The sequence below is a fragment of the uncultured Brevundimonas sp. genome, from assembly GCF_963977465.1.
Lineage (GTDB): Bacteria > Pseudomonadota > Alphaproteobacteria > Caulobacterales > Caulobacteraceae > Brevundimonas.
Window position 1 is genome coordinate 666981 of record NZ_CAXBOQ010000001.1, and the last position, 57010, is coordinate 723990.

The following is a 57010-nucleotide window of genomic DNA, read 5'->3' on the forward strand; positions in this document are numbered from 1 at the left end:
CTCCGCCGCTCCGAGATCCCGGGCTGCGTCAGCGGCAAAGATCAGGCTCAGAAACCCTGGATCCGGACGCGCCAGACTACAGACCAGGTCAACAGGGCGTCCCGCTACGTCTGACACCAACCGGACATAGCTTTCGCCATCCGGAAAGTGGCGGGTTTCAAGCTGCCCCAGCTCAAACCCGCCCGCCTTGGCGATTCGCTCGGCGAACGCCTCATTTCCCGGGAGGGGCAGGATCAATCGCATGTGAACTCCCGGAATGAGGATTGGAGACCAAGGCTGAGAGTGGAACAGGAGAGCCCGACGCACTGGCTCCCGATGGCAGGATGCCCGTTCAGACGCTACGGTCTGCCCGTTCTTACAACGTGCCTTCGCCTCCACGTACCGATCGGCCCTCTGGGTAACTCTACGCAAGGCGGGGGAAGACCCAGCCGTCGGGGACGGAGACGCTGTAATACCCGGTCGAAGACATGCGTCATTGTCGACACGGGTCGAGTTCAGCCCCTCGCGGAGAGACCGGAACATGTCTGTCGCCCACCCAATGCGCCACTGGGCGCGCCCGCTTCTGTTGGCCGCCGTCGTCGCCCTGGCGCTCGCTTCCTGCCAGGCGAAGCCCGTCGAAGGTCAGTCGCAGACCGTCGATGGTCTTCGACTTGTGTACGGCGTCATCGCCAGTGAAAAAGTGGCCGATCACCCGCGGTCCCACCCTGAGTCCCAGATGCACGACGGGCCGCCGCCAGGGACCGATCACGTCACGCTCGCCGTGTTCGACGCCACAACAAACCAGCGCATTAATGACGCCCAGGTGTCGCTGAGTATCGAAGGGCCGCGTAACGCCGGCCCCGGAGCCGGGCGACTGGACCCCATGCATCTGGACGGTTCCACCTCCTACGGCGGCTATGTCTCGCTCCAGCATCCCGGACGTTACCTGCTGATCTTCCATGTGGCTCGCCCCGGTCGGCGCGACGATCCAGTCAGGGCTGTCTTCGCCTACAAGCGGTCATGACAGGCCGTGCCGGGGGACGACGTCGCTGCGCCGGCCTGGGCGCAGGGATCAGTGTTCACCGCGACGGTCGGTAAAACGAGGACCGGTGCGAAACCACCGCCCGGCGTGCGCATATTGGTGGTCTGTCCCTGGTAGAGGCGGGCCGCCGCGAGCAGCATCCGCCCTCCATAGGTGTAAAGGCGCACATCGACCTTCAGACTGACCGGCTCGTCGTCGGGTTGGATGCGTCGTTCTCCCGGAGCGGTGTAGGCTTGCGCGACGTAGGCGGAGACTTTGATCTCTTCCCAGACCCGCCGGGTGAGTTTGGCACCGCGGTAGGCCGCCTTGCTGGCGTGGCCCCGTACCGGCTTGAAGAACCATTTGCGCCGGTCTGCCCAAAGCTCTGCGGCGTTTTCCGATCGCACGAGGACGGTCCGGGGAACGGTCGCCGCAAGAACGGCGGCATGATCCGCTCCCAGCCCCCAGCGGCGTAGTCTTTCGGGATCGGACAGCAGGGTAAGGTTCTGTTTGTCGGCGAGGCGGCTATAGATATGCGGGTTGGGCGTGATCACGGCCAGGTCTCGCTCATATGCCTGTCTGAGGACTGCGTGGGCCGGCTCCTCCAGCAGAAAATCGACCAGACGATTGTAGACGATGTCCACACGAACGCCGCCCAGCGTCAGAGCATCACCTTCGAGCTTAAGATCGCGAGGATCGCCGATCAGGGCCTCGAGTCCGACCGCCCGCAGCTGGGCCTGGGCGAGCCTGAACTCCGGATATAGCGCCTGCGCCAAGGGATCATCATCCAGGATGGCAACCGTTGTCGGCGTCCCACTCCCGTTCTGCAGCCGCCACTCATTGCGGAACATTTCTCCGATGTGCTGCTGAAACGTTGCCGGCCCGGGTGCGTCAACGCCGGCGACGACGCCCGCGCAGCACGCCTGCTGCGACCGGGCGAGAACGGCGTTCAGGAAGGCGCCTCCGGCGTTGGTGTTGATCTCGATGAGCTTGGGGCCGACGGGTGTCACGTGGAAGTCGTAACCCATGAAGGCACCCAGCGGGCCCGGATCCCGACGCGCGAGCGGCGGGGTCCAGGCCAGGGCGGCTTCGCGATACCCGGGCAACACGACAGCCGTCTCAGCCGCCGCCACCACGTCCATCATCCGGCCGAGCGTCTCTGCGGGCAGGAAAACGGGGGACCGCGCGAACAGCCAGGGATGGGTTTCAGCGAGGTCCCCGGCGAACCCGGGGATCTCCGTCTCGCGATCGAGTGCGGCCGCGAGGGCTGCCTGATCCACCCCCACGCAAAAGCAGCCGCCGTTCAGCTGGTCTGCGCGTACGGAGCCGGCCAAGGGCGACAGATCAGACATCAATGAAAGAGCCTCCTTCTGGGTGGCGAACCGGCTTGCTCCGCGTCGAGTCACCGGTCAAGGCCAAGCAGCCGGGAAGCATGGCGTGCGATCATCCGTTCTTCGTCGGTACGGATCACCCAGACGGCGACAGGACTGCCGGCTGCGCTCAACCGTCCAGTCCCGCGGCTATTGGCGGCCGGGTCAAGCTCGACACCCGGCCAGGCGAGCCGTGCACAGATTTCCGCCCGTATCTGCGGTGAATTCTCGCCGATGCCGGCGGTGAAGACCAGGCCGTCAAGCCCCTCCAGGCTCCCCGCCAGGGTCGCGACCTCGCGCGCCGCCCGGTAGACGAACAGATCAACCGCCTCACGCGCGGCCAGGCTGTCGCTCTCCAACAGGACACGGATGTCATCGCTGAGCCCCGAGATGCCCAGCAGGCCGGAGCGCCGGTAGAGCAGATCGACGAGTTCAGCGGCGTCGAGCCCCGCGATTTGCTGGAGGTAGAGCACCACCCCAGGGTCCAGACTCCCGCAGCGCGTTCCCATGACCAAGCCGTCGAGCGGGGTGGCACCCATGGTGGTATCGACGCTGCGACCGTTACTCAGTGCGCAGAGGCTCGCGCCTGAGCCAAGATGGGCCGCGACAACGCGACCGGTCGCCGTCGACGGATCGAGCGCCGCGAGCTGCTCGGCCACAGACTCGTAGGACAGACCATGAAAGCCGTATCGGCGAAGCCCCCTGGCTTCCCAGACCCTGGGCAGGCCCAACCGATCCGCCACCGGCTCATGACCGCCATGGAAGGCGGTATCGAACGTCAGGACCTGGAGTAGATCAGGATTGGACTTGCGAAGCGCCCGGGCTCCCGCAAGTCCCTGCTGCCGGTGCAGTGGCGCGAGCGGAGCAAGCGCTTCAAGGGCCTTCAGGACCGGCTCAGTGGCCGCGACCGCCTGGCTGAAGTCCGGCCCGCCGTGCACAATGCGATGTCCGACAATGGCCACGGGCCCGGCCAGTCGGGCCTCCACCCACCGCAACAGGTCCGGCACCGTGTCGCTGCCCCTGTCCACCCAAGGGGCTTCGGTCAGGACGCCTCCGGCCGTGTCCAGGCTCAAGACCCTTCGGCCCGGGCCGTGGGACTCGATCCGGCCCCGCAACACCGGTGCAAGAGTTCCTCGGGCGGTTTCGAAGGCACCGAATTTGACCGTGGACGATCCGGTGTTGAGAGCGAGGACGGACGGCATCCTGGCGATGGTCCCTGAATGGCGCACGCCCGGCGTGCCGATCATTTCCTGACGCGGCCAACCCGCTCTCCTTACGGATCAGGCAGCGCCGACCGCGGTCGTCGCCTCCCCTGCGATCCCGGCCCGGCGTAATGGATTGCCCCGGCGGCGTCAGACAGGCAGCGACGTTTCGTCTCTCCATGAGAGATCCAGCCCGATGCCTTCGACCCAACAGTCAGGACGTATCCCGAATATCCTCGCCGCCTTCGACGCAGGGTTGGCATACCGGCTCATCGGCGAGCATCGTGTCCACCGCTTCGGTCGCCCGCCGCTCCTCTCGTTCCAGCGCTGTCCGCTGCCGCATTTGATCCTGCACCGCGGCCATGACCGTGGGCATCGCCTGGGCCGCGGGGGGCCGTCCGCCACCAATCCTTCCCATCCAAATCAATTCTGAGCGACCCCGTCATGCCCGAACCGCAAGCCTATGGACTCTGGTCCCTGGTCATCCTGAACTCGGTCCTGTTCATCGTCTTCGCCTTCACCTTCTTCAAACCGAGGACGGGCCGGGACTGGCGTTCATTCGGCGCCTTCAGCGCCTTCCTGGTGGCGCTCTTCACCGAGATGTACGGTTTTCCGCTCACACTCTATTTCCTGTCCGGGTGGCTGCAGACGCGCTTCCCCGGCATCAACTGGTGGTCGCACGACGCCGGCCACCTCCTCGAGACGATGTTCGGCTGGAGGGCGAACCCCCACTTCGGACCTTTCCATATCCTCAGCTTCGCCTTTATCGGTGGCGGCTTCTGGCTGATCTCCGCGGCCTGGCCGGTGCTCTATCGCGCCCAGCAGAATGGAATGCTGGCCGTCAGCGGTCCATATCGATCCATCCGCCATCCGCAGTACGTCGGCTTCGTGCTGGTGATGTCCGGCTTTCTGTTGCAATGGCCGACCGTGCTCACCCTGGCGATGTTCCCGGTGTTGGTCTTCATGTACTGGCGGCTCACCAGGAGCGAGGAGCGCGAAATCGATACCCGCTTCGGCCCGGGGTATGCGATCTACAGGCAGGCCACGCCCGCCTTCATTCCACGGATGCGCCCAGGGGGTGGCGCGGCGCCTTCGCGCCCCTGAACCGCCGCCCCGACGCAGGGCTTGCCGGGACCTCCCGCGTTCGCCAGTTATCTTGGCCAAGCGCTGGCGGGCAACAAGGTATTCGCAAGACCGAGCTCAACCTGGGATCAATCTCGACACGCCACCTCGTTCAATCAGGTAACGCACTACGCACCGCAGATGAAAATCCCTCGGAAATGCGGGTACACATAGTCGTGATCTGATATTTTGATCTATCGCAATGGCGCGCGCGCTCTTCGGCCCGATCCTGATTTCCAATAGATGGACAGGATTTGCCAGATGAACCTGCAACGAGCCTCCGCATCAGATACACCGGCTTCAGTGCCCCCGTCGATTGGCCTCGCACCGGCATTGGCCCGTCCGGAAGAAATTGTACGCCTCGTGGAATCGAGCCTTCGATACGGTCGGGCTGGCCATTTGCGTTTTCTGAGGGGACGCCTTCGGTCCAGAGAAGACGCCGAAGACGTTCTGCAGGAGTTCGCCCTGAAGGCCACGCAAGGCGCACGATACCTGACCAATCCCGGCAAGATCGATGCATGGCTCGGCACCGCCCTGCGCAATGCCCTGTTCGATCGTTACCGTCGAAATGCGAGCCGTTCCCGGCTGAACGAGGCCATGCTATCGGAGGTTCCCGTACCCGCCGGAGACGATGCGCCGGAGGGTCTGGACTGGGCGTTGCAGTGCCTGTCCGAAGCCTTGGGCGACCTCAGACCGGAGACCGCCCAACTCCTGCGGCGCGCGGAGCTCCAGCAGACCCCTCTCAAGGTGATCGCCCGTGAGATGCAGCTGACCGCCAACAATGTCGGCGTTCGCGTCCACCGCGCCCGCGCGGCACTCCGGCGACAGATGCAGGAGCGCTGCGGTGCCTGCCCTGAGCCCTGCGCGCTCGCGGCACGATGGAGACGAGCCATCGATGCGACGGGTCAGGCTTCGATATCGATCAAATCCCCATGTGAAGCGGCGTAGTCGAGTGCGTAGGCCAGTTCGCCCGCCGTCTCGGCATGCACTGTGAGCAGAGGCTGGCCCACTGCGACTTCCGTTCCCAGGCGCACCTGCATCTCGATGCCGGCCGCCTTCCGTTCGGGTGCCCCCGCCAGCTTGGCCAGGGTGGCGATCTGGCGGTTGTTGATCAGGATGACGCGGCCGGATCGGGTCGCATGAATTGGTGCCCGCTGGGCCGCGACGGGCGGCGTACGCATGCCACCCTGCGCTTCGCAGATCCGCTGAAACCTGACCCAGGCGCGGCCGTCGGCAATGACCGCTTCGGCAGTGGCGGCCCCCAGACCAGCCTCCGCCGCACCGGCGAGTTCGAGAGCAGCCCCTGCTAGCAGGCAGGCGCGTTGGCGAAGATCCTGCGGCGCTTCGGGCCTATTCTGCAGCACCGCCAGAACATCAAGCGCCTCCAGAGCCGGCCCGATGCCGACGCCGACCGGCTGACTCCCGTCGGTCTGAAGGCATCGCGCCTTCAGGTCGAACCGGGCCGCGATCTCGATGAGTCGCCGCGAAAGCTTCCCGGCCGCCTCAGTCGTACGCACCTTGGCGGTGGCGCCGACGGGAATATCCAGCACGACATGGGTGGAACCCGCCGCGATCTTCTTGGAAAGGACCGAGGCGATCAGCTGACCTTCGGTGTCCACATCCAGAACGCGCTCGACCCGGATGAAAATGTCATCGACAGGGCTCAGCCTCACGGCCCCGCCCCAGACGACGCACCCTCCCTCGGCTTCCACCACACGACGCATGGCGGGCAGATCTAGATCGACCGGTGCCAGAGTTTCCATGGTGTCGGCTGTGCCCGCCGGCGAAGTGATGGCCCTCGAGGATGTCTTGGGGGTAAGCAGGCCGCAGGCGGCAAGGATGGCCACCACGATCGGCGTCGTGCGGTTGCCCGGAAGTCCGCCGACGCAGTGCTTGTCCATGACCACGTCGGACGCCCAGCCGAGCTGCTCTCCCGCCCCGACCATGGCGCGTGTGAGGGCTACGGTCTCGGCATCATCCAGCGGCAGGACCGAGGTCGCGGTGAGAAAGGCGGCGAGATGGATGGGGGTATACTGGCCCGCGGCCACGTCCCGGATGATGCCGTCTATCGCTGTGTCGTCCAGCCTGGCACCGTAGATGCGTCGTCGCACGCTGGACATGGATTCGATCGCGGGCGCGTGCCGCACGGTGACGGGGTCACCAGCCTTTACGCCCAGCGCTTGCCAGGCTTCCTCGGAGAGCGCGGCCTCGTCCATGGCGAGAACGCCGCCATCCATCTGGTAGAGGGTAGCATAGACCTCACGGTCTCCTGACTTCAGCACGACCTGCGACCGGGCCGACAAACCCTCCGAGCGGCAGGCAGGGCAGTCCCGATGCATCAGTACGATCGATTCGTGCTGGGCGTGGAGGCCGAAGCGGCGCGCTTTCAGGGGCGCTGCCGCCTCGGGGGCGGTTTTGATCATGTCGCTCACAGGTCGTGACGCTCCATCATCCCGGGGATAATGCAGTCCCATCCGAGCCGGTCCTGGATCCGGACCCGCAAGGCGTCCGACGCATGGGGCTCGCCATGGACGATGAAGGTCTTGCGTGGCGGCCGCTTGATCCCCGACAGCCAGCGCAGGATTTCCTCGTAATCAGCGTGGGCCGAAAGCATCGGCAGGGTGGCCACCTCCGCGTTGATCGGAACCCACTGGCCATGGATTTTCACTTCCTTGGCACCTTCGACCATCGACCGACCGCGGGTGCCGGCCGCCTGGTAGCCTGAGAAGAGTATGGTGTTGCGACGATCCGGACCGAAGGCCTTGATGTGGTGCAACACCCGGCCGCCCGTCGCCATCCCGCTCGCCGCCAGGATCACTTTCGGCATGGGACTGACGGTGATCTTCTTCGACGCCTCGACATCCCGCACATAGGTGGCGATCCCGCACACGGCATCGCAGACGTCGCGCGGCATGCGATGATCCTGCAGGTGCGCGCAGAGGAGGTCGGTCGCGTTGATCGCCATGGGGCTGTCCATGTAGATCGGCACCAGGCCGATGCGGCCCGCCTCCTTCAGTTGCCAGAGATGGTACAGCAGCGACTGGGCGCGACCGACGGCGAAGGTAGGGATGACAACTGTGCCGCCCCGCGCGGTGGTTCGCTCGATGACGTCCCCCAGGGTCTGAGTGGGGTCGTGCGGATCGTGGAGGCGATCCCCGTAGGTCGACTCGACCACGACGTAGTCAGCCTCCGTGACCGGCTCCGGATCGACCATGGTGGCGTCGCCGTAGCGGCCGAGATCCCCGGAGAACAGAATCCTCGTTCCGTTCCAGGTCACCTCGGCCGTCGCTGCCCCGAGAATGTGGCCGGCCCGGCGCAACATGAGGGTGGCACCGCCCGGCAAACGGACCTCTTGCTGGAAGGCCGTGGAAGAGAAACGCTCCACGGCGCGCTCTGCGTCGTGCACGCCGTAAAGGGGTAGCGCAGGCTTGTGCTTTGAATAGCCGTACCGGTTGGCGTTCTCGGCGTCCTTTTCCTGGATATGACCGCTGTCCCGCAGGATGATCTCGGCGACGTCCCGCGTCGCCGCGCTCGCCAGGATCGGTCCCCGAAAACCGTCCTTGACCAGTTTCGGCAAATAGCCCGAATGGTCAAGGTGGGCGTGGGTGAGGACTACGGCGTCGATGCTGGAGGGCTTGATCGGGAACGGATCCCAGTTCTGCTCCCGGAGCTTCTTCAGACCCTGAAAGAGACCGCAATCGACGAGGATACGGCGGCCATCCGATTCCAGCAGATGCTTGGAACCGGTGACTGTGCCTGCGCCGCCGAGACTTGTGAAGGTAATCACGATGTTGCTCCTTCGTATGTCATGCGGGTTGCAGGATGCGGGGATGAGCCTTGCCGGCCACGGCTGCGGCCTCCTCGAGCGTCAAGACCTCGTGCTGGTCAATACCCAGCAGTTCAGCCGCAGCGGCGACCGCGTGCGCCCAGGTGCAGCGGTTGGCGAATAGCAGGCCGGCCGTGTCGAGCGTTCCGCCGCGGCTCAGATAGCCGAGCGCCTGGGTGCGTTCCGGCCCTCCGTCGAGGCGGCGCAACAGGCCAAGCATCGGTTCCGGGCGGGTATGGGTGAGGATCAGACGGGGAAGACGCCGGGGAAAGAGTGCTTCGAGTTCCTCGGCCGAGGCCGCGTGGGCAGCTTCGATCTCGTCCCTTGGGACCCGGAACCGCCCGGGTTCGAGCAGGACCGTGACACAGGCGCGGCGACCGCTCTGATTGAGTCGCGCAGCTGCCGCCAGCGCCTCTCGCGCCTGGTAGGCACCGACCGCAACGATCTGAATTTCGGCACTGTCGAGATCCCCCTCGATCAGGGCTGCGCCGCGTTCCCAAAGATCCAGAGCCCCCTCCCCGCTGAATACCTCGGGCAAAATCCGTTTGGGCGTGATCAGACAGGCGACCTCGCCGCGCCGGCCGTAGACCCCGCGAAGCGCGGCAACGGCGCTGTTGGCATCTACAGGGAACAGCACCCGGGCGGTGTCCGACATCTCTCCGAACAGGGCTTCGGCAAGCGTGGGGTCCTGGTGCGACTGTTCGTTCTTGCCATTCTCCCAGGTGTGGGATGTGGCCAGGAGCGGGACGGCGAGCCATCCCGGAGCCTGACCGTTCTCGCGCTGATGGCGCGCGAAAATGATCTCCTGGCGCAGAAGACCCAGCATTTTCACGGCAAACGCTTCGTAGCTCACGATGAGATTGAGCCCGCCCTTGTTGCCGAGCGCGGCGCCCGCGACCGCCTCTTCATTGAGAGCGGTGATCACTGCCCCGTCGATCGCCTCGGCGACGCCGGCTTCCGGTCGGTTCACCCGGTGGCGAAGCCGGTCGAGCGTGCGCCCCATGCCGTTGCTTCGAAGCTCATCCGGATTGCCCAGGCGCACGCGCAGGTCCGGGTTGGCGTCGACGAATTCCACGAACCAGTTGTCGATCGCCTCCATCGGCGGCCTCGGCCCGTCCGACCAGTCCGGGACGGGCCTCATGGGCGTCGACGGTGCTCGCCGCGCGGCCGGATGGCTGCTCTCCAACGGCCGTCGCTGCAGACTATGGGTGGTTAGAGTCCCCAGTGCGGCTTCAAGTTCGCTTTTTTGCACGAACAGCGCCGCCGCCGCCGCGTTGAACGCGGCCCGCGCTTGCTCGCTTGTGCGCGGGTCGCCCTCCAGCGGCAGGTTATGCGCCCGGTTCGTACCGGCCCCGGGAAAGCCGAACCCCTTGACCGCCCGGGCGATCACATAGGGCAATGGCGCTGGATAGACCCGGTCCGGGTCCGCCTTGAAGCGCGCCATCCGCTCTTCGGAGTCGAGGATGGCCCACGCCACGGCAGCTGGATCGTGTCCGTCAATCTGGACCGGGTCGAAACCGTTCAGTCTCAAGTGTTGTTCGAGCCAGCACGCGCCGCCGTCCTGGGCGATCTCCGTGCGTTCCTCAATGCGGCGCCCGTTGAGGATCATGATCGGCGTTGCCAGACCGCTGTCCTCCGCCCGCCACCAGCGCGGAGACCAGTCGGAGCCGCGCTGCTCCTCGAAAGCACCGTCGCTGAGAAAGGCGACCAGACTCTCGCCGGGCAGCGGGATGTGGACGTATTCGAGCTCGGCAAACCCGAGGTAGCCGCCCTCCGAGATGGCCCCGGCGGTGTCCGGCCCGGCGTGGCTGCCGAGCGGCGTGGCGGGTCGACCGTCGGCTCCTATGGCATAGCTGTAGAAGTCCGAAACGAGCTGGGACAGGCCGGCGTCCGAACGGCTGTAGCGACCCTTCTGCCGGGGTGACACATCGCCGGTGAGGGCATTGACCGCCTCAATGGCGGCCACGCAGTGCCCCTGGCCCATGATCCACGACCGCGTGGTCCCGGACAGGGCGTTCGCCAGCAGATAGCCGACGAAGGCGGTGACCATGTTCAGTGATCCGCCGGTATGCCCCTCCGGAGGATCCTTGAAAGCCTCCGACGGCAAGGGGGCTCCCGACAGGTCGACCCGGCGTGCATAAGTCATGTGTGCCACAAGCCACATGCCGGCGCTCGCTAACCGATCGGCGGCGGCCACCAAGCGGTAAACCGACTCCTCGTCATGCCAGAGGCCGCGGCGGACGAGTCGCTGCGCCATGTCTTCGACCCGAGCGACGGTTTCAGCGCGTCGCGTCAGCGGCCCGTACCCGGATTTCCACATATCGTCCCTGGTGTCCGACATCATCACGCCTTGCGACAAACAGGCGGACATCCCGCCCGCTCCCGATATGACGCCCTCCCAGGGGATCGCTTACATCCTCACAGAGTGACGACCCGCAAAATGAAACGTGACGGTCGCGAACACCCATGCGTCACGGGCGAGCGTGACATGCGGCCAACGGTCTCCGCGCACTTCTGCCAAAGTGGGATACGTGGCTGGCTGAGAGTTGGACATAATCAGTCCCCTCCGCCCGCGTTTCCAGATTGTCAGGAACGTCGGACGGCGACGTGCGGCGCGCATCGCGGCTCCGCCGTCCCGCCCGCGAACAATCAACCCGGATGGCGCTCAAGCCAGGATTCCAGTTCCACGACTTCTCGTGTCTGTGCGTCAATAACGGCCTGCGCCATACGGCGGGCCTCCACATCCGTCGCATCACTCGCCAGAAGAGCCCGCGACATCGCGATGCCTCCCTGATGGTGGGCGATCATCTTGCGCGCCCAGATCCGCTGAGTGTTCACATCGGTCGCCATCATCATGGCGCGGTGCATGCCCATCTCAGCCTCAGAGAAGGCCGTCCGGGGCATGCTCATCCCCGGGGGCATGGCATGATCCTGGCCCATCATGCCGTGACCGTCGCCGGCGTGTGGCATGCTCATCCCGGCCATCGGCCGATCCGGCATCGCCGTTCCGGAGTCCGCGGCGGTGGCGGCGCACCCGGTGGCACCGAGGAGGGAAAGAATCGACAAGGCGACCGCAGGCCGCCTGACCGAGCGTTGAGTGACTTTAAACATGGAGGTGGATCCTTTGGATCGCGCCACCTGCCAGCAGGACGTGACGTCCGTATCGCGGCGGCTTCTGATTCAACGAACACCGGCGTGCTTGGTTCAATTCAGCTGTCAAAGCGCGCTTGCGGTCGAACGGGGACAGGATGGGCCTAGCATCCGGGGCAGGCCGAGGCTGAGCACGACGCCAATCCCGGTCAATGTCGACATGATGAGGAACGACGCGCCCGGCAACCAGGCGACATCGTACAACAGGCCCCCCGCGGCCGAACCGACGGCCGCCCCCAGGCTTGCCGCGGCGGTTTGCCTGCCGAGTTGGGCCCCCTGCGCCCTGCCGGCACGGCTGGAGATCCAGTAGACTAGGATCGGCGTCAGTATGCCGGCGCTTGCCGCCACCGCTCCGATCACCACGAGCATCCAGCTGAAGTTGGCGGCATGAGGCAGCAAAAACAGTCCGAGCGTCAGGACGACCAGGGCCGGCGCGATCATCCAGCGGGTGGTTGAGGGTTTGACCCAGGGCGAGAACACCATGGCTTGCACCGCGATCATCACCACGCTGCACTCTGTGAACATAAGGGCGATCTGGGTCGTGCTCATGCCCAGTTCCTGTTTCCCTCGAAGCGACAAACCGACCTCGAACACCCCGACCCCGGCGGCGACGATGAACGCCAGAATCAGCAGTTTGGGAATCAGCCAGCGACTTGTCGGCGCCACAGTCGAGTCGGGCCTGCTCACCTGTTCCCTGTGCCTGGTTCGCGGCAAGACGAAAACGGCGGCACCGGCCACGGCAAAGGCGAGAACGGCGGTCGCGCCCAACGGAAACGCCAGCGACCCCATCGGATCGCTACTCGAGACCAGGTCCGCGGCAGCGCTAGCGATGAACACGCCCAGCATTGGCCCCAGCAGGAATCCCGAGATGCCCGACAGGCTGACGAATGTCAGGCGGCGCGCCCGCGCCTCCTCGGTCGCCGCCAGATCGCCGATGGTGGCCAACGCAACTGGTGTAACCGCCGCGGCGAACAGGCCGCTCAGAACCCGTTCCGCATAGACGGCGACGAGGCTCTCAACGAAGGCGAAAACCAGCATGGTGGTGCCGAAACCCACAAGCCCGATCAGCAGGATCGCCCGGCGTCCATATCTGTCGGACAGGCGGCCCCACATCGACGCGAAGAGAAACAGCGACAGCATGTAGAGGCCTGTCAGCAAGCCGGTTGACCGGGAAATCTCCCCGGCCTCCGCCCCCGCGCCCAGCAGCCGCTCGATGATGAACGGCAGCAGCGGAAGGAGAACGCCGAAGCCCATAGACACCGTAAAGACCGCGGCCATGAGAACGACCATCGTCGCGGTCGGTATACCCGACGGAGCGAGGTCTTTCATGCGGCCGCCGTCGCTCCTGCCGTCGGTAACGTGGAGGCCGCGGGCGCCTCGCCTGGGCGGTGGATGCCGGTCAGTTTGGTCCGCTTCAACATCAAGGCGTTGATCGCCACAAGCGCCGAACTTCCGGACATGGCGATGGCGGCAATGCTGGGGCCGAGCAGGAAGGGATAGAGGACGCCGGCGGCCAGCGGGAAGGCGATGACATTATAGCCGACCGCCCACCACAGGTTCTGATGCATCTTCCTGAGCGTGGCCCGTGACAGTTCGATGGCACCCACGACGTCGAACGGGTCGCTCCTCATCAGCACGATGTCAGCACTCTCCATCGCGACATCGGTGCCTGCGCCGATGGCGAAGCCGACGTCGGCCTGGGTCAGGGCCGGGGCGTCGTTGACGCCGTCGCCGACCATCCCGACCTTCTTGCCTTGCGCCTGGAGCTCCTTGACCTTGCTCGCCTTGTCGCCGGGCAGGACGTCAGCGAACACGCGGTCGATACCGAGCCCCTTGGCGATCCGTTCGGCCGTCCCCTGGTTGTCCCCGGTTAACATGATGACCTCCACGCCACGCGCGCGCAGCGCCTTGACGGCTTCTATCGCCGTCGGTCTCACCGCATCGGCGATAGCAATCAGGCCCACCGGCTTACCGTCCACGGCGAGATGAACGACGGTCCGCCCCGCGCCCTGCAAGGCTTCTGACTCCGCGCCGAGGTCACCCAGGTCGATCCTGTTCTCGGTCATCAGCCGCTTGTTGCCGAGTAGCGCCGTCTTGCCGCCGACCTTTGCCCGGGCACCCTTGCCCTCAATATTGGTGAAGTCGGTCGCCTTGGGCACCTTTACATCAGCGGCCCGGCGCAGGATCGCCTGGGCCAACGGGTGATCCGATCCGGCCTCCACGGCCGCAGCCGCGGCCAACAGCTGGTCCTCGGTCGCGCCCGGGGCCATCACCAGACCGACCACCTCCGGCTGTCCCATCGTCAGCGTGCCGGTCTTGTCGAAGATGATGACGTCCAGCTTGGTGGCCTCCTCCAGCGCCGATGCATTCTTGAACAGGATACCGTTTCGGGCACCGAGGCCGGTGCCGACCATGATCGCCATGGGTGTCGCCAGGCCCAGCGCGTCGGGACAGGCGATGACGAAGACGGTAATGGTCAGGCTGACGGCGAACAGCAGGGGCTGGCCGATGACCCAGAACCACACCACGAAGGTCAGCAGCCCGACGAGAATTGCAACCCAGACCAGCCATTGCGCCGCGCGATCAGCCAGCAGTTGCGCCGGTGCCTTGGAGTTCTGAGCCTCCTGAACCAGCTTGACGATCTGAGCCAGCGCGGTTTCCGCACCGACCTTGGTGGCGCTGTACCGGAACGTGCCGCTCTTGTTGATCGTTGCACCGATAACAGTGTCGCCTACCTTCTTCTCCACCGGCATGGATTCGCCGGTCAGCATTGATTCATCGACGAGCGATGCGCCTTCAAGCACTGTTCCATCGACCGGGATTTTGTTCCCGGGGCGGATCACCACCGTATCGCCCGCGATAACCTCGGCGGTCGGCACCTCCTGTTCCTTGCCGTCGCGCAAAACGATCGCCGTTGGGGGAGTCAGGTCCATCAGGGCGCGGATGGCCTCGGACGCTCCCGCCCTGGCGCGCATTTCAAGCCAGTGACCCAGCAGGATGAAGACCAGCAGGATGGATGACGCTTCATAAAAATGCTGGCCGCCGTAGATGAAGGTGGAACCCGCGCTGAAGAAATAGCCCGTGCCCACGCTCAGAACGACGAGCACTGCCATATTGGCGACACCGTTCCGCAACGAGCGCCAGGCCGCGACGATAAACGGCCAGACCGGATAGAGGATGGCACCGCTGGCCAGGACGAACAGCAGGAGGTCGAGTCTCAGGCCGAACGGAGGTGGAATCCGGATGAAGTCCATGCCCATCGGCGAGAACCCGAAGATGAGCACGCTGAACCCCAGCGCTATCCAGAACCGGTTGCGCATGTCGCGCACCATCGACTGCATGTCCTTGCCGGACCCGTGGCCCATTTCGTGGGCCATGGCGTCCTTCTGCGCCTTGCCCCGGGCGGCGTCTTTCCCCTTCGTCGTCACCGGCTCCACCGGGACAGTTGTGCTCCCCCCATGACCCCCATGCGCCCCATGCGCGTCGGCAGTCGCGGGCCCGGCACGCTCCGGGCCGCCCTTGGCCGGCGCGGGGTGGTCCTGGCAGACATGTTTGGGCAGGGATTCGCCAGCGCAGTGAAAGCCGCATGCCTCGATCGCGGTCCTGATCGCCGACAGGCTGGTCCTGGACGCGTCGTAGGCGACCGTCGTGGAACCGGAAACCGGGTTCACCGACACACGGCCGACCCCGTCGATACGGCCCAGTTGTCGCTCGATCCCTCCGGCCCCGAGGACCGAGAACAGATTGCCGACGTCGAGTGTGCGGGTGGTCATGGCTGCGTTCCGTCTGGTGACGAAGGATCCGAAGGATGCCCCGTTTGATTGTTTGCACCCCGCCCTGGAGCGACGGGCTGTAGCCGTCGCGTCCACATTGGGAGCGGGTTTCTAGGTAGTCCGGGGCCCGGCCTCGGCGAACAGACAGCCTTCAATACCCATGGCCAGATCTGTTGCGGCGATCGAACGTCGGCCCGATGTCTCGCGCCCGTCGAGTGCCCTGATAGCGTCGATGGTTTCCGGCACGACGATCGCCTGATTGTCGACCATGTAGGCGTAGAAGAGTTCATCGCCCTGCACCTTGAGCATGTCGGCCCAAAGCGCCACTTCATAGAGATCGCTGCGAGATCGACCCCGATCCGCCATCAACTCCTTGACGGCGTTGAGAGCGTCCAGACTGTACTCGTCCTTCATCAGCAGAATGCGGGACGAGGATCGCAAGGCGTCGAGCACCTCGTCCTTGTCCGCCGGCCGGGTCATCTGGATCGACCAGTAGTGGAGATGGGCGATCGTCTCCGGAACCCTGACGGCCATAGTCACTACGTCGAGGTCCGGATCGACGGTTTGGGCGTCGGGACCTTGGTGACTGGGAATTTCGGGCTCCGGAACGAGAGTATTCATGATGCCGCCAAGGTGGCTTTCCCACGGATCGGTCGCGCGGCGAAGCAGGACGCCGCGGGCCCGGAGGAGCAACCCTGCGCGTTTCAGCGCACTCAGCGTGCGCACTGTCGCGGTGGTGTTGCAGGAGACGACCCGGGTCGCCTCGCGCCCGACCGCAGTCTCGAAATTGGCCTCCGCGACGAACGAATGGCCGGTGACCGCGTGCTTCTCTCCGCCCTGCAGGACGAACTTCAGTCCCCGGTCCCGGTAGAGCGGGACATTATCGGCCGCCACCCGCTTGGGCGTGCAATCGACGATGACATCGGCCTCATCCAACAGATCGTCGAGTCGACCGGCCGTCGGCACGCCCTCGGCACGAAGTTCATCGTGTGCCTGGGGCGTGGCGGCGAATAGCGGCACACCCCGGTCCTGAAGGACACGCGTGCGCCAGTCCGTCGCGACGTCAGCGACCCCTACCAGGGTCATGTCCTTCTGGGCCCGGACCGCATCGGCGACCCGTTTGCCGATTACGCCGTATCCGTTCACGGCGACCCGGGTTGGTTTGGTCATGACGACATCTCTCCTGTGAGTTCACAGAACAGGAGATGAGCAGGTCGCGCCTTGATCCTGATCAATGTTTACCGCGCCGGCGCATGTCAGTCTGGGCTGATGATGAAGGATATCAGAACCAAATTACGGATAACCGTGAATCCGTCATCATGGGTGGATGGCTGTGAATGTTGACCGCGGCCATCTTCGACGTCGATGGCGTCCTGCTCGCATCGCCTCATGAACGCGCGTGGCGTGAGGCGCTTGCCGGCTTAGCCGAAACAGAGCGCTTCACGACGGCGATGTATCAGTCCCAGATCGCGGGCAAGCCACGACTCGACGGTGCTCGAGCGGCGCTTGAGGCCTTGGGTGTGAACAATGCCGTGCGCCACGCCGGTGCCTATGCCGAACGCAAACAGGCGCGGCTTGAAGAGCTGATGCGGACCGACGCGATCGCAGCCTTCCCGGACGCCTTGCGTTTCATCGAGGGGGTCGCCGCGCTCGGTTGGTCCATGGCTGCCGCCTCATCCTCCAGGAACGCCACCGAAATGATGCGGTCGATCCGCCTGAGCACCGACCAAACCCTGCTCGATGTCTTCCAAGTCAATGTCTCCGGTCGAGAGGTGAAGCACGGCAAGCCGGACCCGGAGCTGTTCCTGATCGCGGCGGCCGAACTCGGCGTGTCGCCGACCCGGTGTCTGGTTGTCGAAGACGCTCCGGCCGGCATTCAGGCCGCTCGCGCGGGCGGCATGACGGCGCTCGGCGTGGCTCGGCTGGGCGACGCAGATCAGCTCCGGGCCGCAGGTTCGCATCTGGTGGTTGAAACCCTAAACGAGATCGCGCTGGTCGAACTTGCGCAAGGCCGGCTCAAGGCTCGAACACCGTGAAGGACCCAGCCACCATGAAACAGGCGCTTGAGCCAACGGCGGACGCTGCATGGGTTCTTGTTGACGACGGCTGCGACGCGCTCCGGGAGAGCGATCGCGAAACCCGCTTCACCGTCAGCAACGGTTTCCTCGCTACCAGGGCCTCCCGAGCGATCAATCAATCACCGCGGCACACCGCGCCGCCGAGCACCTATGTCGCCGGGCTGTTCGATACGCGCAATACCGAGCGCCCGGTGCCGGAACTTATCCCCGGGCCGGACTGGGTGCAGGTCCGGGTTTCCCTGCCGGGAGGACAGCTTGTCCAGCATTTCGGCCCCGGGCCGTCACACCCGTTGACGCTCGATATGCGGCGAGGCCTGTTGCTCACCGAATGTCGCCTGGTGGAAGGGGCCGCCGTGAGCCTCCGGCTGCGCCTGCTGCGACTGGCCTCACAGGACCAGCGGTCGCTTGGTCTGCAGCTCCTTCGCCTGGAGACCGAAAAAGGCGAGATAGAAATCACACTCGAAGCCTCCACGGACGGGTTCGATAGCGATCTCACGTCCGAGCGTCTTGAGAACGAGTTCGGCGTGTGGCGCACCCATCTTTCCGGAAAAGGCCTCGCCATGGCCGCCGCTGTTGCCCTGCGGATCGACGGCCAGAATATTCCTCCGACCTCACTCGCCCCGTTCAGATGGTCCTGGACCTGGAAAACGCGACCGGGACAGGTCGTCTGCTTTGACCGGATCGTCGCCCTGTCTCGAAGTGACGCTCGCGACCAGGACCCAGGCGAGCGTGCGCGGGATGATCTCGACGGCGCTCGGGAAAAGGGCTGGCGTAGCGTTGTCCAGAAACATGAGACGGCCTGGGCGGCCCGCTGGTCGTGTAGCGACGTCAAGGTGCAAGGCGACGTTGCAGCGCAAAAGGCGCTTCGCTTCGCGGTCTACCATCTGAACAGCGCAGCCAACCCGGAAGATCCGCGGGTCTCGATCGGTGCCCGGGCCCTGACCGGAGCCGATTACCGCGGGCATGTATTCTGGGACACCGAAATCTTCCTGCTGCCCTTCTATATCCTGACCTGGCCGGAGGCGGCCCGGTCGCTGCTGATGTTCCGCTTCCATACCCTGGACGGTGCGAGGGCCAAGGCCGCTGACCGGGGCTGGCGGGGTGCCTTTTACGCATGGGAATCCACGGATACCGGCCTCGAGACGACACCCGAACAGGTCGTCGGTCCGGACCGGCAGATCGTCGACATTCTCACCGGTGTCCAGGAGCAGCACATCAGCGCTGACGTCGCCTATGCCGTCTGGCAATATTGGCAGGCAACAGGCGACGATGAGTTCCTGATCACCGCCGGTGCCGAAATCCTTCTTGAGACCGCTCGCTTCTGGTCGAGCCGGGCCCAGCTCGAAGCGGACGGCCTTCACCATATTCGCGGCGTCATCGGCCCGGACGAGTATCACGAGACCATCGATGACAATGCCTTCACCAATGTCATGGCCCGCTGGAACATTCGCAGGGCGCTTGAAGTCACAGCCTTGCTGCGGGAGCGGTGGCCGGATCGGTGGGCCGCCCTCTCCGGCCGCCTCGGGCTGGTCGAGGTCGAGCTGGAACATTGGCGCAGCGTAGCGGACGCCATGGCGACCGGTCTGGATTCAGACACCGGTCTGTTCGAGCAGTTCACGGGCTATTTCGATCTCGAGGACGTGGACCTGTCGGCCTATGCGGGTCGCTCCGTCCCGATGGACGTCGTTCTTGGCCGGGAAAGGACCCAGCGGTCGCAGGTCATCAAACAGGCCGATGTCGTGGCCCTTTTGGCCCTTCTGCCTGAGGAATTCCCGGGCAAGACGGGAGCGGCGAACTTCCGGTACTACGAGCCCCGTTGCGGTCACGGCAGTTCGCTGAGCACAGCGATGCACGGCCTGGTCGCTGCCCGTCTTGGCGATACCGAGATGGCCCTGGACTATTTCCACAGGACGGCAGCGATCGATTTAGCCGACACCAAGGTGGCGATCGGCGGCGGCATTCATATCGCGGCCCAGGGCGGCTTGTGGATGATGACGGTTTTTGGGTTCGCGGGGCTGTCGCTGCGGAGCGACGGCGTCGCCCTGGCACCGCACCTGCCAGGGAATTGGTCCAGCCTGGATTTCAGCATGGAGTGGCGAGGCCGGCACCTGACTATCAACATCAACCAGGCCGACCATCGTCTCTACGCGACGCTGCAAGCGGGCGAGCCGATGATTCTCACGGTCCACGGGCGAGCGCATAAGCTCAGTCTCGACCAGGCGCTTGTCGCCGACCTCGGAGGAGCGGCTCCAAAATGACACGTCACCCTCTGGAACGCTCGTGAAGTTCGCGCAAGTCACGCCGCTCTATGAGACCTTGCCCCCGAATCTGTATGGCGGCACGGAACGGGTGGTCGCCCACCTGACCGACGCCCTGGTTGAGCTGGCCCATGACGTCACCCTGTTCGCCAGCGCCGATGCAACGCCGCGCGCGCGACTGATCCCGGTGCGCGATCAGGCCAAGCGACTGGATCGGGCCCCGCAATGGCCCGCCGGGATCTGGACGTCTATGCGGATCTGTCGCCGCAACGGCCCTTTGCCCAAGATCTGCCGGGTATCGCGGACATCGCCTGTTACTCGACAACACTCATCGACCGCAAAGAGGCCGGGGAGAACTGCGCCAATGCCGTCGCTGGCCCACTCACAGCCACGATTAGGTCGTTGTCCGATAGGCAAGTTGTGCTTCTTGTCTGACACTGCGGTCCATCATCCGTAACTGGACAGGGTATGGTTTTCGCTCCATGGGGATTGGCGCAGGTGAAAGCGCTATGGAACAGAATGACCATCTTGGGCAGGCGCGAGACGTGACGGAATTTCCCTTCGGTGCGGATTTTCAGTCGATCCTGTCACTGATCGGCGACGGCGTCGTGAGCACCGATCACACCGGTCGCATTATCCTGTTCAACCGAGCAGCCGAAGATATCTTCGGGTACACCAGCGACGAAGTTCTGGGTGGCTCGATCGATGCACTGGTCCCGACGCGCTTTCATGATCGGCACCGCGAAGACGTGGACCGCTTCTGTTCGTCCAACGCGCCATTGCGCAGATTCATGGGGGAAGGGCGAGAGGTCCTTGGACGACGCAAGAACGGTGAAGAACTCTCGATAGAAGCAACGCTTTCGCGGCAGATGATCGGCGGACAGCACATCGTCACAGTGGTTATCCGGGATGTCAGCGCTCGAAAGACAGCGGAGAGGCACCGCCAGCTAGTAGCGAGCGAGGTTGCGCATCGCCTGAGGAATACAATGACGGTCGTCAATTCGATCGTGACCCTGAGCGCCCGACGGGCGGCCTCTGTCATTGAATTCAAGGAGGCGGTCCTGGGTCGTTTCGAAGCCATCTCAAGGACGAACGATGCGCTGGTCAGCGGCTCGTCGACGGACGTCAGTTTTCGACTTTTGCTGGAGTCGGAACTGGCACCCTACCGGGACGATGACAGCAAGATTACGCTCACCGGACCAGACATCGCTCTTGACGGACAGGGCGCTGTCGCCCTGGCGCTGGTCCTGCACGAACTCGCGACAAACGCGGCGAAGTATGGCGCGCTTTCGACGTCTGCCGGGCGGCTAAACGTGGACTGGAAAGTTCCGGTAGACGCGCCGCCTCTTCTTGATGTGACCTGGCAGGAACGCAACGGACCACTCGTCGCCCCGCCGACGAGACGCGGGTTTGGCAGCGAGTTGATCGCTCGCAGCCTGGGGGTCCATGGCGGAACGGCGATTTCGTCCTATGCCGCCTCCGGTGTCGGCTGCAGCATTCGTTTGCCGCTGACCGGTGCCCCCCCCTTGCCGCAGTAGGTTGACACCGGATAGCTCCTGACGCGTGACGTCGTTCCGGCTTTCCGGAGACCGCGACGATGGCGATTCAAAACATCTGGCACAGAACCGCCGTGTCCGAAGCCAGAACCATGGCTGAAGCAGTTTCCGGCGAATCCAGGGGCCGAACCAGGCTGATGCTGTCGCAGCCATGGCTGGAACCGAGCCTCAGTACTTCTGCGACCAGGGCGGCGGCGACGGACCGTGGGTTGGAGGCATCAAAACTGATCAGACGCTCGATCTGCACCGAGGGCCCGGCCGCAATGCAGATCGATAGCGAATAGATCAGCAACCCCTTCAGCCTCTGCGCCGCGTCCCGGGCCAAAAGAATCCCGCCGGTCGATGCCGGATGGTCCAAATGGTGCAGAGTGATCGATCGCCAGCCCGCCATGGTCAGGTCGGGATATCCCAGTCGCGCCAGGGTGAAGCTTTCGTCGACTGCAGTGCGGCTTAGGCGGGTTACGACCACGGCTGTCATGGCGTGAACCTGGAACCCTCATACCGACGGCGCATTGATTCAGCTCAACTTCAAACTGGAATCGGATCCCCGCCTGCATCATGGGTGCCAGGAAGATACCCTTGCTGGCCTTGCTCTCGCTCCCATTGGAGTGCGCAGGTCGACGGCTGGGGCAGGCCTGTCCGAGCTGCGGTGCCGTTGCGATGCGGGTCTGTGGCAGCACGGCGGATGCGTCCCTGGCGCGACTCGAGGCCTTGGCCGAACCGATATTGCTTGACGCCGGAGCCGTTCTCATCCGTGAGGGCGACGAAGCCCCCCACATCTTTAATATCACCTCGGGATCGGTCCGGGTCTTCAAGCGTCTGCCCAATGGTCGTCGCCAGATCATCGGCTTCCTTTTTCGGGGAGACTTTCTCGGTCTGGCGATCGGCGACGAATATGTGTTCACCGCAGAAGCGATGGAACCCTCGTCGGTCTGCCGGTTCAGAAAGACAGCGTTCCGGGCTCTGGTCCAGGACGACCCGCCGCTGGAGCACGCCCTGCTCAACCGCACATCCCACGAACTCGCGGCGGCCCAGAACCAGATGTTGCTGCTCGGGCGCAAGACGGCGATCGAGCGGCTGGCCTCCTTCCTGCTCGATCTTCCGAACCATGACCTGTCCAGGCCGGCCGGAGCGGGTCATGTACGATTGCCCATGACCCGCGGCGAAATCGCCGATTATCTCGGTCTGACCATCGAAACCGTCAGCCGATCCATAACCCGGCTCAAGACCCAGGGGGTGATCCGCCTGGTGTCGCAAACTGATGTGCTCGTCGAACGGCCTGATCTGCTGCGAGCGCTCGCGGAGGGCGAACCGTGACCCGACGCCCTTGAGGCAGATCAAGGTGATCAACTTCACGAGGTGACATCCAAGGCCTTCAAGGAGCGCCCGAGATGTCGACTGTTGCGATCACTCCCATCTACCCGTCTATCAACGATCCAGCCGTGAACACGATCATCGTGGTGCTCGCCCGGGAACAGTTGACGTCGATCGCCGATAACCGGCGGGACGGCCAGCCGCAAATGTCCACCGCTGACCAAATCCGCGCCCAGGCCTGAACCATGCGGAGCGTCGAACAGCAGCGGGTCGCTATCGTCGGTGCCGGCCACGTCGGGGCCACCGCCGCCTACGCCCTAATGCTCAGAGCCATCTGTCGCGAGATCGTGCTGATCGACAGCGACCCTACCCTGGCAGCGGCGGAAGCGGCCGACCTGTCGGACGCCAATGCGCTTGCCCGGCCGGCCCGAATTTGGGCCGGAACCTATGAGGACGCCGCTGCTGCTCAGATCGCCGTTCTCACTGCCGGCGCGGCGACCCATGGGGCGGAAAGCCGGTTGTCGGTGGTGTCCCGCAGCGCAGCCATCGTCACCTCCTGCGTGGACGAGCTAATGGCCGCCGGGTTCGCCGGTATCCTCCTCGTCGCGGCCAATCCGGTAGATCTGATGACGATCGTGGCGCTGCAGCGCTCCCGGCTCACGGCCAACCGCGTCATCGGCACCGGCTCCCTGCTAGACACGGCGCGGCTCCAGCAGGCCCTCGCGGTCCGCCTTGGTGTCGCCCCCGGTTCGATCGACGGCCTGGTTCTGGGTGAACACGGAGACAGCGAAGTTGCGGCCTTTTCAACCGTTCGCGCCGGAGGGCTAACGCTCGACCGGTTCTACGCGACGGATCAGGACCTGGAACGGCTCCAGATCGCCACCGAGGTTCGGGAGGCCGGCTACCGGATTGTCCAGGGCAAGGGGTACACTTCTTTTGGAATCTCGACGGCGATCGTGCGTATCTGCGAAGCCATCCTGCGCGACGAGCATGCCGTCTTGCCCGTCTCGACGCTGCTGACCGGCCAGTATGGCATCACCGATGTTTGCCTGAGCTTGCCGTGCGTGCTCGGAGCCATCGGCGTCGAGCGTGTCCTGTCTCCCGACCTCAGTGCGGAGGAAACCAGGGGATTGTTGGCGTCAGCGACGACACTGCGAGCCGCCCTCGCCGCCACGCAGAACCCGCCCGACCGTTAAAGCCGGCCGGCGCGGGACGATTCAGCGTCGAAACGCGGATATTTCCAGAGTCGTCCAGCGTCCGGTGCAAGCCTGCACCGTCTACGCCGGATCGTCAGGCGTCGGCGAGAAGGATCTGGTCTGTTCCTCGGCGTCAGCGCGTTGCTCGCGCCAAGGGCGCGCCCTACGGGCAATGATCCAGGTCAACGTTGCTTCAGGGTTAGACGCGATCGCCTGGGTCCCCGGCCGCCCCGGGGTCGGCCCAATGGAGCAAGGCTGACGAGGTTCCACCGTCAGTCCAGGCGATCACGTTGGACGCCGCCGCAGTTGGTCTCGACCGAGATGTTGTCGAAGGACAGTAGGGCCTCCGAGGAAACACGGCTGGGGGGCGCTTCGAGGCGTTGCGCTCGTGTCTGGGATTCGGATCGTCCGGCCATGACCGCACGGCCTCACATCGAGGTTTCAGCCGCGCTTCTCAGCTGGAAACCCAGGTCGCATCCCTTTGGACTGCCGTCCTGGCGTCGATCCGGATGACTGATTTCATCCCGGTCGGACGATCAGAAGCGTCGCCGCTCTTCAGGAAACCCTCATCGGGACCGGCGTGCGACTCTGTCGGAAGGGGGTAGCCACGGCAGTCTGACTGCCGTCGAACGCAATGTTGCGGAACCGGATCAGCAGACGGCACGCGAAGGCCGACGGACTGGCAGGTCTGCTAGGGCCGCGAATGGTTCTGAACATCGCGCAGGTAGGCGATCAGATCCGCGATCTCTTCCCCCTCCAGGGTGATTTGCGGCATCTCCCGATGTCCGTTGGTTATGCCTTCGGCAAAGGCTTCCTGAAGGTCCGTAACAGGATAGCGGACACCGAGGTGACGCAGCGGGGGAGCGGTTGGGCGCGGACTGTCGCCAGCCGGGCCGACGGCGTGACATGCCGCGCAACGGTTGTCCACGAGCGCCCTGCCTCGCGCCACGGCAGCCGCGTCCACTACTTCTTCCGGATAGTATCGGGCGGCATCGGCAGTGCCCGGAGCTTCGCGATATGCTGGACCGGCCGTGCATCCCATCAGCATCATTGCGCCGGTAATCGCGATTAAACGCAAAATGTCCTCCAAGCCGAGCATGGGCAATGCCTGACCTTGGATGGGGCACCCTGCATTGATCGAGATCAATGTCGGCGGGGAGAAACAGGCGGACTCCTAAACACCTGCACCAGAACGGAAACTCCATGACCGAGGTCATCACTCCTGCGATGCCTGAGCAACATGTCACTCGCGACGCGCTGTGCCCGGACGACCTTCAGAAAGCTCTGGTCGATCGGGGCTTCTACATCTTCGATCGACCCAGCGCGTTGCAGGCGGCCCCGCTGGGTCGACGTTGCCAGCTCGGCCACCGCGGATCGACCGAACCGCTACCCGGCCAGGTTCAAGCCATAGCCATCGCGGGCGGGTCGTATGAGGCTGCCTAGGTATCTGCAGGCCCCGCTTTTATTTCACCGGCCCTCAGGGTGGCTTGGTGCCCTACGGACCTATCTCGTGATCACCCTGATCAGCCATCTGACCTGGGAAATAATCCAACTTCCGCTCTACACCATCTGGTCGACCGCCAGCCCCCGCGAACTGGCGTTCGCGGTCCTGCATTGCACCGCCGGCGATCTCCTGATCGCCCTCGCCACCCTCATGGGCAGCCTGGCCTTGATCGGCGATCAGGACTGGCCGTTCCGGGGTCGTCTGAGAGTAGCCGGACTGACTGTGTTCGGCGGCTTGATCTACACGATCTTCAGTGAATGGTTTAACACTGGAATAAAGGGCACCTGGGCCTACTCCGACCTCATGCCGACCTTACCCCTGATCGGCACGGGACTGTCGCCACTGCTGCAATGGGTGTTGATCCCCATGTTGGCTCTGGCCGCGATGGGTCGCATTTCACAGGACGGCCCCGACGCGGACCCCTCGCCCCGAGACTGACCTGTTGGTGCTGACAGGCTGGTTGCCGCGCGTCTATTCCGGGGTGCCGATCACGTCGGCGACCGGAGGGGGATTCCATGCGGAGGGTCGGGCGCATCCTCCACGGGCTCAGCGTTTCAGGTCTGATTCAAGATGGCCACCGAAGCCGAAGCGCATCGCCGACAGTAGCTTCTCGCCGAAGGTGTGCTGTTCTCGCGATCGGAAGCGGGCAAACAGTGCGGTGGCCAATACGTCCGCCGGGACAGCTTCCTCGATTGCGGCCTCAACGACCCAGCGGCCTTCACCGCTATCCGCCACCTCCCCTGTGAAGCCGTCCAGGGTCGGATGGTCGGCCAGTGCTTGCGCGGCGAGATCCAGTAACCAGGAGGAGACCACACTGCCCCGCCGCCAGACTTCCGCGATGTCGGCCAGATTCAAGTCGAACCGTTCCACTTCGGGCAGGTTGGCGGAGGCCTTTCCCTGGAGAATGTTGAAGCCTTCGGCATAGGACTGCATCAGCCCGTATTCGATGCCGTTGTGGACCATCTTGACAAAATGGCCCGCGCCGACTGGTCCGGCGTGAACATAGCCCTGCTCGGGGCGGGGGTCCGCACCATCAAGCCGCCGAGTTGGCGATATCTCACCGACTCCAGGAGCCAGCGATTGCAGGATCGGATCGATCGCCGCTACCGCGATCCGATCACCGCCCACCATCAGGCAATAGCCGCGAGCCAGACCCCAGACGCCACCCGACGTACCGACGTCGATGTAGTTCAGACCTTGAACACGCAGTGCCGTGGCGCGGCGAATATCATCTCGGTAGTAGGTGTTTCCGCCATCAATCATGGTGTCGCCAGGGGCCATAGCCGATGCGAGGGCCTCAACCACTGACTCCGTCGGCGCTCCGGCAGGAACCATGATCCAGACGTGTCGCGGCGGAGGGAGCTGGCGCACCAGATCCACCAGGCTTTCGGCCCCGATGGCACCCTGATCGGTCAAGGCAGCGATGGCTCCGGGGTCAAGATCATGCACGACGCATTGGTGGCCATCGGCCATCAGGCGGCGCGCGATATTGGCACCCATGCGGCCCAATCCGACGATTCCTAGCTGCATTGCGGGACCTCAAAAGTCGGCGCGATCAAAATGGCGGGGGTCATGCGGCTTGTCATTGAGGTGAAAGTTCCACGAGGGAGACGCACAGACCCTCGATCGCCGGAGCGGCTACCGGAGCCGGCCGGCGGGCTGGTGAACAGGCCCGGGAAAGCCGCGGGGCCTGAGAGGTGGAACGCCGTCCATATCGCGCCGGGCCCGAAGAGCCCGACCGTGCCGAATGCGCCGGTGCTTGCCACGCGGCAGGCGCGGAGGCGGGTCACGCGGTCGCCAGCTTGTATTCGGTCATAGTCGCTCCTCGACGCATGCGGCCTGAAGGCTCGCAGCGCGCTTTGGTTATGACGCCGAGCGATCCGAAAACTTACAGAGTCGCGAGCCGGTACCGCGGTCCGTGCAGACTGCGCGGAAACCTCGATTGTCTCACAGCAGGTCCGGCGGGATTTGCAGCCAGGCCAAGGCTCGCTCTGACGACTGGCGTCGCAGTAGCGCTAGATCGACCGTCGACGGGTCGCTCGCATGTAAGCCATGCCCGCCGCCCGCGTCTTAGGTTGGGCTGGCTCGCCCCGACACAATCTGAGAATGGAACGCGTCAATGGCCAAGATGAAAGCGGCAGTGTTTGTCGAACCCGGCAGGATTGTTCTGGATGACAAGCCTATTCCCGACGTCGGCCCCCTGGATGCTCTCGTGCGCATCACCACCACGACGATTTGCGGCACAGACGTCCACATCCTGAAAGGCGAGTATCCGGTCGAAAGAGGTTTGATCATCGGTCACGAGCCGGTCGGCATCATCGACAAGCTGGGATCCGCCGTCCAGGGCTTCAGAGAAGGACAGCGCGTGATCGCAGGCGCGATCACGCCCGGCGGCTATAGCAATGCCTGCCTCTGCGGCCATCATTCCCAGGATGGTGGGGCGTTCGGCCACGGGTGGAAGCCAGCGGGCGGCTGGAGGTTGGGCAACACCATTGACGGCTGCCAGGCCGAGTACGTCCTCGTGCCGGATGCGATGACCAATCTGGCCGTTGTGCCCGATAGCCTTACGGACGAACAGGTCCTGATGTGCCCTGACATCATGTCCACCGGCCTGAGCGGGGCGCAGAGCGGCGGCGTTCGAATCGGTGATGCGGTGGCCATCCTGGCCCAGGGGCCGATAGGTCTCTGCGCCACAGTGGGGGCAAGGCTGATGGGTGCCACCACCATCATCGCGGTCGATCGCCTGCCTGAACGACTGGCAATTTCGAAGAGATTGGGCGCTGATCACGTCATTGACGCCAGCGAGGTCGACCCGGTCGCGGAGATCATGCGGCTGACCGATGGTCGCGGCGTAGACGTCGCGATCGAGGCTCTGGGAACCCAGGCGACCTTCGAAGCGGCCTTGCGAGTACTTCGCCCAGGTGGCGTTCTCTCAAGCCTTGGCGTCTATTCGACCGATTTGACGATCCCGCTGAGCGCGTTCGCGGCGGGCCTTGGCGATCACAAGATCATCACCACTCTCTGCCCTGGTGGTAAGGAGCGTATGCGTCGACTGCTCGCGGTGATTGAGTCCGGGCGGGTCGACCTGAGCATGATGGTAACCCACCGCTTCAAGCTGGACGATATCGAACGCGCATACGATCTGTTTTCCAACCAGAGAGATGGTGTTTTGAAGGTCGCGATCACGCCCTGATCAGCGCGGGTCGGGAGTACTCTCAGCCCCGATCAAGAGCTTCCAGGGCTCGACGAAAAGGCGGTCTCACATGGCGCGAGCTCGTCATGCCCGCATCCTCGCTGCCCAGGGTTCAGCCTGTCGTTAAGTGGTGATCATTTGAGCCGAAATTCCTGGAGATTGCGGCTCCAGGGCACCGATGACATTGAATTTTATCGGATCCATCCCGGCTCCTGGCCGTCAGGTTCAAGCTGGAGGAGCTCTACGCTCAGCCTGTCGCGTCCACAACAGGTCCGACGCAAGCACGTGGCTGCGGCCAGGCAGTGGTAGGAAAGAGCTGGGTTTGGCTCAGCGGCCGTTGCACGTCCCGCGACACGTCTGGCTCTCCCAACCGCCCATCGGGCGATGCGAAAGAAGTTTCCGATCTGTAATGGCTGAGCTGCCTGTGCGTCTGGGTCGGTATCACCCCGCCAGCGATGTCAGCGCGTTCGTACATCGGCAGTGGCCATTTCAGCATCTTCTTGAGAGTTGGTTTTATGCCCCCTTCGGAAACCACACCCGAACCGCCTTACTACCGTGCGGGACGATCAAGACACCTCAAATGTTCAGCCTTCCGTCTGTGGCCGCTTCTGGCGATACCGCTGTCCATGCTGGCGACAGCAGCGGCTGCACAAGAGGTGATCTATGAAACAGACCGCGTGCGAGTCGAGGCAGGTCTTGATGCCGCGAGCGTCGTCTTCTTTCAACGCGATTCCTGGTTCGGCGAGGCGCAGGCCAACATCGGGGTCGAAAGCGGCACGTGGAACGAGTTTGCGATCGAGCCGCAACTTTACCTGACGATAAAGGATGTTTTAGGCGGAGAGCTGACCGCCGGAATTTCCGCAGTTGCCTCGCAGACTTTTGGCGAAAGCGCAGAAGGTTTTGCGGCAGGAATCGACGATCCGGGCGCTGTAACTCTTGAGAAACTCTACGTTGGTTGGAAAGCCAACTTTGGTGCCGATGATTTCGTTGAGATAATGGGCGGCGATTTTGACTATCAGATTGGCACGGGTTTCCTGATCAAGGATGGCGGCCGCGACGGCGGAAACCGTGGCGGCTTTTACCTTGGCGCGCGATCGGCCTCACGCGGAAGTGCGCTCGCGCGGCTCCAAAAGGGCAATCTGCTGCTGGAAGGGTTTTGGCTCGGCAACAATCCGGGGCGCGGCGGTATCAAGGCGCATGTTCGCGGCATCAATGCCGAATATACCTTTTCTGAGCGGGCATCGATTGGCGCGACCTATATCGAGGTCGCGCATTTCGACGACCCTGTCTCATGGGGCGTCGCCGAGCAGTTGAAAACCTACGACGTCAGGGGAGCGGTCTCTGTTACCGATCGGCTGACATTTTCTGGCGAATATGCGCAGCAGACCGGCGGAGAACACTACGAAGGCGACGGATGGTACGCACAAGCTACGTACAAGTTCGCCGACCTGCCTTTGGAACCTACGCTGAGCTATCGCTATGCGGTTGTCACCGGAGACGATCCGAGCACGCCGCAGAACGAGGCATTTGTTCCGCTTGCCTATGGTTTCACAGATTATGCTCAATGGTACCAGGGCGAACTGACTGGCAACTGGATCTTCGGTAACTCGAACCAGAAGACACATCTGGTCAAGGGGACCGCGTCACTCTCGCGAGCCGTGTCGATTACGACGATCTGGCTTGATGTCGCGCTCGACGATCCCCGCCAATTGGGCGTGGAAGACGACGACTTCGGCAATGAGTTCAACGTAATCCTGGATTGGGAGGCGAGCGAGCAGCTCTTCCTGTCTGCCGCGGTCGCCGTATTGGTCCCCGGTGCAGCCGCGAGGGAGTTCACCGGAGGCAACAACACCTGGGCCCATCTCATGCTTTACGCCAGCTTTTCGTTCTAGGAATGGGCCGAGATATGACAAATCCAAAAAACGGGCCCGCCGCCCGCAAGTCGTTCAAATTTCCGACCGCCTATAGCATCCTGTTTGCACTGATCGCCCTGGTCGCAGCCGCGAGCTGGATCGTTCCCGCAGGCCAATACGAACGGGTCGAGAATGCAGCGATTGGTAAGGAAGTGCCCGTGCCCGGCACCTATAAGCGCGTGGACTCTAACCCGCAGGGCTTGGGGGACGTACTTGTCGCCCCGATTGCAGGATTTTATGACCCCGCAAGCTCTGAAGCACGTGCCATCGATGTTGCCCTTTTCGTATTGGTAATTGGCGGGTTTCTGGGCGTAATCGCCAAAACCGGCGCGATCGACAAGGGAATCTCCCGCGCCATGCGACGCCTCAAGGGCCATGAAAATTTGATGATCCCAATTCTGATGGCGTTATTCGCCTTCGGCGGGACGACTTATGGCATGGCTGAGGAATCGCTCGCCTTCTACGCACTACTTATCCCAGTCATGATCGCCGCAGGATATGACGCAGTCGTCGCCGTCGCTATCATTCTGCTTGGTGCGGGGATCGGCGTACTCGGCTCGACCATCAATCCCTTCGCAACCGTGATCGCCTCCGACGCCGCAGGCATCCCCTTTACCAACGGTCTCACACTGCGGCTAATCTTGCTGGGCACAGGCTGGTTTGCATGCACGGCCTACGTCATGCGCTATGCTGCAATGGTCAAACGAGACCCCGCCAAGTCAATCGTCGCCGATAAGCACGCGGAAATTGTCGCCAAATTCGCACGAACCTCAGAAGTTGTTGATGACGGTCCGCTAACGCGCGTCCAGGGAGTAGTACTGCTCATCTTTGCTCTGACCTTTGCCGTGATGATTTGGGGAGTGTCCTCACAAGGCTGGTGGATGGACCGGATGTCGGCGCTTTTCCTGGGAGCCTCGCTCCTTGTCGGGCTGGTCAGCTGGATGGGCGAGGAAGGCTTTGTCGACGCCTTCATTGACGGTGCCCGTGATCTCCTCGGAGTGGCCCTTATCATCGGCATAGCCCGTGGCATTGTCGTCATAATGGATGCCGGCCGCATCACAGATACGGTGCTCTTCGCGGGAGAGGGGGCACTAGGTGGACTGTCGCCGTTAGGCTTTGTCAATGTCGCATTCGGCATTGAGCTCGCCATGTCATTCTTTGTGCCGTCCTCGTCAGGGCTTGCCGTCCTCAGCATGCCGATCATGGCTCCACTGGCGGACTTTGCGGGCGTCGAACGGTCGTTGGTTGTCACAGCCTTTCAATCCGCCAATGGCCTCGTGAACCTGATTAATCCGACCTTTGCGGTCGTGATGGGAGCGCTCGCCATCGGAGGGGTGCCTTATCAACGCTGGATTCGTTTCATGTGGCCGCTTCTGCTCGCCCTAGCTGTGTTGATCGTGGCCGGACTGAGCGTGGCAGTGCTTTTGGGGTAGTCGCCTCCCTCCGGGGGCTCGCCGATCTCGGTGAACCTACTACCCGTTTCTAACTACCCGTTTCTAAAAAAGGAATTCTCTCATGACCGAGTTCGGTGTCCATTCTGAAATTGGCAAACTACGCAAAGTAATCACCTGCCAACCGGGACTTGCGCATGCTCGCCTAACGCCTGCGAATGCCGAACGGCTTCTGTATGACGACGTTCTATGGGTGCAGGAGGCTCGCACCGACCATGCGGATTTTCGCATGAAGATGAGCAATCGCGGCGTCAAGGTTTACGAATTTCAGGACCTGCTCGGTGCTGTCGTGGCCAAAAAGGAAGGAAGAGCATGGATCCTGGACAGACGTGTCACCGAAGACGACGTCGGTATCGGCATGTTGGACGAACTGCGCGGCTGGCTCGACGAGCTCGCGCCCGATCAGCTTGCCAACTTTCTCATCGGGGGGATCGCCGTACATGACCTGCCGTTCTCCACCGGAAGCATGTTTGGCAGCTATCTTGGTGTACACGGCTTCGTCTTGCCACCGTTGCCCAATACGCAATTCCCGCGAGACAACAGCTGCTGGATCGGACAAGGCCTAACACTAAATCCAATGTACTGGCCGGCGCGGCGCCCCGAGACCCTGCTTGTTGCTGCAGTCTATAGGTTCCATTCCGAATTCGCCGGCGGCGACTACAAGGTGTGGTGGGGAGATCCCGATACGGATCATGGATCCGCCACGCTCGAAGGTGGCGACGTGATGCCATGGGGTAACGGCACCGTGCTCATCGGCATGGGAGAACGAACGACTCCCCAGGCAGTAGGCCAGGTCGCCAGAGAGCTTTTCAAGAACGGTGCCGCCACGCACGTCGTGGCGTGTCAAATGCCCCGGGCTCGTAGCGCAATGCATCTTGATACTGTTTTTTCTCACTGTGACCGAGACATCGTTACGGCGTTTACTGAGGTTTGCGACCAGATTCAGGGTTACAGTCTTCGGCCGGGCGACGCACCGAACCAGATCGATGTGAGGAAAGAAGACAAGCACCTCTTCGTCATCGCAGCTGAAGCCTTGGGCCTGAAAAAGCTTCACGTTGTTGAGACCGGCGGCGATGTCTATCAACAGGAGCGTGAACAGTGGGACGACGGCAACAATGTTGTCGCTCTAGAGCCCGGAGTGGTGGTCGCCTATGACCGCAACACCTCGACCAACACGCAGCTCCGCAAGGCGGGCATCGAAGTCATCACAATTCGGGGCTCGGAACTTGGCCGCGGCCGCGGTGGCGGACACTGCATGACCTGTCCGGTCTGGCGCGATCCGGTCGCCTTTTAAGAACACTAATTACAGCAAATGCCGGCAAGGAGACGACACTTGGCTTATAATCTAAACGGGCGCAGCTTTCTGAAGCTGCTGGATTTCGACCAGCAGGCGGTACGACACCTGCTTGAGCTTTCGCGCGATCTCAAACGCGCCAAATACGCCGGGACGGAGCAACAGCATTTGAAGGGCAGGAATATTTGCCTGATCTTCGAAAAGTCCTCCACGCGCACAATGTGCGCCTTTGAAGTGGCAGCGATGGATCAGGGTGCGGGTTACAGTTATCTCGGCCCGTCGGGCACACAGATTGGTCACAAGGAGTCCATGAAGGACACCGCACGAGTTCTCGGGCGCATGTACGATGCGATCGAGTATCGCGGTTTTGGTCAAACCGTTGTCGAGGAGTTGGCATCGTATGCCGGCGTTCCGGTGTTCAATGGGCTGACCGATGAATTTCATCCGACGCAGATGCTAGCTGACCTGATGACAATGCGCGAACATGCGGACAAGCCCTTACAGAAAATTTCCTACGCCTTCGTCGGCGACGGCCGCAGCAACGTGGGTCACTCCCTCATGATCGCCGGCTGTCTGATGGGCATGGACGTAAGGATTGGCGCTCCCAAGACCAACTGGCCCAGTGACGAATTCATCGGCCCAGCTCGCGACCTGGCCGCTCGATATGGCGCGACCTTGACCATTACCGAAGATCCCGCCGAAGCTGTTAAAGGCTGCGATTTCATAAGCACGGACGTATGGGTTTCAATGGGGGAGCCGGACGAGGTTTGGGAAGAGCGTATCCGGCTGCTGAAACCCTATCAGGTCAATGCCGACCTACTCGCGGCGTCTGGCAACCCGTTGGTAAAATTCATGCACTGTCTACCCGCATTTCACAACGCCGAGACTGAGGTCGGCCGCAAGATCTCTGAGAAGTTCGGCATCTCGGAGATGGAGGTTACCGATGAGGTTTTCGAATCTCCGGCAGGCATCCAATTCGACCAGGCAGAAAACAGGCTGCACACGATCAAGGCGATTCTTGTCGCCACGATCGGGCGTTGAGCGATGCGGATCGTCGTGGCGCTTGGAGGCAATGCGCTCCTGCAACGAGGCGAACCTCTGACCTCGGAAAACCAGCGAGCAAACATCGCTATCGCGGCGCGCGCGCTGGCTCCGCTCGTCGATCAGCATGAACTGATCATCTCGCATGGCAACGGTCCGCAGGTCGGGTTGCTTGCCCTCCAGGGTGCGGCATACAAGCCGGAAGAGGCTTTCCCCTTGGACGTACTCGGTGCCGAAACCGAAGGTATGATCGGCTATATGATTGAACAGGAACTCGGCAATCTGCTGCCGAAGGCAAAGCCGTTGGCGACCATTCTTACTATGATCGAAGTGGACCCTGCCGACCCTGCCTTTGCCGATCCATCAAAATTTGTCGGCCCCGTTTACGTAAAAGAAGAGGCGCAACGCCTGACGCGCGAGAAGGGATGGGTCGTAAAGCAGGACGGCAAGCACTGGCGGCGCGTAGTCGCCTCCCCACTTCCCAAACGGATATTCGAAATACAGCCGATCAGGTGGCTCATGGAACGTGGCGTGCTGGTTATCTGTACCGGAGGCGGAGGGATACCGACCGCGTTTGACGACGACGGGCTCCTGCGCGGCGTCGAGGCGGTGATCGACAAGGACTATGCCAGCGAACTTCTTGCTCGAGAGCTTGGTGCCGATTTGCTCGTGATGGTTACCGACGTTCCCGCCGTCTTTGTTGATTGGGGGAGGTCAACCCAGCACGCTATCCGGCGTGCGACCCCAGATTTAATTGCCGGATACTCGTTTGCGGCGGGATCGATGGGGCCAAAGGTGGCTGCGGCATGTCAGTTTGTAGCGGCAACAGGCCGGAAGGCTGCAATCGGTGCGCTTGCAGACCTCGCTTTGATCGTCGAGGGTCGAGCCGGCACCACGATCGCGGGCGATGTCCAAGAGATCGAGTGGGCACCGCCAGGTTAGCCGTGCAAAATCGAAAGCCCCCTTCCCCGCTCAGTTCAAGCGCCTGCGGCCGGCCAGTTGAACACAGCTTCGGCGCGTGAGCGCCTGACAGCTGGAGTCCTGTCAGGGCAAGCTTGAGAAGCCGTATATTTCTCTTAATCCGGCAAGTTTCAGTCAAATGTCCGTAAAACTGCCTTTGCGTGCCAACTCATCTTGGGTGATCCGGTCGATCCTGTTAACGTAGGTCTGGTTCCCTTCGCCTGTTCGCTAGGCTGAGAACTCTTGCTTATACGTCAGTCGACAAGGCGTAACATCGCCCTCTGCCGCCCGCTTGAGTCGACTGGTGATGCGCCCGCCCACGGATCGTGCGCATAGGGTCCAAGACGACAGGAGGTGACCGGCCCACCAGCGAGGCGACAGGCGAGCCACCACGGGATTCAAGACCGCATGCAACACGATCATGAAGACAGCGGCTACCTTAAGGGCTCGATCACACTAGGTGGCGCTGTAGCGATGGGCACCGGCGTGATGATCGGAGCCGGCATCTTTGCTCTTACGGGCCAGGTCGCCCAGCTGGCCGGGCCGCTCTTTCCGCTCGCATTCATTGCCGGCGCGATCGTCACCGCGTTCAGCGCCTACAGCTACGTCAAGATGTCGAACGCCTGGCCCTCGGCAGGCGGGATCGCGACGATCCTGCAGAAATGCTACGGCACCGGCGCCGTGGCCGCCGCCGCCGCTCTGCTGATGGCGCTCAGCATGATCATCGCCGAGAGCCTCGTGGCCCGGACCTTCGCCACCTACGTCCTGCGGCCCTTCGATATCGCCGGCGGGCCGCTGGTGCCGATCCTCGCCGTCGGCGTGATCGCGTTCGCCTTCCTCGTCAATATTGCAGGCAACCGATCGGTCGGACGCTTCTCGTTGGTCATGGCGGCGGTCAAGGTCGGCGGAATCGCGCTGTTCGGCATCACCGCTCTCTGGGCCAGCGGTTTCCAGTTCGCCGCAGCATCAGAGACCATGCCGGACGCGACCCCCGTGGGTTTCATCGCATCAATGGCGCTGGCGATCCTTGCCTTCAAGGGCTTCACCACCATCACCAACAGCGGAGCCGAAGTCACTAACCCGCACAGAAATGTGGGTCGGGCGATCGTGATCTCGATCGCGCTCTGCGTCCTGATCTATCTGCTCGTGGCCTTCGGTGTGGGATCGAGCCTGACCATCGACCAGATCGTCGCCGCCCGGGATTATTCCCTGGCCGAGGCCGCCCGGCCGGCGCTCGGCCAGACGGGTTTTTATCTGACGGTCCTTCTGGCCGCGGTTGCGACGGCCTCCGGCGTTCTCGCCAGCGTCTTCGCGGTGTCGCGCATGTTGGCGATGCTGACCGAGATGAAAATGATCCCCCACCGTCATTTCGGCATGCCTAGAAACATTCAACGTCACACGCTGGTCTACACAGTGGTCATCGCCTCGACCCTGGCGATCTTTTTTGATCTCGGCCGGATCGCATCGCTGGGTGCCTTTTTCTATCTTGTCATGGACATGACCGTGCACTGGGGCGTGTTTCGTTTCCGCCGGAAAGAGGTCGGTGCCGCGGGGGCTGTGATTCTGGCTGCACTGGCTTTCGATGCCGTGGTTCTGTCGGCCTTCACGGCAATGAAGCTGCAAAGTGATCCGGCCATTGTCGTCATTGCGGGCATAGCCATCGCGGCGGTCTTCGCCTTTGAACGGATGTACCTGTCGCGTTGGTTGGTGCCGCAGGCGAATCCCGATCACTGAGACCCGCCCGGGCGATGGCCTGGGCAACCTGCCCAGGGCGCGGAGAGCAGGGGTTCGGGCGCTGACGCCAACCCTGACAACCGAACCTGTACGCGCGGCGACCCTGGCCGGGAGACGGCCCCCCGATCCTGCATGTGGTTGGCGTCTGTCGGGGGCCGACTATTGCGGACGCAGGGCCGTGATCTCATTGACCCCGTCGTGAACCGAGACGTCGAAGGCCACCCGGTCTCCAACCTTGGCGGTGGCGAGCATTTCGGTGGGTGCGGTGAAGGTCATGGCCATGGCAGGCCATTCGACGGCCGGGATCGCGCCATGGTCGATGGTGACGGTGCCGGCTGCTGCGTCGACAGCTGTAATCACGCCTGAGCCAGCCCCCATCATGGCGGCCTGACGGCCCTCCATCGGCATGCCGGACATGTTCGACGGCATCGGCATTTCAGAAGCGGGGGCCGGGTCGGCGGCCGGCGCGGTTTCGGGCTGACCGCAAGCGCTCAGGCCAAGAGTGGCGGCGGCAGCGGCGGACAAGATCAGGGCGTGGTTCATGGTATTTCTCCTTGGGGTAATACGTTCGACCGCTTCTTGCGGCGTCTCAACAGCAGATAGCCTGCAGGAATAACGAGCATGGACAGTAAAGGTGCCGTCAGCATGCCTCCGATGACCGGTGCGGCGATGCGGCTCATCACCTCCGAACCGGCCCCGTGGCCGATCAGGATGGGGAACAAGCCGGCCAGGATCACGGCCACGGTCATGGCCTTGGGCCGGACTCGCAAGAGCGCCCCTTCGCGCACGGCGGTCTCGACCGCCGCCGGCTCGGGGTTCGGTCCCCGTTCATTGAGCGCGGTCTTTAGATAGATCAGCATGACCACCCCGAACTCGGCCGACAGCCCGGCCAGGGCGATGAAGCCGACGCCGGTGGCGACTGACTGGTGATAGCCCAACAGATACAGCAGCCACACCCCGCCGGTCAGGGCGAACGGCAGGGTGGCCATGATCAGGGCCGCCTCATCGAAACGTCCGAAGGTCAAATACAGCAGGAAAAATATGATCAGCAGGGTGGCCGGGACCACGATCTTCAGTCGCTCGGCCGCGCGGGTCAGATATTCGAACTGCCCGGAGTAGGCGATGGTCACCCCCGGACTCAGCTGGACCTGATCTGTCACCGCCTTCTGCAGGTCGCCGACCACCGAGGCCAGATCCCGGCCGCGGACATCGATATAGACCCAGGTCGTGGGCCGGCCATTTTCCGATTTCAGCATCGGTGGGCCGTCCGTGACCTGCAGGTCAGCGACCGTGCCGAGGGTGATCTGTTGGCCCGAGGGAGTCACGATCGGCAGGGCCCGAAGCTCGGCCAGGCTGTCGCGGATCTCGCGGGGATAGCGGACGCTGATCGGATAGCGGGCCAGACCCTCGACGGTCTGGCCGATGGTCTCGCCGCCGACAGCGCCCGAGACGATGCTCTGAACGTCCGCGATATTGAGGCCGTAGCGGCCCGCCGCCTGCCGATCGATGTCGACATTGACATAGCGCCCCCCCGTCAGCCGTTCGGCCAGGGCCGAGCTGACGCCCGGGACGGTCTTGGCCACCTCGGCGACCTGGGCAGCGATCCGGTCGAGGGCCTGAAGGTCAGCGCCCGATACCTTGACCCCGATCGGACTCTTGATGCCGGTGGCCAGCATGTCGATACGGTTGCGGATCGGTGGCACCCAAACATTCGCCAGTCCGGGCACGCGCACCGCCGCATCCAGTTCCTCGATCAGCTTCTCCGGCGTCATACCGGGCCGCCACTGGTCACGCGGCTTGAAGCGGATAATTGTCTCGAACATCACCAGCGGAGCGGGATCGGTCGCTGTATCCGCCCGTCCAGCCTTGCCGAACACGGTTTCCACCTCGGGTACCGTTCGGATCATCCGGTCGGTCTGCTGCAGAAGTTCGGACGCCTTGGCCGCCGACAGGCCCGGCAGGGCCGACGGCATATAGAGCAGGTCGCCCTCATCCATCGGCGGCATGAACTCGCCGCCCAGCTGGCTGATCGGCCAGGCCGAGGTGGCGAACACGGCCAAGGCAATTAGCAGGGTCGTCCGCGGACGATGCAGCACCCAGTCCAACGGCGGGCGGTAGATATGGGTCAGCCAGCGGTTGATCGGGTTGCTCTGCTCGGCCGGGATCCGCCCTCTGATCAGATAGCCCATGAGCACAGGCACCAGGGTGATGGACAGGATCGCCGCCGCCGCCATGGCGTAGCTCTTGGTGAAGGCCAGTGGCGCGAACAGCCGCCCCTCCTGGGCCTGCAGCGTAAAGACCGGAATGAACGACAGGGTGATGATCACCAGGCTAAGGAATAGCGCCGGCCCCACCTCCGCCGCCGCCTCGGTAATTACCCGCCAGCGGGTTTCGCCGGCCAGAGACTCATCGGGATGGTCGTGTTCCCATCGCTCGATATGTTTGTGCGCATTCTCGATCATGACCACGGCCGCGTCGACCATGGCCCCGACGGCGATAGCGATACCGCCCAGCGACATGATGTTGGCGTTGACGCCCTGCAGGTGCATCAGAATGAAGGCCGCCAGCACCCCCAGTGGCAGGGTGATGATCGCGACCAGGGCGGAGCGCGCGTGCCACAGGAACAGGCCGCAGACCAGGGCGACGACGATGAACTCCTCAAGCAATTTGGTGCTGAGATTTTCGATGGCGCGATCGATCAGATGCGAGCGGTCATAGACCGTCACCACCTCGACCCCGGCCGGCAGGCCGGCCTTGAGCGTTTCCAGCCGCTCGCGCACCGCTGTGATCACCGCCTGGGCATTTTCGCCCGAGCGCAGGATCACCACGCCGCCGGCCACTTCTCCCTCGCCATTCAGCTCGGCGATGCCGCGCCGCATTTCGGGGCCGATCTGTACCGTGGCGACATCACCCAGCTGAACCGGAACGCCGCCTGCGGCCGTGCGGATCGGCACAGCGCGGAAGTCGTCGAGCGTGGTCAGATAGCCGTTGGCGCGAACGATATATTCCGTTTCGGCCAGCTCCAGAACAGACCCGCCGGCTTCGCCGTTGCCCTGCCGGATTGCCGCGACGACCTGCTGGTGTGTTACGCCGTATCCGGCGAGTTTGGCGGGGTCGAGCACCACCTGATACTGGCGCACCATGCCGCCGATACTGGCAACCTCGGCCACGCCGGGAACAGTCTTGAGCTCGTAGCGCAGGAACCAGTCCTGCAGGCTGCGTAATTGCGACAGGTCATGCTGACCCGTTCGGTCGACGAGGGCGTATTCATAGACCCAGCCGACCCCGGTGGCGTCCGGCCCCAAGGCCGGGCGGGCGGTATCGGGAAGGAGGGCCTGGACCTGACTGAGATATTCCAGCACCCGGGAGCGAGCCCAATAGAGGTCGGTGCCGTCCTCGAACAGCACATAGACATAGCTGTCGCCGAAGAAGGAATAGCCCCGCACCGTTCGGGCGCCGGGCACCGACAGCATGGTGGTCGCCAGCGGATAGGTGACCTGGTTTTCGACGATCTGCGGGGCCTGACCGGGATAGGAGGTGCGGATGATTACCTGGACGTCTGACAGATCGGGCAGGGCGTCGACTGGTGTGTTGCGCACGGCCCAGAGTCCGGCGGCGACCAGGGCAAGGGCCGCCAATATAACCAGGAAGCGCCCCTTCACCGAGGCACGGATGATGGCGGCGATCATTGGCTCGCCTCCCGCCGGGTCAGACTACGGATAGTGGCCTTGCCGCCGACCATATCGAACCCGAAATCGACCTGATTTCCCGTGGAGATGCCGGACAGCGGAACCGCGTCTGCCACAGTGAAGGTCATCGTCATGGCCGGCCATTGCAGCGCGGGCACAGGTCCGTGTGCCAGCGTTATCGAACGCCCGTCGATGGCCTGGACCTGGCCGCTTGTCCGGTAGATCTGGGCCGGTGCCGGAGCCGTCGTTGCCGACGGCGCCCTTGCCTGCTCCAGGCTACGCGCCGTGACACCGGACAGGCTGGCCTCGGAGTCGAACAGGAACTGGCCCGAGGCGACAACGCGCTCGCCGTCACGCAGTCCGGCGAGGATTTCCGTCTGGCCCCCGGCCTCGCGCCCGACCCGGACCTCGGCCGGTTGATAGCGTCCACCCTCCGCCGCCAGCATCACCAGATTGCGCTGACCGGTGCGGATCACCGCCTCCGAAGGCACCAGCAGGGCCGGTGTCGAGGACCCGCCGAAGGTGATCTGTCCGTACATCCCGGGGCGAAGACGCCCCCCCGGATTCCGCAGTTCGACGCGCGCGGTCAGGGTCCGACTGTCGCTGGTGACCTCGGGCAGCAGGGCGGTCAGTCGACCGGTCATACGCTGCCCGGGAAAGGCGGCCAGGTTCACGTCGACCGACCGACCGACCCGGAGCTGACCGGCCAGGGCCTCAGGCACGGCGGCGTTCAGCCACACGGTTGACAGCCCGTTGATCTCGGCCAGGGTCAGGCCTGCCGGCACACTCATCCCCGCCCGAACACCCAGGGTCTTAATGGCTCCGCCGATCGGGCTGTTGACGGTCACCGTGGTGCGCGGACGACCCGAGCGTTCGACTGCGGCGATCAGGGACTCCGGCATACCCAGCAGAACCAGTCGCTGGCGCGCCGCCCCGATCAGGACGGCATCGTCCGTGCGACGGACCGCGAGATATTCGATCTGCGCTCCGCCCCAGTCCGGTACCAGCAGGTCGACCAGCGGAGCCCCGGCAGCGATGATGTCGCCGGGCGCGCGTGCATAGACCCGCTGAACGAAACCGGCCGCACGACTTTGCACCACCGCGACGTCACGTTCGTTGTAATCGATCACCGCACTGGCGGTCAGATCCCCGTCGAGAGTTCCGGACCGGACCGTGGCGAAGCGAACACCCAGGTTCTGGACCAGGGCCGGATCAATGCGAACGCCCGCCGCCGCGCCCGACTCCTCGTCGGCGTATCGGGGCAACAGTTGCATGTCCATGAACGGTGACTTGCCCGGCTTGTCGAACCTCTGACCCGGGGTCATTGGATCATACCAGTACAGGACCTCACGCTCGCCCGCCGAGGCAGCGACGGGATCGGCGTTGCCCGGGCTGAAACGCGCCAGCGCCAGACCGGCCGCGCCGCCGATGACGATCAGGCCGGCGGCCGCAGCCACGAGCTTCAGATTTTTGCGTTCAAACCGGATCATTGGTCTTGTCCATAAATCAGGGTGAATCGGACGGCGCGGCGCGCCACATCGGCTTCCTTGTCGAGGGCATCCAACCGGCCGTTGGCCAGGGCGGTGAAAGCGTCCAGCACCTCCATAATCCCCGCGCGACCCGCCCCGTAGCTTGCGGTTTCGAGATCGGCGCGCGTGCGCAGATTGGGCAGGACCACGTCGCGCGCCCGGATCCAACGGGTGCGCGCGACATCGTATTCGGCCAGGTCTCCCTGCAGGGTCGCCCTCCACTCCCGTTGCGCCGCTTCCCGCTCAGCAGTGACACGCCGGGCGTCGGCAGCGCGGGCCGCGATCACTGGTGCCTGACGACTGCCCTGGAACAGGGGCAGGCTGACACTGGCGCCGACAGAGATCAGATCGCCGAACATCGGATCGCGGCGGGCATAGCCCGCCTCGAACGACCAGTCAGGCCGACGGGCAGCCCGCGCCAGATCGAGGTCGGCCTCGGCCCGGTCCTGCACAGCGCCATAGGCTCGCAGGGCCGGCAACCGGGCGAGATCGACGTCGAACACGCCGGGCTCAAGGTCGATGGACGGCAGCGATCCGCTGGCGCTCGGCATCGGGTCGCCGGTCCATCGTGACAGTTCCGCCCGCGCCCGGGCGAGGTCGACCCGCAAGCCGTCACGCCGGTCATCCAGGGCGGCGCGGAGTTCGACCGGACTCAGACTCTGCGCCGGTCGGTTCGCGCTCGAGGCGACGCCCGACGGAGCCGCCTCCCACAACGGGTCGAGGGCGGCGAGCACATCGTCCATCTCCACCAGTCGCTGTTCGGCATAAAACAGATCGATCCAGGCCTGACCGGTCGCGACCTGGACATCCCATAGCGTGATGTCCTCCCGCGCCCGGGCCACGCCGATATCGGCCTCGGCAATGCGGCGTTCAGCGCGACGCCGCGCGCGACTGGGCACGGCCTGCTGCACACCGATCTGGAGTTTGGTCATCTCGATCTCGCCGAACCGCCCGGCCGCCGGGCCCGAAACCGGAAAGCCGTCGAGACCGAAGCTGAGCCGCGGGTCCGGCAGGCGTCCGGCTGCCTCGACCGAGGCCTCTGCGGCCTCCACCCCCAAGGCACTGGCGTGGACGGCCGGAGCGTCTGAACGCGCCAGGGCGAGCGCCTGCGTATAGGTCAGGGGTTCAGCCCGCGCGGTGCCCGCAGCGACCAGCGCACTGCTGATCAGGGCCACACGGACCCAGGTCGGCGCGACGCGACGCGCCTGACCGGTTATGGAATTCAACACGATGAAGCTCCGGACACACCCGCTCCTTAGGAGCGGAGGTCAGCTGTTCGAAAAGGTCCGCGGACGCCGGGACGCCACACAGACCCGCGAATACAAGGTCAGGCTTCGGTTTTTGGAGGGGTGCGGGGTGGTGCCGTGACGAATTCGGTCAGGCGGGCTGCCATACCACCATAGGACGGCGAGGGGCCTGAAACCGGTCGATCCAGCGATGGCTCGCTCGAAAATACCGGCGAGACCACTGCGCAGTCCATCTTGGCGATGCAGTCCGACGTCATGTCCCTGCACGGCGGTTGCTTCTCGGTCGGCGCGGCGTCTGTCGATCCCACCATCATCTCGGCGCAGTGCGCCATATCCTGAGCCAGGGACTCAACTGACAACGGAGTCGCCCGCGCCTCCGTCTGGCCGAGGAAGCCGACGAACGCCAGGGAGATGATCACAATGCGCAGCAGGCTCCACATGGCGAAACAATCCCACTTCGCCGGCGGCCGCACAACCCGGTTGCGGCGCAGATTGACGATCATCAAGTCTCCGGACCAGAAAGGAGAACTCCCGGTGTAATAGGTTGCGGATCGGGAACCGGCCTATGAGCAACTACCCGCTTTTGGACCGGCGCAGGTGCATTGTGGGCCCGGTCCCATCCCGCCCTCCAGCGTCGATGCCACCGAATCGTAGCCGGCGTGGACATCGGCTTCAGGTCAAGCTGCTCATGTTCGACCTCACGCTGGCTCTGGCCGCCGTGAATCGTTGCAACCTCCCCCCGGCCTTGGCGTGACGCTCGGCGACCCGGTCGGCCTGCAAAACCACGGGCAGCTGAAGCGCGACCTACCCGTGGGGCCCCTCATTCCGTTCCGGCCATCGTCGCGGTGATGGGGACGCTCCGTCTGTATCCGGCAGGGACATGTCGATGCAAATCCCGGGCCCGCCGCAAGCGGTCGAACCGCCAGCGGAAGGCGGACCCCGCGATCAATCGCCCCTTGCTGATTGTTTCACGGCACGCCAGGATTTGATGTCCCGAGCGATCCGTATCCACAACAGGATGAATCCCGAGACGACGATGCTCAGCGTCAAGGCAGTGGTGATTATGATCAGGGGGTGATTGAAGTCCTCGCCGTCGTTCCAGTCCATGACATGGAGCCGCCAGAAGAAATCAAATATCCGCCAGACCCCGGAACGGCGGGTCACCACCTCGCCTGTCGCCGGCGACAGGTAGAAGCTGGTTTTCTCTTGATCGGCGAAGTCCACGCGCCAAAGAGGTCCTGTCCGGCCCGTCTCCTCTGGTGCCGTCCCCAGGAGCACGGCACCAGAAACCGCGGCTTCACCCCGATAGGCGCTCCTGGCGTATGCCGAGGCTTCTGCAGCCGACAAGGGACCGAATGGTCGACCGGTCAAGGCGGACACGATCACCGGTTCGCCATCAGTCGGCTTCAGCGTCCAGGCCGGTCCGCGCGGCGTGGTGTGCAGGTCCGCTTGAGTGGGCGCGACGCCGGCTCGCCGAGCAATCTCGTCGAGCGCCGGCAGGCCGGCCAGCGCCAGCGGGACGGCGGCCTGTTCGGCCACGCGGTGCTCACTGCGGACCGTCTCGATCGGAATGGCCACCATCACCAGGCCGCCGCCGACCCAGAACAGGACCTGGAGACCGACGATCAGCGCGATCCATTTGTGCAGTTGGGTAGAAAGCTTGAGAACTTTCATGCCGGCCTTCCGCCTAGCCGTGGCGCGCGAAGACACGCGTGCCGCCGCCCTTGAGGATCAGCAGGGTCTCATAGGGTTCGCGCCGACCGTCGGGCACCTCCATCCCTGGCGAGCCCAACGGCATGGCCGGGACCGCGAGGCCGAGGGCGTCGGGGCGCTCCACAAGCAGTCTGCGCACATCCTCGGCGGGCACATGTCCCTCCAGGACATATCCGCCGATCACGGCTGTATGACAGGCCGCCAGGGAGTCGGGGACGCCCCGGGCGCGGCGAACCGCCCCGGGGTCGGCCACCTCGGTTGTCCGCACCTGGAACCCCGCACCCGTCATGTACTCGACCCATGAACCGCAACAGCCGCAGGTGGGCGACTTGTAGACGGCGAGATCTGACGAAGGCCGCGCAGTCCGCGCACAGGCCGCGGTTGCCGCGGCGCTGACCCCAATGATCAAAAGGGCCCGGCGGGAAAACGGCTCCGTCATCGTCTCATTCCTCCAGTGATCAAGGGCAGGGTGAGCCCGGTTGCGTGCGCTCAGGCCGCTGGACGAATAGGGCGAGCCGACGAGTGATAGACGTCGAAACGCCATTGGTCATCGCGTTTGCGCAACACGCTCGTGGCGACCCCACGGCGCTCGATCGGTGCCCGCGCGGCGTCTTTGAAGGTAATGTGATAGGTATAGGTTTCGCTGACGAAGGCGGTGTCGCCGTCGACCTCCACCGTCATCTGATGATTGCGGAACTCGAAGCCCGCCAGGTCGGCGAACTCCGGCCCGAGGTGGTGTTCGAGATAGTAGGCGAAGGTCCCCTCGACCCCGCCGTTCTCGAAGATCTCCGAGTCCGGCCAGAACAGGGCCGGAGTCTGTGACACGTCCATCCGCGTGATGGCGTCCTTGTAGGCCGTCACGACGGTGCGGACCTGTTGCTCGTCAGTGGCGTGAGCCTGGGCGGAAGTGGCGAGGACAGCGGCGAGCGCCAGCCCGGCGAGTGCTGATCGAAACGTCATGAAACAGTCTCCTGGTTTGCCGGGGTCGCTGGGCGATCCGGTCGAGCGATTGGACGCTGGTGCCACGGTCGAGCGGTGGATCCGGCGCAGAGTGACGAGGACGATGATCCGCGGGTCCTGGTGATCGTCGGCGTCAGAACATGAGATGTTTCACGCCATGGGTCAGCATGCCGCCCAACAGGGCGTTCACCAGAATGGCGGAGGCGGTGACCGTCAACATCCCGATATAGACCAGTTCCCGCCTGCGCCCCGGCTTGCGGACCCAGTACTCCTTGGCCCACCAGCTCAACAGGCCCAGCACCGCGATCCCGGTCCCAAGCCATCGGTGGTAGGTATGGGTCACGTCGTCATTGCCGGGCATGCCCATGGCCAGCCACCCCAGCGCCACAGCGGCCAGCGCCGAGATGGCGGCCAGGGCGATGATAATGCGCGTTCCCTGGGTTAGAACCGGCCGACGCAGCGTCAGGGCCGCGATCTCGAGGACGGCGGCGACCAGGAACAGAGCGATAGGAAAATGCACGGCCGCAGGATGCATGGCACCCAGCCAGCGGACCAGGCGTTGCGGAAAGGTCTTTGGCGCGGCGTCCGCCGCCATGCCGGCGTGGTCCATGTCCTGCGCCATGCCCGGCATGGCCATTATGTCTGAACCGGGGACGGCCCCTGCCGAAACGGCGACCTGGGCTTGCGCGGCCGGCTTGTCGTGATCCTCATGGGCGAAGGCTGGCGTGCTGACCATCAACGCCAGCACAATGGCGAACCCCGGTAGAAATTTGCGTAGTCCCATAGCCCGCTCCGATCGTGTTCCTGCTGCTAACTACGCACCGGAACGTCGGCCCCCTCGCCTGAGGGGTTTACAGGGTTTCCGCGTAATAGGGATTAGGGGCGACAAGGAGAGTGTTGGATGGCGCGCAATCTGGATGATCTTCTGAAGCGATCGTTGGCGACGCCTGTCGAGGGTTCGCTCGACGGGCTCGAGCCGCTTGTCTGGAGCCGGGTCGAGATACGCCGCAGTGAAAGGCTCGCCTCACAACTGCGGCTCGGGGCTGTGGCCATGGCCCTGGCAACCGGCCTGACTGTCGGCGGTGTCGGCGCTGTTGCAGCGCCCAGACCGCCCGGTGAAATGGCCATCTTCACGCTCAATGCCGGCCTGTCGCCCTTGGTGAAAATGGATATTGGCCGATGATGCGGGGTTGGCGCGCCATCGCCCTGACGGCGGTGTTGGCGGCGCTCGCCGGCGGCGCGGGTACGTGGATCAGCGCCAGCTGGGTGCTGGCCCGCCGGGAGCCGCCTTCGTTGCACGATATCGTGCATCATGACCTCAAGCTGTCGCCGGACCAGTTGGCCCGTATCGAGGCAGTCGAAGCCCGGTTCGCGGCTCGTCGGCCCGCGCTGGAAGCCGACGTCCGCGCGGCCAACCTGGAACTGGCCACAGCCATCGAACAGAGCGACGGTGACAGTCCCCAGGTCCAGGCGGCGGTGGATCATTTCCACGTGGCCATGGGCGCGCTGCAGAAGGAGACGATCACGCACGTCTTCGAGATGCGATCCGTGCTGACTCCCGAACAGGCCGCCATCTTCGACGACCGCATCGTGGTGGCCCTCGCGCCCAACGAAAACTAGCCGTCGGGGTGGTGAGTCCAGAAGAAGTTTCCGCCCGCGCCGCCGGCGGCGACCGCGCGGCCTTCAGCGACCTGATGCGGCAGACCAAGGCCGCCCTGTTCCGGATCATCCGCCGCTATGTCGGCGACGAGCAGGAGGCGTGGGATCTACTGCAGGACACCTATGCCGCAGCCTGGCTCAGCATTCACCGCTACGATCCCGCGCGGCCTTTCGAGGCCTGGCTGCGAACGATCGCACTCAACAAATGCCGCGACTGGAGCCGCCGCCGCTTTGTTCGGCGGCTGATCCGCGGCGGCCTCGACCTGTCGTCACCCGAAGCCCTGGCCGTGCCGGACGGGAGCGACCCGGCGGATGACCGGATGGAGGCCGCCGGCCGGCTGTCCCGACTTGTCGAAGAGTTGGACCGCCTGCCGCCGCACCTCAGGGCTCCGCTTCTGCTCACGGCGATCGAGGGGCGCGGTCAGGCGGAGACGGCGGGGATTCTCGGGATCTCCGTCAAGACTGTAGAGACCCGCGTGGCCCGCGCGCGACGCAAGCTGTCCGACGCCCTGCGCGAAACGGCGGCCGGACCGGCTGTTTCCGAGGAATCGGACTGACGTGCACGGAACCCGTCGTCGGCGCTCGTCTTCGCGACGGAACGCGGGAGCCCGGCCGTTCGCCAGCGCCGGGCGAGGGCTACCGCGCGCGCGCGCGTATTTTTGATATGAAGGCATCGTTCGCTCGCGCGGGCGACGCCGAAAGGCCAAACCCGTTCGTCGTCGGCGTCGCCAGGAACAGAGCCTGAACTTCGCCCCCACCCTAGGAGCAATATCCCATGAGAATCCTGGTCCTTTCCGCCGTTGCGGCAGTCGGCCTGTCCGCCTGCCAGCCGGCCGCCGAGTCACAGCCGGTCGACGCCCAGGCGGCACCAGACGCCTCGACGGCGGCACCCATGGAGGCCGCCCCGGCGGTCATGCCGGAGCCGACCCCGGTGTCCCCGGTCGCAACGCCCGCGCCCGCCCCGACACCGAGGGCCGCGGCACCTCGGCCGGCCCGCCCTGCCCCGACACCCGCGCCCGCCCCCACGCCTCCACCCGCTGATCCGATGGCCGGCCATGACATGTCCAAGATGGACGGCATGACCATGCCGCCCGAGCATTAGTTTACGTAAACAGGAGTTCTCCCGTGAACCGTTCCTTCCTCGCCGCTCTGGCCATTCTCGCGGCGGTCACCCCCGTCTCGCTCGCTCAGGCCCAGACCCATCCCCACGCGGGCATGTCGATGCAGGATCACGCCGCCATGGCGGCCGCGCCGTCAGCCGACGGCGTCACCACAATGCCGGCGGACAACGCCATGCTGGCCACCGCGCCGACCGCGTTTTCCGTGACGTTTCCGCACGCCATGACCCTGACGTCGCTCCAGCTGACAGGCCCCGCCGGTGAGGCAACAGATGTAGCCGGGTCTGCGGACGCATCGCCGGCCACGACGGTCCGCACGCCCCTGCCCGCCCTGGTACCCGGATCCTATTCCGCCGCCTGGGCCGCGATGGGCGCCGACGGTCATCAGATGAACGGCGTCGTGCGGTTCGTAGTTCACTGAGGTGCCGGCCTCCCACCTCCCGAAGGGCCGGAACCTGATTGGAAGAAGCGCCGCGCGGTTTATTGCGCGGCGTTTTTCGTTCCGTCCGGAGGGTCATCACGTCGATCCGACCGCATCTCGATAACCGCCGATAAGGAACAATGGCCTCACCGGAATCGCCGCCGCCCTGCTCAGATCGCCTCCGAGGGTAGACCCTGCGGATCGGGGAGGTGAATGACGAGGCTCTCGAGGGTCCGCGCGACGATATCCGCTTCACCACGATCGCCTTCGTCTCCGGACGACGCGTCCGGATCGTACAGAACCGTGCGGCAGCCCAGCACCCTGGCCGGGCGAATATCCCACTCCAGACTGTCGCCCACCACACAGACGGTCTCCGGATCGACGTCCAGGGCCTCGAACACCTGCCTGAAAGCAGCGGGATCCGGCTTGCCGACACCGACCTCGCCCTCGATCTGGATATGGTGGAAGCGCGACGTCAGATCGAACCGCTCGATCTTGGCGCGCTGCAGCGGGCCGGTGCCGTTGGTGAGAAGCGCCAGCAGGTATCCTGCCTTGCGCAGGTGAACCAACACGGCGTCCGCGCCGGGCTCGAGCCGCATGTCGCGGTCGCGTTGAAGGCTGAAGGCGTCGGCCATCAGCTCGGCAATCTCCCGCGACGGTGATCGTCGACCGCTCTCCCGCAGGGCCCGGAACGCTTCGCCGACGATGATGCGTCGGGCCCCAGGGGGGTCGAGGCGGCCCAGGGCATGCCGTTTCGGATCGCCCCAGAACGCTTCTCCAGCCCTCGTGAGCGCGCGTGCCGCCTCGTCCGGTTCAAGAGCGCCCAGCTCGGATTGAAACCGCTGACAGACCATCCGCCAAACCAGGTCCGGGCGCCGGTAGGCCGAGATCAGGGTGTCGTCGAGATCCATCACGACAGCCCGGACGTCCTTGATGATATCCATTTCGGACGGCGCTTCGCGACCCGTCACGGATCGTCCGTCCGTCCGTCCGCCGCTAGAACCAGGCCCGGATACCGACGACCAGCCGAGTGTCTTCCGAGCTCCGTCCGTCGGCCTCCAGAAAGTCCGCCGTATTGCCGAAGCTCTTGTTCCATTCGAGGCCGACATAGGGCGCGAACTCCTTGCGGATCTCGTAGCGCAGGCGCGCCCCGAACTGCAGCGAGGTCAGGCCTGAGCCGATCGAAAGCTCGGGAATATCCTCGGCGGAGAAGTTGATCTCAGCCCGCGGCTGCAGAATCCAGCGGTTGGTGATCCGTTGATCGTATTCCACCTCGGCGCGGGCGGTCAGTTCGCCCTTGTTGGACAGAAAGGCGGCGACATCGACCTCGAACCAGTACGGAGCCAGACCCTGTACTCCGACTACGAGATCCGTCCGGTCACCTTCGGGACGGTAGGTCTGGCGCAGACCCGTCTGAACGTCCCAGAAGGGCCGGAAAGCCCGGCTGTAGAGAGCCTGGACCTCGGCGTCCTCAACACCACCGCCGAACTCCCCTTCACCTTCCGTTTTCCACCAGAACCGGTTGATATCGTCTCCGGTCCAGCCCTGAGCATCCCATGTATAGCCTTGCTCGCCGTCCGCAAAGTTGGCTTCCAGCCGGTCGATGATGACGGCGGTGGTGCGGATCTCGCCGTTCTCGACCCGCAGCTGCTCGCGGGCCGCAGCCATTTCCGCCGGGTCGAACAACAGGTCGGCGGCGTGGGTCGGCCCGCTCGATGCCGCAGCAGGAGGGGGCATTTCAGGAGGGCGTCCCGGATTGTTCGCGCTGGTCTGTATGTCCGGCGGCATGGCCATGCCGGACATGTCGTGACCCGCATGCGGGTCCGCCGGAGTCTGGCTAGTGCCCATCATCGACATGTCATGTCCCGCAGGCATCGCCGGCGCAGATGATGTCTGGCCCATGGTGGTCATATCGTGGCCGGCGTGTGGATCAGCGGGGACCGTCGCCGGTGCCTGGCTCATGACCATACCGGACATGTCATGATCCGCAGGCATCGTCGGTGTCTGACCCATGGCCATGCCAGGCATATCGTGACCCGCATGCGGGTCCGCCGGCGTCTGGCTAATGCCCATCGTCGACATGTCATGTCCCGCAGGCACCGCCGGCGCGGGTGATGTCTGGCCCATGGTGGTCATATCGTGGCCGGCGTGTGGATCAGCGAGGACCGTCGCCGGTGTCGGGCTCATCGCCATACCCGACATGTCATGATCCGCAGGCATCGCCGGCGCGGGTGACGTCTGGCCCACGGGGGTCATATCGTGGCCGGCGTGTGGATCAGCGGGAGCGGTCGCCGGCGTCGGGCTCATGGCCATGCCGGACATGTCGTGGCCCGCATGTGGATCCGGCGCGGATGTCCGCAACCGGGCAGGAACGGCTCCCGTCGGACAGACCGGGGCTCCGGGGGTTCCGATCCGGGGCGCATCCGCATCAGGCGCGCCTCGACGGACGCAGCCGGGCGGCAGCGGGGCAGGCTGCACCTGGGCCGCCGGCGTGTGACCGGCGTGGGATTGGGCGAAGGCCGGCGCGGCGACGAGCATCAGCGGCAGCAGGGCGACGGAGGTCCGGATCATGCGGCGGCTCCTTCCATGGGTCGAACGGTGACGACGTTGAACATCCCGGTGTGCATGTGCATCAGCAGGTGGCAGTGGAAGGCCCAGTCGCCGGGCGCGTCGGCGGTCAGGTCGAAGGTGACCTTGCCGCCCGGGGCGACATTGACCGTATGCTTCAGCGGCTGGTGCCCGGCCGGACCACCGGTGACCAGTTCGAAGAAATGACCGTGCAGGTGGATCGGGTGGGCCATCATCGTGTCGTTGACCAGGGTGACCCGCACCCGCTCGTCGCGCTCGAAGCGGATCGGCTCGACCAGTTCGCTGAATTTGCGCCCGTCGAAGCCCCACATGAACCGTTCCATATTGCCGGTCAGGTGGATTTCCAGAGTCCGGCTGGGCGGGCGCTGGTCGCGGTTGGGGATCAGGGCGACGAGGTCGGTGTAGACCAGCACCCGGTGATCGACGTCCTTCAGGCCGGTCGGACGTTCACCGAGGCGGTTCTTCGGCGACATATTGACCATGTCGACGCCGACGCCGACCGCCATGTCGGGCGGCGCGTTGTCCGGATCGCGCATGTTCATGCCGCTCATCGACATGCCGGCCATGGCGTCGCCGCCGACCTCCATGCCGCTCATGCCGCCGTGGTCCATGCCGGCCATCGATCCTGACCCGGCGGATCCATGATCCATGCCGCCCATACCCATGTCGGCCATGGTCAGATTGGGCACCTCGCGCAGTGGCGGCACCTCGGCCGTCATCCCCATCCGGGGCGCGAGGGTGGCGCGGCCCATGCCGGAGCGGTCGATGGCTTCGGAGACTATGGTGTAGGCGCGGTCCTCGGTCGGGCGGACGATGACGTCATAGGTTTCGGCCACCGAAATCTGGAACTCGTCGGTCTCGACCGGACGCACATTCTCGCCGTCGGCCTGCACTACGGTCATGGCCAGGCCGGGAATGCGGACGTTGAAGATCGACATGGCCGAGGCGTTGATCACGCGCAGCCGCACCCGCTCGCCGGGCCGGAACAGGCCGGTCCAGTTCTCCTGCGGGCCGTGGCCGTTGATCAGATAGGTATAGGTGGTGCCGTTGACGTCGAGCACGTCGCGCGGGTCCATCCGCATTCCGCCCCACATGCGGCGCTCTTCCAGACTCATCCGGTCGCTGCCGTCCAGCAGTCCGGCCAGCGTGGTGCGCTGGCGGTTGAAATAGCCGGGGCTCTTCTTCAGCTTTTCGAGAATTTCGTGCGGATGCATGAAGCTCCAGTCCGACAGGACCAGCACATGCTCGCGGTCATAGCCGACCGGATCGGCACCGGCCGGGTCGATAACGAGGGGGCCGTAGTGACCCAGCGCTTCCTGCAGGCCTGAATGGCTGTGGTACCAGAAGGTGCCCGACTGCCGGACCGGGAACTCGTAGACGAAGGTCTCGCGCGGTTTGATGCCGGGGAAGCTGATGCCGGGCACGCCGTCCATCTGGAACGGCAACAGGATGCCGTGCCAGTGGATCGAGGTGTCCTCGTCGAGCTGGTTGTGTACCGCCAGCCGGACGTTCTGTCCCTCACGCAGGCGCAGAAGAGGCGCGGGGAGCGTGCCGTTGATCGTTGTCGCGGTCGCGGTCCGTCCGTTTACGGTGAAGGGCGACTGACCGATCGTCAGATCGATGTTCGGACCGGTCAGGGTCGGCAGGTCAGCGCGCAGCCCCTGAGACCCGGTCTGGGCCCAGGCGGGCATCAGTCCCTGAAGGCCCAGAAGGCCGCCCCCGGCGACCGCGCCGCGCAGCAATCCTCGACGATCGAGCTTCATGGGGTACTCCTGAATTTCATGCGGTCGGCTCACTGGATCGAGCGACGACCTCTAGGTATTTACGCAGGCGGCTGGCCCCGCCCTCGCGACATGCTGACGCACAGCAGGGACTTGAACGAACGTGAGGTCAGGCGTGGACGGCCGCTGGCCGGCGCGCCGCATATGGCAGTGCCACGCTTAACCCAAACCCGCGGCCACGGTTCCGCCCTGATCAAATATACTGACCGGAGGTACCCGGCGGCAGTGGGACAGACCCGCACCGTGCGTATTGGCCGGACGACTGCCGGACACTACGCCGTCTCGGGCCGTGCCCTCAGCGCTTCACCGCCCGCAACCGGAGCGCATTGCCGATCACACTGACCGACGACAGGGACATGGCCAGAACGGCCAGGGCCGGGGTCAGCAGCAGGCCGAAGGTCGGATAAAGCAGGCCCGCCGCGATCGGGATGCCGAGTGTGTTGTAGGCGAAGGCGAACAACAGGTTCTGGCGGATATTGGCCATCACCGCCTTCGACAGGTGCCGGGCTCGGACAATGCCTTGAAGGTCGACACTCATAAAGAGTGACGCCGGCGGAACGGCTCAATGAGTTGGAGGAGATATCCCTTCGGATAATGGGGTCGACCAGAAACACCGATTGCGCCGGCTCTCGGCGTGTCGGGCCCGGATCGAAACGTTCCCAGCAGGTGATCCCACAGGCTGGTGAACAGTCCGAAATTGACGTCACCGTCAGTCTGTGACGCCAGATGGTGGTGGCGGTGAGCGGGTGCCACGGCCCAGATGTAGACCAACGGTCCGATCTTCATGTCGACGTTGGAATGCTGCAGGATGAGTTGGATCGCCACGGCGAAGGCCAGCAGCCAGGCGATGTTCTGGGGCATCCCCATAAGCACCAGAGGTGCAACACCCGCCGTCAGCTCGATCGCTTGATGAAGAGGATGTTTCACCAAGCCGTTGAACCCATACATGCGTTTAACGGCGTGGTGCACGGCGTGCAGCCGCCACAAGGCCGCGATGCGGTGGCTGGCGTAGTGGGCAAGGGTGATACCCAGATCCGCCACCAGGATGGCAAACGTCAGCTGGCCCGACAGCGGCCAGCCGCCCGGCCAGACACCGAAGTTTGGAATCAAGCCAGCAACAAGAGGCACGGCCAGCACCGACAGGAAAATCGATGTTTCGTTGACCACCGCGTGTATCAGGTCGCGTCCATTGTCACCGTCCGAACGGTTCCAGGCCCGCTCGTAGGGAGCCACGCGCTCGGCCACGAACGAGATGGCCAGCGCCATGACCAGCAGGATCGGCAAACCCCACAGCGGGGCACCCTTTTCGGCGAGAGTCACGGCGGACCACAGAAAACCCACGAAGAACACCGGCGCATATGCGACACGGATGATGATCCTGATCAGAGGCATTGGGAGGCTCCGTTGACGCTGAAACCTGATCCAGTTTGACAGGGTGCTATTGAATGAACCGATTGCCCGCAGAACGCACCGCGCCCGACGCCTGCATGGGCGTCACGCCGAACATGCGCCTGGTAATGCGGTTGAGGTGCGCCTGATCGGCGAAACCGCCAGCGACCGCCGCTTCGGCCAGTCCGGCGCCGCGCGCCATCTCCCGACCTGCTCTCTGCAGCTTTCGCCACAACAGCCATTGCGACAGCGGGACCTGCATTTGCGACTGGGCCAGAACCCTGAGACGAGCCGGCGACAGGCCGACCGCCCCGGCGGCCCGGGCGATGGCGCCGGGCGTCGGGTCTTCGGACGCCTTCAACAGGGCCGCTTCAAGTCGTGGATCCAGCCTCGCCTGCTCTACCCCGAGCCCATCCTTGAGGCCCGCGACAATCTTTTCCGGGGAGGCCTCAAGGCTCAGCAGCGCTGCGACTGAGGGGGGAGCGACCGCCGCGTCTGCCGGGGCTATCAACCCCAGAATTCTGGAGGCAAGCGGCGTGTGGGTCTCAAGATACAGCAACACGACCGCCCCTCCCTCGTCCGTCATCCGGTGCTGCACACGAGGTCCGACGATGAGCGCCTGACCGTTCAGGGCGCGATTATCGTCGAGAACTACCCGAACAGAGCCTGAGCGCGCCACGGCCAGCTGAGTTGCGACATGGGCGTGGGCGACGTGATCCGCGTGCGGCCCCTCGTATGCGGCCCAGCCGTCGCCCATGGCGAAACCCGTGCTCGATGAAGGCCTTGCCATAATCTCCCGGCGTCCCCGTCGGTCCGATCACCGGAACTGACTTCCGGCTTCATCGCCGCTCCAGATGAAACCCGCAAGGAACCTGATCGACCGATCCGAAGCGAGAGACCAGCGTCATTGTTGCCCTCCGGCCGCCCGGGCGGCCGAACTGCTCCTGACTCTTGCCGGCATGAGGGATGCCAGTGACCGACGCGTAACCCAATTAGGCGGACGTTCCTGTCCCGTCCGACCCCGGGGGGCCATCGCGCATGACGTCCGTATCGCCCACCCGCGACGGCTACCCCGCCGACCTGAGAGCCCTGACCAGCCTGCGGGCCTTCCTGGCGGTGGGCGTGGTTCTGTTCCACTACCAGCTTCAGTGGGACCCCGCCCTGGGTTTCAGCCCGATCATCGAGCGGTCCCGGCTGGCGGTGGATGCCTTCTTCATGCTGTCGGGGTTCATCCTGGCGCACGTCTACGGCCCGTCCTTCGCAGCCGGAACCTTCAGCTACCGGCGCTTCATCGTCGCCCGCATCGCCCGGCTCTACCCCCTGCACCTCGCGGTGCTGGGTGGAGTCCTGGTCATGGTGCTCGTCGCCAAGGCTGCCGGGGTCCAGTACGACCCGGCCACCTACACACTGGAGGGGTTCGTCAAAACCTTGCTGCTCGTCCAGGCCTGGTTTCCGAGCCTTGTCGGCTACAACTGGAGCGGCCCGTCCTGGTCGCTTTCGGCCGAATGGTTCGCCTATCTGCTGTTCCCGGCCTATGCGCTGATCGCGATGAAGCTGAAGGCCCGACCCTGGGCCTTGCTGTTGCTGGGCGTTCTCGGCTTCATCGTGATCGACGCCGTCTATGGCCAGATGTTCGGCAAGGTGCTGCCGCGCGCCGAGGACAACATGGGCATCCTGCGCATCCTACCGGAGTTCCTGATCGGAATGGCGCTCTATGGGTTGGGCCATCGATGGCACTGGCCACGCCCCATCGCCATCGCCGCCTGCGTGATTGCTTCCCTGGGTCTTCTGCTGGCCATGCAGTTCAGTCTCGACGACCGGTTGGTGGTCGCCCTGGCCGCGCCGGTCATCCTGACCTGGTCCATGCTCGCCAAGGCTACCGGAGAAGGCCCCTTGTCCGCCCCCCTGGCCGTCTTCTCCGGCGAGGCCTCCTTTGCCCTCTACCTGGTACACCTGCCGCTTCTGGTGGCGTACAAGGGC

General features: G+C 64.3%; 51 protein-coding genes and 3 pseudogenes (2 of these 54 only partly in view). 25 read left to right on the top strand and 29 right to left on the bottom strand.

What is annotated here, in order from left to right:
- A protein-coding gene (locus AAC067_RS03520) for a ribose-phosphate pyrophosphokinase (RefSeq protein ID WP_339929575.1) crosses the window boundary here: on the bottom strand, positions 1–243 show its 5' portion. The gene continues 690 nt to the left of window position 1, outside the view; the window shows 243 of its 933 coding nt (coding positions 1–243); its start codon is at positions 241–243; its stop codon lies off the left edge, out of view.
- Between the two features lie 277 nt (positions 244–520).
- Between AAC067_RS03520 and AAC067_RS03525 the strand changes: the two genes are divergently transcribed.
- Entirely contained in the window at positions 521–1003 is a 483-nt protein-coding gene (locus tag AAC067_RS03525; RefSeq protein WP_339929577.1) for a hypothetical protein, read from the top strand.
- Here the strand turns inward: AAC067_RS03525 and AAC067_RS03530 are convergent.
- The 3 genes from AAC067_RS03530 to AAC067_RS03540 form a co-directional block, all read right to left on the bottom strand.
- On the bottom strand, positions 988–2352 hold the full coding sequence (locus tag AAC067_RS03530; RefSeq protein WP_339929579.1) for a hypothetical protein: 1365 nt from the start codon (positions 2350–2352) through the stop codon (positions 988–990). The genes AAC067_RS03525 and AAC067_RS03530 overlap by 16 nt on opposite strands.
- Before the next feature lie 50 nt (positions 2353–2402).
- A complete protein-coding gene (locus AAC067_RS03535; protein ID WP_339929581.1) occupies positions 2403–3617 on the bottom strand; it encodes an acetate/propionate family kinase in 1215 nt (404 codons plus the stop codon).
- A gap of 169 nt (positions 3618–3786) precedes the next feature.
- Entirely contained in the window at positions 3787–3948 is a 162-nt protein-coding gene (locus AAC067_RS03540; protein WP_339929583.1) for a hypothetical protein, read from the bottom strand.
- 68 nt (positions 3949–4016) lie between these two features.
- Between AAC067_RS03540 and AAC067_RS03545 the strand changes: the two genes are divergently transcribed.
- The gene (locus tag AAC067_RS03545; protein ID WP_339929585.1) at positions 4017–4676 is read left to right on the top strand and encodes an isoprenylcysteine carboxylmethyltransferase family protein; all 660 of its coding nucleotides are present in this window, start codon (positions 4017–4019) and stop codon (positions 4674–4676) included.
- Between the two features lie 261 nt (positions 4677–4937).
- The gene (locus tag AAC067_RS03550) at positions 4938–5642 is read left to right on the top strand and encodes a sigma-70 family RNA polymerase sigma factor (RefSeq protein ID WP_339929587.1); all 705 of its coding nucleotides are present in this window, start codon (positions 4938–4940) and stop codon (positions 5640–5642) included.
- On the opposite strand, the gene AAC067_RS03555 is transcribed toward AAC067_RS03550, so the two are convergent.
- The 7 genes from AAC067_RS03555 to AAC067_RS03585 form a co-directional block, all read right to left on the bottom strand.
- The gene (locus AAC067_RS03555; protein ID WP_339929589.1) at positions 5600–7117 is read right to left on the bottom strand and encodes a thymidine phosphorylase family protein; all 1518 of its coding nucleotides are present in this window, start codon (positions 7115–7117) and stop codon (positions 5600–5602) included. The genes AAC067_RS03550 and AAC067_RS03555 overlap by 43 nt on opposite strands.
- Positions 7118–7122: 5 nt before the next feature.
- Positions 7123–8481, bottom strand: a complete 1359-nt coding sequence (locus AAC067_RS03560) for an MBL fold metallo-hydrolase (RefSeq protein WP_339929591.1) — start codon at positions 8479–8481, stop codon at positions 7123–7125.
- Positions 8482–8500: 19 nt separating this feature from the next.
- Positions 8501–10864, bottom strand: a complete 2364-nt coding sequence (locus AAC067_RS03565; protein ID WP_339929788.1) for a xylulose 5-phosphate 3-epimerase — start codon at positions 10862–10864, stop codon at positions 8501–8503.
- 305 nt (positions 10865–11169) lie between these two features.
- Positions 11170–11631 (bottom strand): DUF305 domain-containing protein, encoded by a 462-nt coding sequence (locus AAC067_RS03570; protein ID WP_339929593.1) that lies wholly within the window; start codon positions 11629–11631, stop codon positions 11170–11172.
- Between the two features lie 105 nt (positions 11632–11736).
- Positions 11737–12948: an MFS transporter gene (locus AAC067_RS03575; RefSeq protein ID WP_339929595.1), complete on the bottom strand. Its 1212-nt coding sequence runs from the start codon at positions 12946–12948 to the stop codon at positions 11737–11739.
- 47 nt (positions 12949–12995) lie between these two features.
- Complete coding sequence (locus tag AAC067_RS03580) at positions 12996–15443, bottom strand: heavy metal translocating P-type ATPase (protein ID WP_339929597.1); 2448 nt, start codon at positions 15441–15443, stop codon at positions 12996–12998.
- A 111-nt stretch (positions 15444–15554) separates the two neighbouring features.
- Positions 15555–16613: a type II glyceraldehyde-3-phosphate dehydrogenase gene (locus tag AAC067_RS03585; protein ID WP_339929599.1), complete on the bottom strand. Its 1059-nt coding sequence runs from the start codon at positions 16611–16613 to the stop codon at positions 15555–15557.
- A 167-nt stretch (positions 16614–16780) separates the two neighbouring features.
- On the opposite strand from AAC067_RS03585, the gene AAC067_RS03590 reads away from it, so the two are divergent.
- The 4 genes and pseudogenes from AAC067_RS03590 to AAC067_RS03605 all read left to right on the top strand — a co-directional run bounded on the left by AAC067_RS03590 (position 16781) and on the right by AAC067_RS03605 (position 21317).
- Positions 16781–17479, top strand: coding sequence for an HAD-IA family hydrolase (locus AAC067_RS03590; protein ID WP_339929601.1), 699 nt, complete (start codon positions 16781–16783; stop codon positions 17477–17479).
- A gap of 14 nt (positions 17480–17493) precedes the next feature.
- Entirely contained in the window at positions 17494–19779 is a 2286-nt protein-coding gene (locus AAC067_RS03595) for a glycosyl hydrolase family 65 protein (protein ID WP_339929603.1), read from the top strand.
- A 22-nt stretch (positions 19780–19801) separates the two neighbouring features.
- Positions 19802–20002 (top strand): annotated as a pseudogene (locus tag AAC067_RS03600) (glycosyltransferase family 4 protein); the annotation flags it as partial.
- 286 nt (positions 20003–20288) lie between these two features.
- Positions 20289–21317 (top strand): PAS domain S-box protein, encoded by a 1029-nt coding sequence (locus AAC067_RS03605; protein ID WP_339929605.1) that lies wholly within the window; start codon positions 20289–20291, stop codon positions 21315–21317.
- Between the two features lie 67 nt (positions 21318–21384).
- Here the strand turns inward: AAC067_RS03605 and AAC067_RS03610 are convergent, their stop codons facing one another.
- Positions 21385–21813, bottom strand: a complete 429-nt coding sequence (locus AAC067_RS03610; RefSeq protein WP_339929607.1) for a hypothetical protein — start codon at positions 21811–21813, stop codon at positions 21385–21387.
- A gap of 182 nt (positions 21814–21995) precedes the next feature.
- On the opposite strand from AAC067_RS03610, the gene AAC067_RS03615 reads away from it, so the two are divergent.
- The 3 genes from AAC067_RS03615 (at position 21996) to AAC067_RS03625 (ending at position 23845) form a co-directional block, all read left to right on the top strand.
- Positions 21996–22652 (top strand): cyclic nucleotide-binding domain-containing protein, encoded by a 657-nt coding sequence (locus AAC067_RS03615; protein ID WP_339929609.1) that lies wholly within the window; start codon positions 21996–21998, stop codon positions 22650–22652.
- 74 nt (positions 22653–22726) lie between these two features.
- Positions 22727–22891 (top strand): hypothetical protein, encoded by a 165-nt coding sequence (locus AAC067_RS03620; RefSeq protein ID WP_339929611.1) that lies wholly within the window; start codon positions 22727–22729, stop codon positions 22889–22891.
- A 3-nt stretch (positions 22892–22894) separates the two neighbouring features.
- Positions 22895–23845, top strand: a complete 951-nt coding sequence (locus AAC067_RS03625) for an L-lactate dehydrogenase (protein WP_339929613.1) — start codon at positions 22895–22897, stop codon at positions 23843–23845.
- 691 nt (positions 23846–24536) lie between these two features.
- Here the strand turns inward: AAC067_RS03625 and AAC067_RS03630 are convergent.
- Positions 24537–24944: a cytochrome c gene (locus AAC067_RS03630; protein WP_339929615.1), complete on the bottom strand. Its 408-nt coding sequence runs from the start codon at positions 24942–24944 to the stop codon at positions 24537–24539.
- 104 nt (positions 24945–25048) lie between these two features.
- Here AAC067_RS03630 and AAC067_RS03635 point away from each other — a divergent pair, with 104 nt between their 5' ends.
- Both AAC067_RS03635 and AAC067_RS03640 read left to right on the top strand, forming a co-directional pair.
- Entirely contained in the window at positions 25049–25288 is a 240-nt protein-coding gene (locus AAC067_RS03635) for a hypothetical protein (protein WP_339929617.1), read from the top strand.
- Between the two features lie 67 nt (positions 25289–25355).
- A complete protein-coding gene (locus AAC067_RS03640) occupies positions 25356–25787 on the top strand; it encodes a hypothetical protein (RefSeq protein WP_339929619.1) in 432 nt (143 codons plus the stop codon).
- Positions 25788–25895: 108 nt separating this feature from the next.
- Here the strand turns inward: AAC067_RS03640 and gnd are convergent, their stop codons facing one another.
- Positions 25896–26879: a phosphogluconate dehydrogenase (NAD(+)-dependent, decarboxylating) gene (gene gnd, locus AAC067_RS03645; RefSeq protein ID WP_339929621.1), complete on the bottom strand. Its 984-nt coding sequence runs from the start codon at positions 26877–26879 to the stop codon at positions 25896–25898.
- A gap of 589 nt (positions 26880–27468) precedes the next feature.
- On the opposite strand from gnd, the gene AAC067_RS03650 reads away from it, so the two are divergent.
- The 7 genes from AAC067_RS03650 to AAC067_RS03680 all read left to right on the top strand — a co-directional run bounded on the left by AAC067_RS03650 (position 27469) and on the right by AAC067_RS03680 (position 36935).
- Positions 27469–28542: an NAD(P)-dependent alcohol dehydrogenase gene (locus AAC067_RS03650; RefSeq protein WP_339929623.1), complete on the top strand. Its 1074-nt coding sequence runs from the start codon at positions 27469–27471 to the stop codon at positions 28540–28542.
- Between the two features lie 626 nt (positions 28543–29168).
- Positions 29169–30434: a hypothetical protein gene (locus AAC067_RS03655; RefSeq protein ID WP_339929625.1), complete on the top strand. Its 1266-nt coding sequence runs from the start codon at positions 29169–29171 to the stop codon at positions 30432–30434.
- Between the two features lie 14 nt (positions 30435–30448).
- Positions 30449–31888, top strand: coding sequence for a YfcC family protein (locus tag AAC067_RS03660; protein WP_339929627.1), 1440 nt, complete (start codon positions 30449–30451; stop codon positions 31886–31888).
- 82 nt (positions 31889–31970) lie between these two features.
- Positions 31971–33200 carry an arginine deiminase gene (locus AAC067_RS03665; protein ID WP_339929629.1) on the top strand — a complete coding sequence of 410 codons (1230 nt, stop codon included), beginning with the start codon at positions 31971–31973 and terminating at the stop codon, positions 33198–33200.
- Between the two features lie 39 nt (positions 33201–33239).
- Entirely contained in the window at positions 33240–34241 is a 1002-nt protein-coding gene (gene argF, locus AAC067_RS03670) for an ornithine carbamoyltransferase (protein ID WP_339913103.1), read from the top strand.
- Positions 34242–34244: 3 nt separating this feature from the next.
- A complete protein-coding gene (gene arcC, locus AAC067_RS03675) occupies positions 34245–35183 on the top strand; it encodes a carbamate kinase (protein ID WP_339929631.1) in 939 nt (312 codons plus the stop codon).
- Between the two features lie 492 nt (positions 35184–35675).
- The gene (locus tag AAC067_RS03680; protein WP_339929633.1) at positions 35676–36935 is read left to right on the top strand and encodes an APC family permease; all 1260 of its coding nucleotides are present in this window, start codon (positions 35676–35678) and stop codon (positions 36933–36935) included.
- A gap of 159 nt (positions 36936–37094) precedes the next feature.
- Here AAC067_RS03680 and AAC067_RS03685 read toward each other — a convergent pair whose 3' ends face one another.
- The 9 genes from AAC067_RS03685 to AAC067_RS03725 form a co-directional block, all read right to left on the bottom strand.
- Positions 37095–37478, bottom strand: a complete 384-nt coding sequence (locus AAC067_RS03685) for a copper-binding protein (RefSeq protein WP_339929635.1) — start codon at positions 37476–37478, stop codon at positions 37095–37097.
- Positions 37475–40624 carry an efflux RND transporter permease subunit gene (locus tag AAC067_RS03690; protein ID WP_339929637.1) on the bottom strand — a complete coding sequence of 1050 codons (3150 nt, stop codon included), beginning with the start codon at positions 40622–40624 and terminating at the stop codon, positions 37475–37477. Before AAC067_RS03690 ends, AAC067_RS03685 begins: the two co-directional genes overlap by 4 nt.
- Positions 40621–42114 carry an efflux RND transporter periplasmic adaptor subunit gene (locus tag AAC067_RS03695; RefSeq protein ID WP_339929639.1) on the bottom strand — a complete coding sequence of 498 codons (1494 nt, stop codon included), beginning with the start codon at positions 42112–42114 and terminating at the stop codon, positions 40621–40623. Before AAC067_RS03695 ends, AAC067_RS03690 begins: the two co-directional genes overlap by 4 nt.
- The gene (locus AAC067_RS03700) at positions 42111–43382 is read right to left on the bottom strand and encodes a TolC family protein (protein ID WP_339929641.1); all 1272 of its coding nucleotides are present in this window, start codon (positions 43380–43382) and stop codon (positions 42111–42113) included. Before AAC067_RS03700 ends, AAC067_RS03695 begins: the two co-directional genes overlap by 4 nt.
- A 98-nt stretch (positions 43383–43480) precedes the next feature.
- The gene (locus AAC067_RS03705) at positions 43481–43903 is read right to left on the bottom strand and encodes a hypothetical protein (protein WP_339929643.1); all 423 of its coding nucleotides are present in this window, start codon (positions 43901–43903) and stop codon (positions 43481–43483) included.
- Between the two features lie 442 nt (positions 43904–44345).
- Positions 44346–45074, bottom strand: a complete 729-nt coding sequence (locus AAC067_RS03710; RefSeq protein ID WP_339929645.1) for a PepSY domain-containing protein — start codon at positions 45072–45074, stop codon at positions 44346–44348.
- Between the two features lie 13 nt (positions 45075–45087).
- Positions 45088–45381 carry a DUF411 domain-containing protein gene (locus tag AAC067_RS03715; protein WP_339929647.1) on the bottom strand — a complete coding sequence of 98 codons (294 nt, stop codon included), beginning with the start codon at positions 45379–45381 and terminating at the stop codon, positions 45088–45090.
- 221 nt (positions 45382–45602) lie between these two features.
- Entirely contained in the window at positions 45603–46073 is a 471-nt protein-coding gene (locus AAC067_RS03720; RefSeq protein WP_339913093.1) for a nuclear transport factor 2 family protein, read from the bottom strand.
- A gap of 133 nt (positions 46074–46206) precedes the next feature.
- On the bottom strand, positions 46207–46857 hold the full coding sequence (locus AAC067_RS03725) for a DUF2231 domain-containing protein (protein ID WP_339929649.1): 651 nt from the start codon (positions 46855–46857) through the stop codon (positions 46207–46209).
- A 117-nt stretch (positions 46858–46974) separates the two neighbouring features.
- Between AAC067_RS03725 and AAC067_RS03730 the strand changes: the two genes are divergently transcribed.
- The 5 genes from AAC067_RS03730 (at position 46975) to AAC067_RS03750 (ending at position 49271) form a co-directional block, all read left to right on the top strand.
- Positions 46975–47256 (top strand): hypothetical protein, encoded by a 282-nt coding sequence (locus AAC067_RS03730; protein WP_339929651.1) that lies wholly within the window; start codon positions 46975–46977, stop codon positions 47254–47256.
- On the top strand, positions 47253–47693 hold the full coding sequence (locus AAC067_RS03735) for a periplasmic heavy metal sensor (RefSeq protein ID WP_339929653.1): 441 nt from the start codon (positions 47253–47255) through the stop codon (positions 47691–47693). The genes AAC067_RS03730 and AAC067_RS03735 overlap by 4 nt, the downstream gene beginning before the upstream one ends.
- Positions 47694–47704: 11 nt before the next feature.
- Positions 47705–48289, top strand: a complete 585-nt coding sequence (locus AAC067_RS03740; RefSeq protein ID WP_339929655.1) for an RNA polymerase sigma factor — start codon at positions 47705–47707, stop codon at positions 48287–48289.
- Between the two features lie 218 nt (positions 48290–48507).
- Positions 48508–48834: a hypothetical protein gene (locus AAC067_RS03745; protein ID WP_339929657.1), complete on the top strand. Its 327-nt coding sequence runs from the start codon at positions 48508–48510 to the stop codon at positions 48832–48834.
- Positions 48835–48857: 23 nt separating this feature from the next.
- Positions 48858–49271, top strand: coding sequence for a copper resistance CopC family protein (locus AAC067_RS03750; RefSeq protein ID WP_339929659.1), 414 nt, complete (start codon positions 48858–48860; stop codon positions 49269–49271).
- 170 nt (positions 49272–49441) lie between these two features.
- Here AAC067_RS03750 and AAC067_RS03755 read toward each other — a convergent pair whose 3' ends face one another.
- The 6 genes and pseudogenes from AAC067_RS03755 to AAC067_RS03780 all read right to left on the bottom strand — a co-directional run bounded on the left by AAC067_RS03755 (position 49442) and on the right by AAC067_RS03780 (position 55787).
- Positions 49442–50215 carry an HAD family hydrolase gene (locus AAC067_RS03755; RefSeq protein WP_339929661.1) on the bottom strand — a complete coding sequence of 258 codons (774 nt, stop codon included), beginning with the start codon at positions 50213–50215 and terminating at the stop codon, positions 49442–49444.
- A gap of 52 nt (positions 50216–50267) precedes the next feature.
- Positions 50268–51842, bottom strand: a complete 1575-nt coding sequence (locus AAC067_RS03760) for a copper resistance protein B (protein ID WP_339929663.1) — start codon at positions 51840–51842, stop codon at positions 50268–50270.
- Positions 51839–53623 (bottom strand): copper resistance system multicopper oxidase, encoded by a 1785-nt coding sequence (locus tag AAC067_RS03765; RefSeq protein ID WP_339929665.1) that lies wholly within the window; start codon positions 53621–53623, stop codon positions 51839–51841. The genes AAC067_RS03760 and AAC067_RS03765 overlap by 4 nt, the downstream gene beginning before the upstream one ends.
- Before the next feature lie 313 nt (positions 53624–53936).
- Positions 53937–54198 (bottom strand): annotated as a pseudogene (locus AAC067_RS03770) (haloacid dehalogenase); the annotation flags it as partial.
- 109 nt (positions 54199–54307) lie between these two features.
- Positions 54308–55033, bottom strand: a pseudogene (locus AAC067_RS03775) (sterol desaturase family protein); the annotation flags it as partial.
- 46 nt (positions 55034–55079) lie between these two features.
- On the bottom strand, positions 55080–55787 hold the full coding sequence (locus AAC067_RS03780; protein ID WP_339929667.1) for a helix-turn-helix domain-containing protein: 708 nt from the start codon (positions 55785–55787) through the stop codon (positions 55080–55082).
- Positions 55788–56068: 281 nt separating this feature from the next.
- Here AAC067_RS03780 and AAC067_RS03785 point away from each other — a divergent pair, with 281 nt between their 5' ends.
- A protein-coding gene (locus AAC067_RS03785; protein ID WP_339929669.1) for an acyltransferase crosses the window boundary here: on the top strand, positions 56069–57010 show its 5' portion. It continues 183 nt past the right edge of the window; only the first 942 of its 1125 coding nucleotides appear in the window; the start codon lies at positions 56069–56071; its stop codon lies beyond the right edge, outside the window.

What these genes read in the sequence shown, in the direction of transcription:
- AAC067_RS03735 (WP_339929653.1), top strand. Translation starts at nt 47,253, where the DNA reads ATGATGCGGGGTTGGCGCGCCATCGCCCTGACGGCGGTGTTGGCGGCG.
- AAC067_RS03660 (WP_339929627.1), top strand. Translation starts at nt 30,449, where the DNA reads ATGACAAATCCAAAAAACGGGCCCGCCGCCCGCAAGTCGTTCAAATTT.
- AAC067_RS03570 (WP_339929593.1), bottom strand. Translation starts at nt 11,631, where the DNA reads ATGTTTAAAGTCACTCAACGCTCGGTCAGGCGGCCTGCGGTCGCCTTG.
- AAC067_RS03615 (WP_339929609.1), top strand. Translation starts at nt 21,996, where the DNA reads ATGCGGGTCTGTGGCAGCACGGCGGATGCGTCCCTGGCGCGACTCGAG.
- AAC067_RS03590 (WP_339929601.1), top strand. Translation starts at nt 16,781, where the DNA reads ATGTTGACCGCGGCCATCTTCGACGTCGATGGCGTCCTGCTCGCATCG.
- AAC067_RS03635 (WP_339929617.1), top strand. Translation starts at nt 25,049, where the DNA reads ATGACCGAGGTCATCACTCCTGCGATGCCTGAGCAACATGTCACTCGC.
- AAC067_RS03685 (WP_339929635.1), bottom strand. Translation starts at nt 37,478, where the DNA reads ATGAACCACGCCCTGATCTTGTCCGCCGCTGCCGCCGCCACTCTTGGC.
- AAC067_RS03655 (WP_339929625.1), top strand. Translation starts at nt 29,169, where the DNA reads ATGCTGGCGACAGCAGCGGCTGCACAAGAGGTGATCTATGAAACAGAC.
- AAC067_RS03695 (WP_339929639.1), bottom strand. Translation starts at nt 42,114, where the DNA reads ATGATCCGGTTTGAACGCAAAAATCTGAAGCTCGTGGCTGCGGCCGCC.
- AAC067_RS03625 (WP_339929613.1), top strand. Translation starts at nt 22,895, where the DNA reads ATGCGGAGCGTCGAACAGCAGCGGGTCGCTATCGTCGGTGCCGGCCAC.
- AAC067_RS03745 (WP_339929657.1), top strand. Translation starts at nt 48,508, where the DNA reads ATGAGAATCCTGGTCCTTTCCGCCGTTGCGGCAGTCGGCCTGTCCGCC.
- AAC067_RS03550 (WP_339929587.1), top strand. Translation starts at nt 4,938, where the DNA reads ATGGACAGGATTTGCCAGATGAACCTGCAACGAGCCTCCGCATCAGAT.
- AAC067_RS03680 (WP_339929633.1), top strand. Translation starts at nt 35,676, where the DNA reads ATGGGCACCGGCGTGATGATCGGAGCCGGCATCTTTGCTCTTACGGGC.
- AAC067_RS03765 (WP_339929665.1), bottom strand. Translation starts at nt 53,623, where the DNA reads ATGAAGCTCGATCGTCGAGGATTGCTGCGCGGCGCGGTCGCCGGGGGC.
- AAC067_RS03760 (WP_339929663.1), bottom strand. Translation starts at nt 51,842, where the DNA reads ATGATCCGGACCTCCGTCGCCCTGCTGCCGCTGATGCTCGTCGCCGCG.
- AAC067_RS03540 (WP_339929583.1), bottom strand. Translation starts at nt 3,948, where the DNA reads ATGCCCACGGTCATGGCCGCGGTGCAGGATCAAATGCGGCAGCGGACA.
- AAC067_RS03720 (WP_339913093.1), bottom strand. Translation starts at nt 46,073, where the DNA reads ATGACGTTTCGATCAGCACTCGCCGGGCTGGCGCTCGCCGCTGTCCTC.
- AAC067_RS03730 (WP_339929651.1), top strand. Translation starts at nt 46,975, where the DNA reads ATGGCGCGCAATCTGGATGATCTTCTGAAGCGATCGTTGGCGACGCCT.
- AAC067_RS03575 (WP_339929595.1), bottom strand. Translation starts at nt 12,948, where the DNA reads ATGGCCGCGGTCTTTACGGTGTCTATGGGCTTCGGCGTTCTCCTTCCG.
- AAC067_RS03525 (WP_339929577.1), top strand. Translation starts at nt 521, where the DNA reads ATGTCTGTCGCCCACCCAATGCGCCACTGGGCGCGCCCGCTTCTGTTG.
- gnd (WP_339929621.1), bottom strand. Translation starts at nt 26,879, where the DNA reads ATGCAGCTAGGAATCGTCGGATTGGGCCGCATGGGTGCCAATATCGCG.
- AAC067_RS03565 (WP_339929788.1), bottom strand. Translation starts at nt 10,864, where the DNA reads ATGATGTCGGACACCAGGGACGATATGTGGAAATCCGGGTACGGGCCG.
- AAC067_RS03580 (WP_339929597.1), bottom strand. Translation starts at nt 15,443, where the DNA reads ATGACCACCCGCACACTCGACGTCGGCAATCTGTTCTCGGTCCTCGGG.
- AAC067_RS03605 (WP_339929605.1), top strand. Translation starts at nt 20,289, where the DNA reads ATGGAACAGAATGACCATCTTGGGCAGGCGCGAGACGTGACGGAATTT.
- AAC067_RS03620 (WP_339929611.1), top strand. Translation starts at nt 22,727, where the DNA reads ATGTCGACTGTTGCGATCACTCCCATCTACCCGTCTATCAACGATCCA.
- AAC067_RS03690 (WP_339929637.1), bottom strand. Translation starts at nt 40,624, where the DNA reads ATGATCGCCGCCATCATCCGTGCCTCGGTGAAGGGGCGCTTCCTGGTT.
- AAC067_RS03710 (WP_339929645.1), bottom strand. Translation starts at nt 45,074, where the DNA reads ATGAAAGTTCTCAAGCTTTCTACCCAACTGCACAAATGGATCGCGCTG.
- AAC067_RS03585 (WP_339929599.1), bottom strand. Translation starts at nt 16,613, where the DNA reads ATGACCAAACCAACCCGGGTCGCCGTGAACGGATACGGCGTAATCGGC.
- AAC067_RS03705 (WP_339929643.1), bottom strand. Translation starts at nt 43,903, where the DNA reads ATGATCGTCAATCTGCGCCGCAACCGGGTTGTGCGGCCGCCGGCGAAG.
- AAC067_RS03630 (WP_339929615.1), bottom strand. Translation starts at nt 24,944, where the DNA reads ATGCTCGGCTTGGAGGACATTTTGCGTTTAATCGCGATTACCGGCGCA.
- AAC067_RS03545 (WP_339929585.1), top strand. Translation starts at nt 4,017, where the DNA reads ATGCCCGAACCGCAAGCCTATGGACTCTGGTCCCTGGTCATCCTGAAC.
- AAC067_RS03555 (WP_339929589.1), bottom strand. Translation starts at nt 7,117, where the DNA reads ATGATCAAAACCGCCCCCGAGGCGGCAGCGCCCCTGAAAGCGCGCCGC.
- AAC067_RS03610 (WP_339929607.1), bottom strand. Translation starts at nt 21,813, where the DNA reads ATGACAGCCGTGGTCGTAACCCGCCTAAGCCGCACTGCAGTCGACGAA.
- AAC067_RS03530 (WP_339929579.1), bottom strand. Translation starts at nt 2,352, where the DNA reads ATGTCTGATCTGTCGCCCTTGGCCGGCTCCGTACGCGCAGACCAGCTG.
- AAC067_RS03535 (WP_339929581.1), bottom strand. Translation starts at nt 3,617, where the DNA reads ATGATCGGCACGCCGGGCGTGCGCCATTCAGGGACCATCGCCAGGATG.
- AAC067_RS03725 (WP_339929649.1), bottom strand. Translation starts at nt 46,857, where the DNA reads ATGGGACTACGCAAATTTCTACCGGGGTTCGCCATTGTGCTGGCGTTG.
- AAC067_RS03755 (WP_339929661.1), bottom strand. Translation starts at nt 50,215, where the DNA reads ATGGATATCATCAAGGACGTCCGGGCTGTCGTGATGGATCTCGACGAC.
- arcC (WP_339929631.1), top strand. Translation starts at nt 34,245, where the DNA reads ATGCGGATCGTCGTGGCGCTTGGAGGCAATGCGCTCCTGCAACGAGGC.
- AAC067_RS03665 (WP_339929629.1), top strand. Translation starts at nt 31,971, where the DNA reads ATGACCGAGTTCGGTGTCCATTCTGAAATTGGCAAACTACGCAAAGTA.
- AAC067_RS03595 (WP_339929603.1), top strand. Translation starts at nt 17,494, where the DNA reads ATGAAACAGGCGCTTGAGCCAACGGCGGACGCTGCATGGGTTCTTGTT.
- AAC067_RS03650 (WP_339929623.1), top strand. Translation starts at nt 27,469, where the DNA reads ATGGCCAAGATGAAAGCGGCAGTGTTTGTCGAACCCGGCAGGATTGTT.
- AAC067_RS03780 (WP_339929667.1), bottom strand. Translation starts at nt 55,787, where the DNA reads ATGGGCGACGGCTGGGCCGCATACGAGGGGCCGCACGCGGATCACGTC.